This window comes from Niabella pedocola, from assembly GCF_021044425.1.
Lineage (GTDB): Bacteria > Bacteroidota > Bacteroidia > Chitinophagales > Chitinophagaceae > Niabella > Niabella pedocola.
In genome coordinates this window covers 1-57,496 of sequence record NZ_JAJNEC010000007.1, presented here as the reverse complement: position 1 = coordinate 57,496, position 57,496 = coordinate 1, and the positions used below count along the sequence as shown (strand labels likewise).

Below are 57,496 nucleotides of genomic sequence, written 5' to 3'. Positions count from 1 at the left end.
CCGGTACACCGGAGTTTTTGATGATTCCAATGCCGCAGATGTGTTAAACGTATTGCAGATGATCAAGCCGTTTCAGTACAAAATAAAGGATGCCCAGGTTATTATTTTTTAACGATTAAATATTTTTTAATGAACAGATTTACTTAATAAACCAATAAAAAAATGGAGAATGTTGCAGCATCCTCCACTTGAAAGTTTTAAACACGAATCTTAATTGGCTAAAACTCAACACAAATTTATGGAAAAAAGTGCTTGTCTTTTTTCTGCGAGGCCGCGTATGCACTTGCGGAAAACTATTCTGGTTATGAAATTATCTATATTCCTCTTTCTTATTGCTTTACAGGTGTCTGCCGTGAACCATGCGCAGGAAACGATCAACCTCAAAGCAGACAATCTGAGTATCGGAGATATTTTTAAACAAATTGAAAGTCAGACAAAATACAGGTTTTATTACAGCAGCAACGATCTGCCTGTAAATCAAAAGTTCTCTATTAATATCATTAATGCCGGCATTAACCAAACCTTATCCAGTTTACTGAACGGAACGCCTATTAAATGGGAGGTGATCCGGAGCAACCGGGTGATTTTGTCTCTGTCGGATAAACCCATCGTTAATGCCCAACAGTATAAGCAGGTTTCGGGAGTTGTGCAAAACGAAGTAGGGGAACCCATCGGCGGTGCTTCTGTTAGAATTAAAGGAACATCGCGCGGAGTGGCTACGAACCTGGAAGGGGCTTTTACGATTGAAGCTTCTGAAGGAGATGTACTGGAGGTATCTGCAATTGGATATGCTTCTATTGAAGTAACGGTTGGTGCAGCCGCCAGTATCGCCATCACACTAAAAACCGAAGCCCGGCAGATAGAAGAGGTAGTGGTAGTGGGGTATGGAACGCAGAAAAAAGTAAATCTTACAGGCGCCGTGGCACAGGTGGGTGCAAAGCAAATAGAAAACAGGCCGGTTACAAATACCGTGAATGCGCTCCAGGGTGTTTTGCCCGGTGTAGTGGTTATTCAAAATAATGGCCAGCCGGGTAAGGATGCCGGCTCCATTAGGATACGTGGCATCGGCACCTTAAATAATAGCAACCCGCTGGTGGTGGTGGATGGAGCCATCTCCTCCATGAACGCCGTTAACCCCAGCGATATCGAGAGTATTTCCGTATTGAAAGATGCCGCATCATCCGCTATTTATGGTTCTACAGCGGCAAACGGTGTCGTGCTGATCACCACAAAAAAGGGCAAGAAAGGCCAGTCGACCATTACCTATGATGCCTACGTAGGTAAGCAAAAAGCCACGGCGCTGCCTGATTTCCTGCCTTCCTGGCAAGCTGCAACCCTGTATAACCAGGCACGGGTAAACCAGGGGCTTACCAAAACCTATACCGATGAGCAGATTCAGAAATTTAAAGATGGGTCCGATCCGTATAACTATCCCAATACAGACTGGCTGGGACTTTTTTACAAAGGAAACGGGCTGCAACATAACCATTACCTGTCGGTTTCAGGGGGAAGTGAAGGAACGCAGTATATGTTTTCCATGGGGTATTTTGACCAGAACGGTATTGTGGAGAAAACCAATGCAAAACGCTATACTTCGCGTTTAAACCTTAATTCGAAAGTAAACAAATGGTTTACGCTGAATGCCAATCTTTCTTATACCTATGCGCCGTTAACCGAGCCTACCAATCCCTATACGGGGGATTTTTCGCAATTCTTCCGGCAAATCAACCGGATATCGCCCATCATTCCCTACAAATATGAAAACGGTAACTATGGTTATATCTCCGATGGTAGCCCGATGGCCTGGCTGGATCAGGGAGGATTTAACAAACAGCTGAATACGGCATTTTTGGGCATTACCAGCATTACGTATGAACCGGTTGAAAACCTGCACATCAAGCCGCAACTGGTATACCGGGCTATACAGAATCAAAACAAAAAACGGATTTACGAGGTCCAATATTACAATGCAGCGGGCGATGCAACGTTTAAACAAGGGCCCAGCAGCCTCACAGACCATTTTGATAATACAACGTTCCTGAGCCCCCAGTTGACCGTAGACTACAGCAAAAAAATGAACCTGCATAGTCTGGGCCTGCTGGCAGGTGCGGTTAGTGAGTATACCAAATACTCCGATCTTGAAGCTTATCGGAAAGACTTCCTGAACAATGTGCTGAGCGAGATCAATGTTGGGGCAGATGAGGGGCAAACCGGTAATGGGTATGCAAATGAAATTGCCAAGCAGTCATTTTTCGGAAGGGTTAACTATGATTTTGACAGCCGGTATCTGCTGGAAGCCAATATCCGGTATGATGGTTCATCGCGGTTCAGGAAGGAGCATCAGTGGGGCACGTTTCCTTCTTTTTCTGCGGGATGGAATGTGTCCAGGGAGAAATTCTTCAGCGGGCTTTTAAATGTGGTTTCCAATCTTAAATTACGCGGATCCTGGGGAAAACTGGGGAACGATCTGGTAGGGAATTATCCGTCAATTCAAACCGTCAGCTCCAGCCAGAATTACAATTTCGGCGGAACATCTGTTAGCGGTATCGCTCCTGTAGACGGAGCAAATACAGATATTACCTGGGAAAAGGTAACCGAGACCAACGTTGGGTTGGATGCTGCATTTTTAAACAACCGGCTGACGCTTACCGTTGATTATTTTGTAAAGAAGACCAGTGATATTTTACTGGCACTGCCGGTAAGCCCTATTTACGGATTAAAGGCTCCTACGGTAAATGCAGGTAAAGTGCAGAACAAGGGACTGGAACTTGGGATCGATTATAAAACCAATATTAAAGACTTTTTGCTGGGGATAAATGCCAATGCTACGTTCCTGCAGAATGAAGTGCTGGACCTGTATGGTGCCGGACCTATTTATCCGAATGCATATACGATTACCCGTGAAGGCTCACCGCTGAATTCTTTTTTTGGATACCAGACCCTGGGCATTTTTCAGACACAGGGAGAGGTGGATGCCAGCGCCAAACTGGCAAGCACCAAGCCCGGAGACCTGAAGTATGCCGATTTGAGCGGACCGGACGGCAAACCCGATGGGGTGATCAATGCATACGACCGTGTATGGCTGGGCAGTTATTTTCCGAAAATATCATATGGTTTTACGCTTACAGGTGACTGGAAGGGTTTTGATATCTCTGCTTTCTTCCAGGGTGCCGGAGGGGTAAAAGGTTTTGTGCAGGGGGAAGTGTTGGGACAGGTTTCTAACAGTACCGGAAAGCCAACTGCTGTTTGGCTGGATAGCTGGACCGCCGAAAACACCGGTGCTGCCTATCCCCGGGTGCTCATCAACCAGCGTCAGAATACAGCTATTGATAATCCTTCTTCTTTCTGGGTGCGTAAGTCTGACTATCTCCGCCTGAAAAATTTACAGATCGGTTATGCGTTTAATACCCGGCTTTTAAGCAAAGCGAATATCAAAAGATTAAGGGTTTATTACAGCGGACAGAATATCGCCACATTTACGAGCTTCTACAAATGGATTGATCCGGAAGCGCCCGCGGGCGAGCGCGGCTATACCTATCCGCAGGTAAAGGTGCACACAATAGGATTAAACCTTACTTTCTAAAACCCAAAATGAAATCAACATGAAAAAGTTCTTCATATACCTTTCTTTATTGTTACTATTGGGCGCCTGTAAAAAAGGATTTCTGGACAGGCAGCCGCTGGATGCTTACAGCAATACTTCACTCTGGACTTCAGAAAAAGACATCGTTACCGCCTTGAATGGCTGTTATAAGGATTGGGAAGATTCCTATAATATTTACTATATGGATTGCGCATCGGATAATGCATATAATCAATATCCCTGGGAAGGATACACCGAACTGGGAAACGGAACGGCTTCCCCATCCAGCAGCAATGCGGCCAACCGGTGGAGTTTTACCGTGATTCAGAAATGTAACTGGTTCCTTGAAAATATTGATAAGTTTACCGGAACACTTGAGCAAAGAGACCGGTATAAGGCAGAAGCCCGGTTTTTAAGAACCTACCAGTTCTTTATCATGAGCCAGCTGTATGGTGATGTACCGCTTGTGCTGAAAAATATATCCACGGAGGAAGCCAATAAAATGAACCGGAATAAAAAAGAAGAGGTTACTGCGTTTATGCTGAAAGAACTGGGTGAAATGGCTGAGAAACTGCCCAACTCATATGGAAGCGCCGATGCGGGAAGGATCACGAAGGGCGCTGCATTGGCACTGAAAGGGCGTATTGAATTGTATAAGGGCGACTATCAAAATGCAATTGCCGATTATCAGAAAGTAATGGCGCTTGGGTATACACTTTACCCGGATTATACGGATCTTTTCAGGATTGGCAACGAGGGAAACAGTGAGGTGATACTGGATATACAGTATATTGAAAATAAATACAGCAACGGAAACCTGGGAGTAATGCCTTCCAACGGTGCCGGCGGATGGAGCTCTATTAACCCGCTGCAGGAACTGGTGGATGCTTACGAAATGCAAAACGGGAAACTTATTTCGGAAGCAGGCTCCGGGTATAATGCGGACGCCCCTTACAGCAACCGGGATCCCCGGCTTACCGCAACCATACAATGCTCCGGCCAGCCCTCATATGGAGGCGGCATCTTTAACAGCCTGGATGCAAAAATTGGAACGAATGCCAATGCCGATTATTTTATGGCCAATAACAATACTTCACCAACCGGCTATGTGGTGAAGAAATATATTTCGCATCTTGAAGATTTCCCGGATATGTGGAATACCGGCCTTAATACCATTGTGATCCGGTATGCCGAGGTATTGCTGAGCTATGCTGAGGCAAAAATCGAATTGAACCAGATCGATAACTCGGTGTACGACGCCATTGACCTGGTACGCCAGCGAGCGGGCATGCCCAAGGTGAACCGCCTGGTGTACAGCAGCCAGGCATCGATGCGGACGCTGGTGAGAAGAGAACGCCGGGTTGAGCTGGCCATGGAAGGACTTCGCTTTTTTGATATTCAAAGATGGAAGATAGGGGCCGAGGTGATGAACCGCGATGTATTTGGTACCCGTCCCGGATCGGTAAATATGACGACCGGCGCCATCACGTTTTCATCACCCAATCAAACAAAGATCGAATCGCGCATTTTTGCAGATAAGAATTATTTGTGGCCGATACCACAAAAAGATGTGGATGTGCATCATGATCCCGGTTATCAGAATCCCGGATACTAGAAATATTAAAAAAAGACGGCTATTTAGCCGTCTTTTTTTAATTGATTATTTATGGAAGGCTTCCTGTTGTTACTGGTATTCTCCAAATACCTCCACCAGGGTGCCCGCAATTTCTCCCAGGGTACATTTTGCTTCCACCGCTTCAATTACAGACGGCATGATGTTCTCTGTTCCGGATGCCCTGGTCCGTAGCCCGGACAGAATGCGGTTACAAACTGCCTGATCGCGGTTATTGCGCAGCTGCTCCAGTTTTTGCTTTTGCAGGATACCGATGCTGTCATCTACTTTAAAAATGGGCGGGGTATTGGTTTCGGCTGTTTGAAAACGGTTCACCCCCACGATGATCTTTTCGTGGGTTTCTATTTTTTGCTGGTATTCATAGGCGCTGCGGGCAATGGCCTCCTGCATAAATCCTTCTTCAATGGAGGCAATGCTGCCGCCCATCGCATCGATCTGCTGAATAAGCTCCTGTGCTTTTTGTTCCATTTCACTGGTCAGCGCTTCTACAAAATAAGAACCGGCGAGGGGATCTACCGTGTCTGTAACGCCGCTTTCGAAGGCCACGATCTGTTGCGTCCGTAAGGCAATGCGTGCGGCTTCTTCAGTGGGTAAACTCAGCGCTTCATCGAAGCCATTGGTATGCAGCGACTGGGTGCCTCCCAGTACGGCGGCCAATGTTTGTATGGTAACCCGGGAAATATTGTTCTGTGGTTGCTGGGCGGTTAACGTGCTGCCGCCAGTTTGGGTGTGAAAACGCAGCATCTGAGCCTTGGGGTCTGTAGCGCCCAGGTCTTTCATGATCTGTGCCCACATCCGGCGCGCTGCGCGGAACTTGGCCACTTCCTCAAACAGGTTGTTATGCGCATTGAAAAAGAAGGAAAGCCGCTTGCCAAATACATTGATGTCCATCCCTTTTTCCAGTGCAGCCTTTACATAAGCTTTACCGTTGCTTAAGGTAAAGGCGATTTCCTGGGCGGCCGTGCTGCCGGCTTCACGGATATGATAGCCGCTGATGGAAATGGTGTTCCACTTGGGCAGTTCTTTTGAGCACCATTCAAAGATATCGGTGATAATGCGCATGGAGGGTTTGGGCGGGTAACGGTAGGTGCCTCTTGCCGCATATTCTTTTAAAATATCATTTTGAATGGTGCCGGATATTTTGGAAAGATCCGCGCCCTGGCTTTTGGCCTGGGCCACATATAGTGCCAGTAAAATAAAAGCCGTAGCATTGATGGTCATGCTGGTAGACACTTCCTCCAGCCGGATCCCGTTAAACAGTTCCGCCATGTCCTCAATACTATCGATGGCCACGCCTACCTTGCCTACTTCGCCTTCTGCCAGCGGATGGTCGCTGTCGTAGCCGATCTGGGTGGGCAGGTCAAAGGCTACACTCAATCCCATTACGCCCTGCGATAATAGATAATGATAACGTTTATTGCTTTCTGCTGCGGTGCTGAACCCGGCATATTGCCGCATGGTCCATAACCGCCCACGGTACATATCGGGTTGTATGCCGCGGGTAAAGGGGAATTTTCCCGGCAGCCCGGGTTCCTGTTGCGGCAGATCGGCGGCCGTGTAAAGGGTATGCACGGGTATATTACTGTCTGTATAGATCTTCTTTTCTTCCATGTTATTTTTTTTGTTGCCGTTCACCGCTAATGACTAAAAGCGATCAGATGTACAGCAGCCCAAGTGTGCGACGCAAGACCGATGCCATATATTCCACAGCCCGGCCCATAAAGATAAACCAGACCCGTGTAAGTATTGTTTCGCGTCAATTTCGGGGCCGTAAATATATGAACACTTGTTCGTTTAAGAAAACAGTCTTTTATATTTGTGGAAACAAAACGATGCACGCATGGATTTTCAATTGTCAGAAGAACAGCAAATGATTCAGCAGGCGGCCCGGGATTTTGCAAACCAGGAATGTTTGCCGGGAGTGATCGAACGGGATGAGCAGCAAAAATTTCCAAAGGAGCAGATCGAAAAACTTGCAGACCTGGGTTTTATGGGCATGATGGTAAAGCCGGAATACGGCGGTGCCGGGCTGGATACGATCAGCTATGTACTGGCGATGGAAGAAATTTCAAAAGTGGATGCCAGTGTAAGTGTGTGTATGAGCGTAAATAACAGCCTTGTTTGTTACGGATTGCAGGAATACGGTTCGGAGACGCAGAAACAGCAGTACCTGGTGCCGCTGGCGCAGGGTAAAAAGGAAGGGCAATTGTATATCGGGGCCTTCCTGCTGAGCGAGCCGGAAGCCGGCAGCGATGCTACTTCGCAGCAAACCACAGCGGAAGATAAAGGCGATCATTACTTGCTGAACGGCACCAAGAACTGGATCACAAACGGCAGCAGCGCTTCGGTATACCTGGTGATTGCGCAAACCGACCGGTCCAAAGGATCCAAGGGCATCAATGCATTTATTGTGGAGAAAAACTGGCCTGGTGTAACGGTTGCCGCAAAAGAAAATAAATTGGGCATCCGCGGCAGCGATACCCATACGATCCTTTTTTCAGACGTGAAAGTGCCGAAGGAAAACCGGATCGGAGAGGATGGCTTTGGATTTAAGTTTGCTATGAAAACCCTGGCCGGGGGCCGCATCGGGATTGCTTCCCAGGCCCTGGGGATTGCGGGCGGTGCCTTTGAGCGGGCACGGGAATATGCCAAAACGCGGAAGGCTTTTGGAACAGAAATTATGAATCATCAGGTTATTGCCTTTAAGCTGGCGGACATGTCGCTGAAAATAGAGGCGGCGCGGTTGCTGTGTTTAAAGGCCGCCTGGGAAAAGGATCAGCACCTGAATTATGATATCAGCTCTTCTATGGCTAAACTATTTTCCTCCGAAACGGCCATGTGGGCAGCAGTAGAAGCGGTGCAGGTACATGGCGGATATGGTTTTGTAAAGGAGTATCATGTGGAGCGGCTGATGCGTGATGCCAAGATCACCCAGATTTATGAAGGCACCAGCGAGGTACAGCGGATCGTGATCAGCCGGGGAATTTTAAAGTAGGGAGCGTTGGCGTTTCTCGCGGTGAAAATAAACCGCGAAGGGCGCAGAGCATCCGCCAAGGCCGCAAGAGGCTTGCTGCTAGGTAACTTGCGAACCTTGCGTAGTCTTAGCGTTTGTTGCGGTGAAAATTAAACCGCTAAGTGCGCAAAGCATCCGCAAAGACCGCAGAAGGCTTGCTGCCAGGTAACTTGCGAATTTTGCGTTAGTCTTAGCACGTTCGTTGCGGTGAAAATTAAACCGCGAAGTGCGCAAAGCATCTATAAAGGCCGAGGGAGGCTTGCTGCCAGGTAACTTGCGAACCTTGCGTAGTCTTAGCGTTCGTTGCGGTGAAAATTAAACCGGTAAGGACCCAAGCATCCGCGAAGGGCGCTAGGGAAAAACCTGCAGTTCATTTCTCTGCGAGCTCCGCGTGGTCTTAACATCTCTGCGGTTAAAAAATCTAAATCTTCAAAAAGATAGCAGACTCTTCGAAAATGCGTAGTGATAAAAATAGGAAAAAAACGTACCGCCCGCAGGTCATTGCAGACTTTAATGGGTTGCCACGGGAAATTGCGGCCCGCGCAGATCAGCTGCTTGAGGCTTCACTGAAGGCGCACCGGGACTGTGCTACATTCAGCATGGCGGTTGTTTATGACCTGGAACGGATTTTTAAGGCAGCTATGCCAGAAGCCGGATACGCGCAAAACGACGACCGGTTGGTAATTCCCCGGTACAACCTGCATTATTTATATAAAGGACCCGATGAAATATATCCTTTTGAACTGGATTTCGATGCATATGGGCAGGTATTGAAATACGCGCTGCCAAGGGAAGCCTATGCAACGCTTACAGCACTTTCCGGCAAAGAAGAAGCCGTGCGGTTGATTACGGCATATGCGGAAAGCAAAGCTTACGTGGTCAATATATTTGATGCCCGGATCTTTCATAATGCTTTTGACGACTGTTTATGGTGGGAATTTCTGTTGGTTCAGGATCGAAAACGGATGCAAGGGCAGCTGGTAAGGAATTGCAGGGCGGTTGCTGTAAACATTCTGACAGCAGCTATTACTGACTATGAGGCAACGATTACAAAGCAAGGTAATATGACCTGCATCGGCCGATGTGTTTACATCCAGGAACAAAAGGACTGAAGCGTTATTGGGATCGTTGATTTTTTTGCTTGTCGTCTTACGTTTATCGCAGTTAATATAAACCGCGAAGGCCCACAAAGCACCCGCAAAGACCGCAGAAGGCTTGCTGCCAGGTAACTTGCGAATTTTGCGTTAGTCTTAGCACGTTCCTTGCGGTGAAAATTAAACCGCTAAGTGCGCAATCACTCGCAAAGGCCGAAGGAGACTTGCTGCTAGGGTAACATTGCGAACCTTGCGTAGTCTTAGCGTTTGTTGCGGTGAAAATTAAACCGCTAAGTGCGCAAAGCATCCGCAAAGACCGCAGAAGGCTTGCTGCCAGGTAACTTGCGAACCTTGCGTAGTCTTAGCGTTCGTTGCGGTGAAAATTAAACCGCTAAGTGCGCAATCACTCGCAAAGGCCGAAGGAGACTTGCTGCTAGGGTCACATTGCGAACTCCGCGTGGTCTTAGCATCTCTGCGGTTAAAAATAACCCGCGAGTTACGCAACAGCTCCAACGGTATCACTGCCAAAATTGGCGCCTCATCATTTCTGTGGCTTATTTTAAAGGACAATCGTTTGCGCATTTTTTAGCGGCGCATATTCTGTACTTTACCGCATCATCAAATTACATGAATATGAGAATCGGGCTGCTTACGGCTTGCTTATTGGGCTGGTTGATTGCGGGAGCACAAACTCCGGATATAACACAGATCGAAAAAGATCTGCACGTTTTTAAAACACCGATGGCGCTGGAACTAAAAAAGCGCGTGAAGAAAAAAGACATTGAAAAGATAAGCGATCCCCAGTTAAAGGCGGCCGCTTTGTCGATGGCCGCTAAAAATTATGGAACCGACTACCGTATTGCAGCCTATACAGCATGGCTGAAGCCCACCACATTGGGCCGGCAGCTGATGATCGGAGACGGTTACAGCAAATATGAAGGCATTACCGGGATCTATCTTCCTGTGGGCCGGCAGATTGTGCTGGTAGAGGGCATAGCCGCAGGAAAAGAAGTGCGGTTGTTGGTACCCAACTGGAACCGCCGGGCGCCGGAAGGTATTGAACCTACCAAGGATCCTGCCGGATGGGGTATTAAGCGGCAGGAATTTCCATTAAAGAACGGGATCAATATCATTGACCTGCAAAAGCACGATGGACTGGCCTATATTGATTATTACTCGGATGAACCGGAAAAAGAACAACCGATCCGGGTACATTTTGTAAACGGAAAAGTGAATGGCTATTTTGATATTACCAAGAATAACGATGCTGACTGGAACCGGCTTATCGATCATGCAGTATACCCTGTAATCGATGCCAAAGGCCGCCATATCCAGATTGCTTATCCGGCTGAGGATTGCAAAAAATATGCATACGGAAGAGGTGTGGAACTGATCAGTAACTACGACTCCCTGGTTTACCGGCAGCACCGGATCCTTGGCCTGATCAAATATAACAAAGTGCCCAGGAATCATATACTGGCGCGGGTGAATTATAATTATTATATGTTCCGGGATGGGGATGGTGTGGCTTATATGGGCACCAAGCCGGGTAATGCCATGCCCCTGGTTATTGATCCCGCCAGGGTTATTAAGGGCGATCCCTGCTGGGGTTTTAGTCATGAAGTAGGGCATGTACACCAGTTACGGCCCTATCTTAACTGGGGCGGACTCGGAGAAGTAAGCAATAATATTTTTTCACTTTACGGAACCACGTCTTTTGGAAATAAAAGTCGCATCTCCGAGCAAAAGAACTATCAGAAAGCACGCGACAGTATCATTGCCCGCAAGATCTGTTACCTTCAGGATAAGGATGTATTTAACCGGCTGATCCCTTTCTGGCAGCTGCAATTGTATTTTACAGGCCCGGGCGGGTATGCAGATTTTTACCCGGATCTGTTTGAAGCGTTCCGCGTACAGGGTGCTGAAGAAAGCAATAAAGAGCATCGCTCCGGAGGATGGGGCAACCGGGGACGGAATCCGGCTGTGTACCAGCTGAACTTCGTAAAAACAGTTTGTAAAGTAGGAAAAACAGACCTCACTGATTTCTTTGAGCGATATGGGTTCTTTTATGTGGGCAAGTTTGAATTTGGAGATTATGGCAATTACAATTACGAAATGACACAGGATATGGTGGATGCCTGCAAGAAGGAGATCGCAGCATTGAACCTTCCAGGGCCCAAGGTGGATCTGACCACGCTGGAGGATTAACCGGGAATCAGCTCTCAACCGTCAGTTTTCAGCTTTCAGCATTGAGGCCTGAGCATTGAGGATCGGGAAAACGGATTGACGAAGAACCTTAAATGCAAACCTGGAAAAAATATAGGCACGTTGGGTTATGGATGGACTTTTAGAGACCTGATAAAAACTATTTCTGATGAAAAGACAGATCATTCTTTGGGCTGTGTTATTAATGGGATCAGGTATTTACGGACAGTCCGGAAAATTGACCCAGGGACATCACACGCCCATGATGGGATGGGCCAGCTGGAATCACTTCCGGGTTCATATCAATGAGCAGATCATCCGGGCGCAAACGGATGCACTCGTAGCCAGCGGTATGAAGGCCGCCGGCTATAGTTTTATAAATATTGATGATGGCTTTTATGGGGGCAGGGACGAAAGGGGTAATATAAAAACGCACCCGGTACGGTTCCCGGGCGGTATGGGCCAGCTTGCGTCCTATATTCATTCAAAGGGGCTGCATGCAGGCATTTACAGCGATGCGGGCATCAATACCTGCGGTTCTTATTGGGATAAAGATTCAATTGGGATCGGAATGGGACTGTACGGCCATGAGCGGCAGGATCTGGAGTTGATGCTGAATCAGTGGGGCTTTGATTTTATAAAAGTAGACTGGTGCGGCGGTGAGTGGCTGGGCCTGGACGAACAAACAAGATATACGGAGATCGGCCGGCTGATCAATACCATAAAACCGGCGGCACTGTACAATGTATGCCGCTGGAAATTTCCCGGTAAATGGGTGGTGAATATTGCCAATTCCTGGAGAGTATCCGGCGATATCAGCGAGCGGTTTGATGCCATTGCAAAGATCATCGATCTGAATGCAGATCTGTGGCGCTATTGCGGGCCGGGCCATGTAAACGATATGGATATGCTGCAGGTGGGCCGGGGGATGAGCTATGAGGAAGATAAGACCCATTTTTCGATGTGGTGCATGCTCAACTCACCGCTGCTGGCCGGTAATGATCTTACAAAGATGTCGAAGGAAACGCTTCATATTCTCACAAACAAAGAAATGATTGCGATTAACCAGGACCTACTGGTATACCAGGCGCGCCGGTTGAGGGACGACGGTGACCAGGAAGTGTGGGCCCGCCCGTTAAAGCACACATGAGCGGTGAAATTGCGGTGGCATTATTTAACCGGTCCAAAGAGAAAGCGGTAGTCCGGTTTCAGCCCGATTCGCTAAGCATCAATGCCGGGAAAGGATATACGATGCGGGATATATGGAGTAAGAAGGATTATGCCCGTTCCACCAATAAGGAGCAGTCGTTTGAAGTACCGCCACATGGCGTGGTGGTATTGCGGATAAAAGGTACCTCTTTGCCATACAATGTATTTCAATATAAGTGAGAAAGGGTTAGTATTGAGCATCGGTATCCCAGATTCCAGAATCCGGTGCGGAGAACCGGGGTTTAGTATTTAGGTATTTGGTAGTTAGAATTTGAGATTTGGAATTTGATAAATCTGTACTTTTACCCCATGTCGGTAAATGCACAAAACTATAAAACAATCCTCGAAAAAACAAAAGCCGCCGGAGCCAGTCTGGTAGCGGTTTCCAAGATAAAACCAGTCAGTGATATAAAAGCACTGTATGACCTGGGCCAGCGGGATTTCGGTGAAAATTACGTACAGGAATTGGTGGAAAAACAACCGCAGTTGCCGGAGGATATCCGCTGGCATTTTATAGGCCATCTGCAATCCAATAAGATCAAATACATTGCGCCGTTTGTTCACCTCATTCATGGAGTAGACAGCGAAAAATTGTTGCTGGAAATTGATAAACAGGCGCGGAAAAATAACCGGGTTATTGACTGCCTGTTGCAGGTGCACGTGGCGCAGGAAGCAACCAAATTCGGTTTCGACGGTGCGGAGGTTACAGCATTGATCGACCGGATCGGGTCGGGGGCGCTGGCGTTGCCCAATATTCGTGTAAAGGGGCTGATGGCGATGGCCAGCTTTACCGAAGATGTAGAAAAACTGAAGCAGGAGTTTACGGCTATGAAAACGCTTTTTGAAAAGAACGCAACGCGTGAAACATCAAACCTCAAACTTGAGACGTTATCCATGGGTATGAGCGGTGATTATGCGCTGGCGCTGGAATACGGAAGCACCATGATCCGAGTGGGAAGCCTGCTGTTTGGTGCACGCAGCTGATCGATTGACAGACGACAGCTGCGGCAGCGCTCACAGATTACGCGGATGATCACGGACCCACTCACGGATTGCACGGGTTCGCGCTGAACGCTATTTTGTTTTAGCGTATTCTTCCTGTGCAGATCCGAGGAATTCCCGCGTAAATTCAATACCATCCTTCTTTTGCTTTGGCAGGTAAATTGGCCTAACTTTAGGTTGCGTTTTAAACAGCTTATGATGGAGCAACTGATCAATGCTTTTGAAGAGGAAAAGCGTAACCTGGAACGGTTTATAAAAGAAGCTTTAGTAGATAACCCGGAAGCACCGGATTACTTAACCGCATTTCAATATGAAAAGGGGCTCACAACGGTTAACCATTTTCTGGAAGTCTTGCGTACGTTTGATGATGCGTATTATTGGGAAAAGCAAAGGTGCCGTGATTTTATTCAACGCCACGCGGATGCTGATAAAAACTCCTTTTATATAAACGAATACTTAAAGGAGAAAAAGGAGCAGTTGCAGGCTTTGGAGTCCCGGCCTTCATTATGCCTGGATAAAAGCTATATTCTGCGGGAAACGTTCCTGAAACTTATTATGGGAGAGATCTCCGGTTTTAACTGGGTACTTCACAAAAAAATGAGTTTCCGGTTCCTGTATAAACCAAGGCGTGCATTGATTTTCTGCGACCTGATCTTTGCCGATAAAACACATGCTTCTTTTATTGGAACAGAACAATTATTGTCCAGGGGGTTTGTACGTTCCGGCGCACGGCGGGTGTGTTTGAAATGGCATTGTCGTAAAGACGGATCAGGGATCAACGGTTTGATGATGCATCTTTCTGCAGTGATCTATAATTCGCTGTGTATCTTTCCTGGCCAAACAGGTAGCCGCCTTGAGCTTTTCTGACAGGAACCAGCGTTATGAAATTAAAACCGCGTATAGGCGGCTACCTGTATCACGCTGTTCATGGTATTGGCAGCGGCGCCCTTCACCGCCTGGTTCAGATAGCCCGCTTCAATGTCAAATTTTGGCGAGGTACGGTACCCCAGGGCAATATAGGCGCGGTTCTGATCAAAGAAAGAGCCGTTCAGCCGGTCTTTATTCTGAAGGTTAAAGAACAATTCGTTTTGCAGGGCAACAAATGGTCCTTTTTTAAATCCCTGTCCGGTCTTAACCAGCGGTTGTACGTCGCGGAAAAAGTAGCGTAGCCGTTGAGCGAAAATATCTTCGTCCGTTCTGCCGATAAACCGTTGCTCCAGCCGGAAGCGATGGCTGAGGGTGCCGGTAAATACGGGATGGCTTATGGTATATTGTTCCCATACCCGGTGTTCGGTAAGGGTTTTCCCGTTGGTAATGTCCGGTGCGGGAAAAGTAGGCGTATACAGGTAGCCCGCCGTAGCGGTCTGGTTGGGCCTGATATAGTAATTCACGCCGGGACGTAATAATACATTACGGATGCCGTTCCAATTGTCATGAGTACGTACCTGTACATCGAAATACAATCCCCATTTTTTATTCAGCCTGGTATTATTGAACCAGGCCGCCCAGCCGGTTTGTTCATACCGGGTTTGACAAAATACCATCGCTGGTACTAAAAAAAAGAACAGGGAAACAACCACTCTGGCAATCATACTTTATCGGATATATGGGTGAAACAAAAAACGTTTTCTTTAAAACAGGAAAAAGCAAAAAATGTTTAAATTTGATATCAGAAATAATTACTTATGAAACACCTGTTATCGGCATTACTGCTGCTGGCCACTTGCTGGTCCTGCTCAAAAGAACATTCCCCAAAACGGAACGGTTCCGAAGACACTACACAATTTAAAAATTATTACAAGGATCTTACGGTTGTAAACTGGAATATCGAATGGTTCGGTTCTGCCCGGTTTGCAGGAAACCTTGCTGCGCAGGAGTCGAACGCAGGCCGGATCCTGCGTTATCTGGATGCGGATCTTTATGGCATCTGTGAGGTGGTGGATACCGCCCGCTTCGGACGAATGATCCGGCAATATATGGGCGCCGAATTCAGCTATAGCATCAGCCCTTATCCGAAGATCGATCAGAAACTGGCGTTTGTATATAATAAGCATATTTTCCGGAATGTACGGGCAAGGCCTTTTATGAGCCAGAGTGCAACGGCTGCCGTTAGCTTTGCCTCCGGACGCTTCCCGTTTTTGTTAAGTGCGGATATGGTGGTAAACGGGAAACGGTATCCGGTTCATTTTATATTGCTGCATGCCAAAGCTGATGCTGATATTGAATCTTATAACCGGCGCAGAGAAGGTAGTACAGAACTCAAGGATAGCCTGGATGTGTATTTCAAAGGGCAGCATTGTATGGTGTTTGGAGATTTTAATGATCAGTTGAACGGCAGTATCCTCAGCGGGTATCTTTCACCGTATAAAAACTTTTTGGACGATGGTGGGTATTACAAGGCACTAACCCTGCCGTTGAATACACCGGGCTACCAGTCTACGCTTTCCTTTGCCAATTCCGTCATTGACCAGCAAATTGTTTCCGGCAATATGCGCTATTGGTATAAAGAGCAGTCGGTCCGTATCAGAACCGATGTAAAAGCCGTTGTGCCGGATTATCAGCAACGGAGCACTTCGGATCATTATCCCGTAACATCGGTATATGCGGTAAGCGATTGAACAAAGTAGTTACAAGAGCGCGGTGCAGCCGTAACGGTTTTGAGCCGCATACGGGATCTGCACGGGCGCTTACAGCTGAAGTGATTGATTAACTGTAACTTAAATTTTTAGGGTTGGTATTAAGAAGTTGTAACTTTGTATCGGTTCTTTGATCATAAATGGTTCACCTTAAAATACAGAGATATGACACTGATTCAACGTATTGAGTTCTGGGGTGAAAGACATCACCCCGCCTGGATGGATATTGTTCGCATTGCGTTAGGACTTTTCCTGATCGCAAAGGGCGTGCAATTTATCAACAACTACAATGTACTGATGGATCTTATGCCCGGCTGGATGTCGTTCAGTTCGTTTATGACGATTCTTGTAGGGCATTATGTGGTAGGGGCACATATCCTGGGTGGCGTGCTCATTACATTGGGCCTGCTTACAAGAGCTGCCTGCCTGATGCAGATTCCTATTCTTCTGGGCGCTGTGTTCTTCGCCGGCCAGTCCGGTAATGTACTGCACCCTTTTTCCAACCTCTTATTGGCTGTTGTGGTATTGTTATTACTGATCTATTTTTTGATCGCCAGCAACGGACCCTGGTCATTGGATGCGATCCATGCAGGAGAAGAGGAGAAGAAGAAGTAACGGAATAGGCGAGGGCATATTATTACCGGCTGTAATACGCTGACCGCAGGCGTACAAGTAGTTTATTCACCACATGCGGATCCGGAGCATCGGGCAGATGACTCTCCTGATATAGTAATTTGAGCCGCTGTATGATCGTTCCAGCCTTAGCCACCAGTTCGTCATATGCATATATTCCTTCTTTGATTTGTAATAATAATGAACGATCGGTTCTTCTGACATTGACCCGGTTGTCCGTAACGATTTCTTCCGCCATTTTCAGTAGGCGGAAAACATGCATCATGTTTTTGCTATCGTAATTTTTGCCATGCCGCATGGTGCCTTCAAAACGTGTTTCATTCCGTTGTGCTACCCAATCCCAATATTCCCTGTGTTTTTTACAATACACGGTATAGCCGTCCTTGTTAAAATAAAGAACGCCTATGGGAACTGCATCCTTGCGGATATGACTGGTACAAATGTCATTGGAATCTTCTTTTCGCAATACCCCTGCATATTCGTGCTGGGGCGAATGATATAATTGATAACAATCCCTGAAATGCGGGAGCGCTGCCAGGCCCATGGATTCCTGCAACAAGGATCGCTGCTGCAGGAACCCATTCAGCGGCAAGCTGCTGTTGCCGTCATAAACATAGCAGAAATCCATCGGAGATTTCCGGTCCTTGCTCATGGGACTGACAATTTTTTTCTCCAGGCCACAGGCTTTTTTGATCTGGCTCCAGGCATAGTTTGCAAAAGTTTGCTCACAAAGCCGGGATAGAAAGTCAGATGGTTTTATAAGGTCCATCAGGGAATCACGTAATAAGATACAGTCACCGGGTGTGGCCAGCAACTCCAGTATATTGGGATTGTTACGGGACAGGAGTTCTATAAACCGTTTTAACTCATAATATACGATGTCATTGGTTTCATTGGAAACCTGCGGTACATAATCCATCGAATAATACCAGTCCCGGGGCAATACAAAAACACCTTTGATATCTGTATCTGAAGCTGGTGTATCCAATCCATAGGCCTTGCTTCCGGAAATGCATTCAAATATCAGCCAGCCGCTGCTTTTTATCGTATCAATAGTAAGTTGGGTCATCGAGCTTTTTTATAAAATAGTGATTCAATGTGTCGATACTGTTATTGTTGATCTCCGGTTTTCCTTTGGATGCCTCCAGCTGCTCAAACAGCCCTTCGAGCCAGTTAAAAAGGGGAGTAGCCCCTTTATGATCATAGTTTTCAGGTTTTGTGGCCTTTAACGCAATAAGGCGGAGGATGCTCTTACTTATCCGGGGATTGGTGTACTTAAGTAATTTTGCCAGTTCCATGGGAGGTACTGCATCATCATGCAGGATCCAGTTACAGGAGAGCAGGGAGCGCAGCATATAGAAAAAGCCTTTTAACTTAAAGGGTGCACCAGGTCGACATTCCGCCCTGAATTTTTGCGCCAGCGAATAGTGGTGAAAGAAAACAGCGATGGGCGAATAGTATTCGCAGATCAGTTGCCGGAACTCCCGTTTGAATCCCGGAGCCGTATAGTAAATGATGGGCGATTGGAATCGTTCTATCAACGGAACATTCGATTTCTTTAGTAATAGCAACGATTTTTTCAGGTCCCAGCCGGTGATGTCCAGATCTCCTTTCATCCAACTGACCGCATCCTTTTGCGCAGCCAGGGAAAGATACCAGTTCCGGTTGTGCCGGTATATAAAACGTATGTCATAATCGCTGTCCGGAGACGGAAAACCCCAGGCTCTGCTGCCTGTTTCGCAGGCATAGAGCAAGCTGATCCCCTTTTCAGCTTCCAGTTCCTTTAATGTTTTTAGTATGTTTTTGTCCACGGTTAATGATTTAATTCAAAGGTATACCGGTACTGTGCAGTCTTTTTGCATAGTTTGAAAGAGGCTCAAAAAATATCCTGTAACCATTATGGGAATGAATATAGCCTGAATCTTAGTATAAAAAAGACCTGCAAGATTGGAGCCTTGCAGGTCTGTGCGTTTATTTATCAGGAACAAAAAGCTGCCTGAGCTGATCGATCAACACGCCGTTTCCGCTAATACTGATATTGCTGATCTTTTCTGCGATCTTTTCCACATATTCCATTTCCTTCAGTTTCCAGAGCATGGTGTTTTCTTCCATCAGTTTGGCCGTGTTCAGCAGGCTCCGGGTGCTGGCGGTTTCCTCCCGGCGCATAATGGAATTGGCCTGGGCTTTTTTTTCAGCAACCAGCACCTGGTTCATGATTTCCCGGATATCGCCCGGCAGGATAATATCCCGGATCCCCAACCCGGTAACTTCAACCCCAAGTGTTGCGGCAGCTGCTGCTACCTGTTGCAATACGATGGTGGCAATGCTTTCCTTCTTTTCCAGAAGTTCATCAAAAGCAAAGCCGGCTACATATTCCCGCAACCGCTGCTGAATGGCTACATACAACTGCCGGTCATAGCCCGCATTGTCCAGCAATGCTGTTGCTGCGTTGATAACCCGGTATTGCGCCCAGGCATTGATCCGTAGGTTCGCTTTATCCTTTGTAAGGATTTCCTGCCCGTTGATCTCGAGTTGCTGTTGCCGGATATCTGCTTTTGCTACATGTATGCTGATCGCATTCTTCCACCAGTAGTGTGTGCCCGGTTCCAGTTCGCCCTGCGGTTTGCCATCTACAAAGAGCAATGCCTTTTCATAACTTTCTACTTTATAGGTTCGCACATAGTGCGCTACCAGCTTGTGTTCCAGCAGGCTCCGGGGGATGTTTTCCGCGATTTTTATTTTGGAAAGATCCGCTTTTACAAAATCGTACCGGATCGCCGATTTCCAGAAGGCGTACCGCCCTGCGGTCAGCACTTTTTGAAAAAGACCGTTCTGGAATTGCAGGACAATTTCATGATCGGCCACTTCAATAACCTCTAGTGCATTTGCCAGTTCGGTATCCTGGAGCAGCTGGTTCAGTTCTGCCGGAGGCTGAAACGGCTGGGTTTTATCATAAATAATGACATTTTGCCGCCACAACCAGTAAGCACCTTCCCCGAGCATTTTTTGATAAGCGCCTCTTTTAAATACCAAGGCCACCTGGTGTGCATTTACGTTTACTCTTTTCATGATCTTATGGTTTAAATAGTTTTGTTTTAAATGTTAATCCTCTTGTGAAAGAAAAATGTTGGCCGGCAACCACCCGTCTGGTACGGAAGTGGGTTTCAGCCCGGTGATGAAAACCGGTTTGTTTGAGGCGTACAGCAACGAGAGCCATATTCTTCAACAAAGCGGTATCCGTTTCCGGTCGTTTACACCTGCCCGCAGGTACGTTCCGGGTTGTTGTTCTGTTGCAATGCGGGGCATTGAACAGGAGCAGCTGGTGCCGGCCTTCATTTTCCATCGGGCATCTTTTTATAGAAGTGATGCACTTCTTTCTACATTTTTAGTGTAGACAGCCTCCCGACCCGTCGGGAGAACGATCACGTACAAGGCGTGGTGGGATTCGAACCCTTATTGTCTGTTGCTCTATCCAGCTGAGCTATTCCGTTTCACAACGGAAGGGGGATTCGAACCCCCGGCCTACAGGTCCTGATAGCTATGCCGTATTCTGAATAAGAGCATACAGTACGTTACAACGTCTGCACTGCGGTGCCTGAAATACACCCGCCTGGCTTTTAAGAAACGGACAACAGCGCGTTTTGCCTCATGGCAATATGTTGGATCAAAGAACTTGCTTCATTTATAATACAAAGCTGAAATGAAACTGTGCAATCTTTTTGCATAGTTGAAAAAATAATTTATTTTTCCTCAAATTTTTTATATGCCTGTTAATCGCAATGCCCTGATCCGTTACCGTACCATTGACAAATGCCTGCAAAACCGGCGTCGTAAATGGACCATTGAAGATTTGATCGATGCCTGTAACGACGCACTTTATGAGTATGAAGACATTGAGAAAGGCCTAAGCCTGCGTACCATACGGATGGATCTGAATGCCATGCGTAGCGACAAACTGGGCTACAATGCCCCGATCATCGTAATCGATAAGAAATATTATACCTATGAAGATCCGGGCTACAGTATTTCAAAGATTCCTTTATCACATCAGGATCTAGATGTATTGCAGGACGTGTCTTTTCTCCTGCAGCAATTCAAGGGATTCAGCCATTTTAACGACCTGGATGAGCTGTTGCAGCGCCTGGAGGATAAGATCTACACAGAACGGGAACAGGAAGCACCGGTGATCGATTTTGAAAAGAACGAGCTGCTTGCCGGTATGCACTGGCTCGATCCGCTTCACAAGGCGATTATCAAAAAGCGGTCCCTGCAGGTAACCTACCAAAGTTTTTCTGCACGCCAGCCGGCAGACATGGTGGTATATCCGTATCTGCTAAAGGAGTTCCGTAACCGATGGTTCCTTTTGTGTATGCACCGGAAAGGTAAAGTGTTGCTGACGCTTGCACTGGACCGCATAGCAGCGATAAAAGAATTGCCCGGCGAAGCCTACCTGGTGCATAAGGGTTTTAATGCTGCTACCTATTTCAGTGATATCATCGGTGTAACAAGAAATGTGGCCGACCAGCCCACGCGTATCACTTTTATGGCCAATACAAAACATGCTCCCTATATCTGTACCAAACCCATTCATGCATCACAGCAAATTGTTTCTACTGCAAACGGTTGGACTACGTTTACTATTGAAGTGATCCCGAATTTTGAACTGGAACGGGAGTTCCTCGGTTTCGGCGAAGGATTGCGTGTGACGGCACCGGCCTCGATGGTCCGCATCTTCAAACAGCGTATCCGGAAAATGCAGGAACTCTATATGACCGCCGGTGATGAACGCTGAAAGAGAGGTACCGCTATGGAATATGCGGGTCCTGTTGGCCCTCCATTTTGGTGTAATACAAATGTGGCGATGCTCTTGCTTTTGCAGCACGGGTCTTAAATGTCTTAGTCTTCACTTTCCACGGTTGCCAGTTGAAAGCCGATCGATGCCGCTTTTGTCCTCCTGGGGGTTACCGGCTCTCTATTACAGATCTCCGCCAGGGTGGCGGGCTCCGTAATATTTTGTATATATCCCAGGTGCCTTGCCAATGCCCTTGCCTTCTCCACGCTTAATTTGCCAAATTCGTATTTTGCAATCAGCCGGCCCTCCCGCAACAATGCCTCGTCAATAAGAGCCAGAGCGCTGTTAAATGTGCAGATCAGCTGGATGTTTAAGAAGTCGGCCAGTAATCCATCAGATATATTTAACAGGTTCGATACGGATGAGTCGGCGCTGTAGCGGCGGTCCATAATGATATTTTCCGCATCCTCAATGATCAATACGGTATCGGGATTATTGATCAGCAACTGGATAAAATCCGGGCTGGTTAAATTACCGGCAATAGAAGGGGAGAGGAAGAGCACGCGCTTCCGGATCTTTCCCACCAGGTAGCGGAGATACGAAGTTTTGCCGGTGCCGGGCAGGCCGTGCAACAGTACAATACCCTTATCCTTTTTCCGGTTTAACCGCTGACGTATGCGTGCATCCACCGCCTTAAAATCTTCTTCATAAAAAAGATCCAGGTTCAGTTTGTTCCTTTTTATTTCCATAGATCTTAATAGCAGCCGGCTTCCATCGCGTACGATTAAGCTCATCTCCAATGGTTCTTTTTTCTTCTTTTCCTGGAATTGTTGCAGCAGGGCTACAACGGTTTCTATTAATAAAGCCTGATTACCATCGTGCAGGATCTCGCACCAGCCCTCATCCAGTTCTATAATACAACCATTCTCTAAAAGAAAGATCGCCGTTTCGTACTGGAATTTTTTATGCTTCCGCTTGAACCACTGATGCTGGAAAATGTGCCGGGTATGATCCGCTAACAATTGCTTTAAGGGTGCAAATGCTTTGCTGCCGTCCAGCTGGCCGATAAAGAGCGTGCTGGGCAATTTTCCAAACTCGTGCAGATACAGCACTTTTGCATTGATGAAAGAACTTCCGAATAGTTCATTCGTATTGATGACTCTTTGTATAGGTTCTTGTTCCATTTTTTTTGGGTTAAACTTTATGACCTCACAGAGCGGAGGTCATAAAGTGTTTGGTTTGGGTGTTTTTGGCAACGGCCTTATTGTACGATTTTATTGGCACAGCTGGAGCTTGCAAAAGCATATGGTTTTGCTCTGCAGATCCAACCCATTCCGGAAATATAGCCCATGGCAGTGCTGAATGCGACGTTACTTTTGTATACGGGAGAACTGTTAATGTCTATATGTAACTCTGGAATGATACCATGCTTTTCAAGGACGGCGCTCAATTGCAAGCCGAGCTGCACGGTTTTATCCACTTCCATTAACATCCGCTCCCGGATGCTCATTTGCCGGCGGAGCATCGTTCTCTGAAGAAAAAGAAAAGCACCCTTTCCCTTCCGCACAAAGACGATCACCGTTGCAAATTCAATAACGGTACCCTTTACCTGGCTGTCGGTGCCGAGGCATACCTGTATGGTATTTCCGGCCTTCCATTCAGCTACTAAGGCATTGTTTACTTCTTCAGCAATCGGTTCGTTTAAGGATGCTCCTCCGAACCGCTGCCACGGCTGTTGTTCCATCGATTTTAATTTTAATCTTCAATCTGTTCATGTTTTATTTCGTTCAACCATTCAGATACGCTTTTCTTTTTTAAGAGCGGAACTTCTTTCGCTTTCGGGTAATACCAGTAATACCTGTACCCTAAGCTGCCATTTTTTATCTTTTCAAGTCTGCGATAGTAGCAACGCCGTCCCAGGTACTGTTCTATCTGCTCCATTTCCGATTCCAGCTCCGGATCAGTAACCCTTTTCCTGTCGATCATATTCGGTTGCACCACTAAGCTGAAACGCCAGGGTTCCGAAAAAACAAAGTGTTTAGATCGGTAGCCATATTGGGTCCGCCATTGTTCATAAAAGAACAGTTGTTCCTGCGGTGAAAAGTGCTTCTTAAAGTCCCGTTCGCCGGGAGCCTGCAGGTGCTGTTCTTTTGCCAGGTAGACCTTTCGGCCCCGTTTTCTTTTCTTAATGTTGAAATCCTTCCTCCAGCTGTAATCCGTTGTGTTGATCTTTTTTAGTAATTGCTCAAAAAAATCAGCCTGTTTGTCCGTGGCAACATCTTCTTTCAATACAAAGAAGCGCTTCCAGCCCCTTTGAAAGGGAGGCGTTAACGGTTCCCATCCCAGGTCGCGCTTTTTTTCGTACAGTTCGTCCAGCCTGAAATCCAGTTCCAGTAACTGTTTGTCGAAATCTTTATACCGGAGCCGCTTCTTTTGTCGTTCGGTACGGATTCTGTATGAGCCAATTTTAGCCCCAAATTGTTTAATAAGTTTTGTGTCCATAATGAATTCACTTGCATGTTTAACCATCGCACCTTGTGGTGCATTTTACCTGTCATTATGAACATGTATTCCTTTTTCATTTTTTTAATTTTTAGCACGGGTTACAGGAATCGAACCTGTGTCGATGATTTTGGAGATCATCATAATACCATTATACCAAACCCATATGTTGGTGGTGCCCAAATCCCGATAGCTACCGGGAGAACCTTCTTTGTCCCGTCTTCAGCGGGATGCATAGACCAGCGCTGCCAAAGCACCTCTTGACGGCATGGCCGGATTTGAACCGGCAACCGGTTGCGTATAAGGCAACTGCTCTTACCGTTAAGCTACATGCCATAGACCGGTTGGTTTAGCAGCCCCGATCATTATCGGAGGAACCCGCATCTCCTCATTCGCAGTGAGGTGTTCTGTTCCGTTGAACTATAAACCAGTATCTGAAAGCGTACGGCTTTCAGATTTGAACTGAAAACGATCATCCGCTACTTGCCTTTCAGAAAGAAAGGGGAATGAGCATGTTACCCTTACACCAAGCCGTATTGGTTGACCCCGTTCCCGATTGCTATCGGGAGAACCCTGTTCTCCATAGTCACAACGTGGTGTTTTACCTGTTAAACCAGGGCCAACATAAACACCCCGCTGCATCTCGCGGGCGTGTTTTCTCCTTTTCTGCAACTAATCCGTTATCGCAACCTTACAGAGGCCGGATCATCGATCTTTGAGGATGCCGTATCTGTTGTGTTGTTGTTTGTTTTTTTACTGCCGGTAATTTTTTCTACAATAAATACCAGCAGCAGGATGATAAAAATGATGTTCATGGTACACCTCCTTTTGAGTAATAAAAAACCCGGTCTTTCCGGACCGGGTTCTCTACATGATCATGTACTTTTTTATACATGATGTCGTGTAAAAAACTCCGGTTGCTGTTCTCCCGATTTACGAATACGCAGGCGCATAGCTCCGCTATTAGACCAGTTGGAGACGGGTGCCAGTATTGTAAATCGATGGAATGGGGTTATTCGATTCATTTATGGTTTATAAATAAAAACCCCGCAATCTCTTGCGGGGCCTGAATTTTATTAAAAAAATATTTTTAACTTTCTACAGCAAATGCCCCGCAACGCGTATTCAGTCCTATCGGGCTGAACCACGCTTTTGTTTCAATATGTAAAAAATTGCGTTGCATTTTATTTATTTTTTATTTGCGTATGCAAAGGTGTAAATCCTTTTTTATATTGCAAAATTTTTTGAACTATTTTTTTAAAATAAATGAAGCGATGAACAATGATCAGCGATGAATAGATGTCTTCATGATTTTTGTGCTCACAGATTGCGCGAGTTCACAGATGAAGAATTGTTCCGTGGGCATCTGAGAAATCTGTGAGCGATTTAGCAGCGATGAATAGGTGCCTTCGTAATGTTTGTGTTTGCCGATTACATCGATATTAACAGATAAACAACCTGCTCTGTGAGCGTCTGAGAAATTCGTGAGCAGTCGGTATCAATGAATGCGGTCTCCGCGCAGTTCCATTTCCTGCATGATCACGGCTTCATGCGCCAGCCATTCGGCCCAACGTTTCCGCACCATTTCTTTGGGAAGGTAGGTTTCGGCCAACTCGATAAAGAGGGTATAATGACCGGCTTCGCTTTCCATAAAGCGGCGGTAAAATTTGCTCATATAGGTATCGTTCAATCCTTCACTTAACCGTTTGAACCGTTCACAGCTCCGGGCTTCGATCATGGCCATGGTCAACAACTTGTCGAGAAAGAATGCATCCGGACTTGCGCCTTTTGCCTGGAATAACAATAGTGCGTTTACATATTCATCCTTCCGCTGGCGTCCTAATTTCAACCCTCTTTTTTCAAGTTCCTGTAATACGAGCCGGAAATGCCCCCATTCCTCGGTAACGATCGGGGCGAGCGATTTTACAAGTTGCGCTTTATCGCTGTAGCGCTGGATGAGTGAAATACAACTGGTAGCAGCCTTCTGCTCACAATAGGCATGATCGGTTAGAATTGCTTCCAATGAGATCTCTGCCAGGTTCACCCAACGTGGGTCTGTGGGAAGTTGTAACCCCAAAATGTTTTTTGTATCCTGTGAAAGTTCCATGCAGCGAAATTAAAGAAATTACCTGGTAAGGCTGATCTCCGCAGCATCCCTTTGGCCGACCTTGCAGAAAACAGATAGCGGTGAATGCCGTCCGGTTTTTATATCCGGATCAGTTGCGCCGGTATATCGTAGCATCAGAAATGTTTTTTTGGGTTTAAACTGCAAGCCGCCGTATACGCTTTGTGCGCATGCTTCATAGTGAATTTGTCTGCGAAGGTATTTTCACAAAAGCTGTCTAATGGCTGTATATAAAAAAAGTCCCCTGTTGGGGACTTAATATGCAATTTCGATATTTCGGTTAATAACCCGCGTTTTGTTTTAAGTTAGGGTTAACCGCAATCTGCTGACTGGGGATCGCGAAAACCAGATACTTGGGATCCGATGTGCCTGTTTTTTCCTGGAAGGGTTGCAGGAATTTTCCGAAGCGGATGAGGTCCTGTCTGCGCCATCCTTCCCAGTACAATTCGCGCGCGCGTTCATCCAGCAAATTATCCAGTGTCAAAGAGCCCAGCGTACCAATACCGCGGTTACCGCGGATCTTATTGACCAGCGCCAATACTTCCCCTGCGGTACTGCCTGTGCCGCCTCTTAAAACGGCTTCTGCCTGCATCAGCAGTACATCCGAATAGCGAAACACCACCCAGTCGTTATTTTTTTGCCCGGAGCTGGAATAATCATAGGCATATTTCATGGGACGGATACCTGCTGTTTCCAGGGTGGCACCGGAAGTACGGATCGTTACCTCACGGGTAAACACCAATGGTGCATTGGCCGGGTTTCTTGCCATCAGGGGCTTGTCGGTTGTAAGATTGTACATCTGCCCGATATAAAACCCTACATTCTGACGCTTACCCGGGTTGCTCATCGTATCTGCCGGGTATTTGTAATAGATGCCTCTTCTTTCGTCATTAGCCGCGAATTTGTCGTAATAATCAGAAAGGGTGCACCAGCCGTTCCAGCCACCGGGCGTCATATTGTAATGTGCAATTGTATTCCAGGTGCGGTCTACCGATCCGCCTCTTTTCCCGTTTTGATTGTACAGGGTGAAAATATTTTCGGTGGATTTTACATCGTTATCGGGTGCAAAATTGTCAAAGTATTTTCCTGCTTCGGATACGGTATACGTGCCGGTGCCGGTAATCGCTTTTGCCAGTGTGATCACCTGGTTCATGTCTGCGGCATCAAAGGAAGGCGCTTGCCGGTTCGTAAAGGCTCCTTTATTCAGGTATACTTTCATAAGTAATGCCCGGGCCGCGTCCTTGCTGGCCACATAGGCCGTGGTGCGGTTTCCGTTGGGCAGCGTTGTTATAATCTCATTGAGCTCTTTAATAATGTAATCGAGCCCTTCGCCGGCCTGAAGCACTTTGGGAGCAATTCTGAAATCATCGAGTGCCTCACCTTCTCGTATGGGCGCCACACCGTAAAGGTCGATCATGTCAAACATGGCCAGCGCGCGTAAAAACCGTGCTTCAGCCTCTTGTTGTTTACTCGGATTGAAACGCAGTACATTCGTGGCATTGTAGATGGTAGTACCCAGGCTCACAAATGTGCTGTTCATAAATCCGTTATCGGCATTCCACCGGTGCTGGTGTATGGCCCGGTAAATACCGTTATCGTCCCAGTCGCCACCTCTTGTTGGGGCCAGTGCCGCATCGGTTGATATTTCCTGTAATACCCAGCGCTGATCCTGCTGGTAAGGCACCAGCAAGGACGAATAAGCCGTGATCAAAAGCCCGTCGGCGCCCACATTTGAGGTGCCTTCTTCCAGCTCACCTCTGAACTCTTCATTGAGCTTGGTACAGGAGGCGGCTGAAAAAAGTACCGCACCTGTGAATAATAAGTAAAATGTGTATATCGATTTCATAAGATTCATTATTTAGAGCGAAAAGTTTATACCAAGAAGAATGGTCTTAGCCGGTGGATAGGGCAGGTATTCGATGCCCAGTGAGGGAATACCGTTGGTAGAACCATCTGTATTGACTTCGGGATCAAATCCTGTATACTTGGTCAGGATGAACAGGTTTTGACCGGTAAGCGAAACATTGAAATTCTTTAATGTATTGCCGATATCGCCCACTTTGTAACTCAATGTTAAATTGGCCAGTTTAAGGTAGTTGCCCTTTTCTAAATAACGGGTTGAGGGAGACGCGGAATTGGAGGTGGACTCTTTCACGCTGGTATTAAAGAAGCTGGTCCCGATATTTCTTGTGGAAAGATTGCTGATCCCTAATGATGTGGCTGCGGTATTATTAAACAGGTAATGTCCCATGGCCCCGTTCATATTGGCTCCGAATGTGAACTTCTTATAAGTAAGATTGGTGGAGATGCCCAGCAATGTGGTGGGGTTGGGACTGGCCGCATAAAATTTGTTTACAGAAGGATCGTTGTTGGAACTGATGCTGCCGTCGAGGCCGCGATACATGCTCATACCCGTATTAGGATCAATGCCTGCATATTCGGCAAGGTACCAAACGTTCAGTGGTTGCCCGTTCACCATCCGCTGCCCTAAAACACCGGAGAAGCCCTGACCTCTTAACGCGCCCGTTTCATAGTAGCCAACCAAACCGCTTACACTGTTTTTAAGGAACGTTGCGTTTCCGGTCAGATCCCAGTTCCATCCGTTTTTACGGATGATATTTCCGGTCAACGAAATCTCAACTCCTTTGTTAACGATCTCTCCGTCGAGATTTACCCAGATACGACCGGCCGGCGCCGGCTGTGCCAGTGTTTGCTCAAATAAGGCATCTGTCGTTTTCTTGTTGAAGTAATCAACCGATCCGAAAATGCGGTTGTTGAAAAGCGCAAAGTCGATACCCGCATTGATCGTTGCAGACGTTTCCCACTTTAAATCGGGGTTGCCATAGTTGGCCTGGCTAACGCTTTGACTGGCGAAAACAAGACGGTCTTTTGATGCCCCTGAAGGAAATTCCTGGTTCCCTGTTTTACCCCATCCCAGTCGCAGTTTTAACTGGTTAATATTACTGTTGTCTTTAAGAAAGCCCTCTTCGTTGATATTCCAGGCAAAGGCAACAGATGGAAATATGGCATATTTATTATTGGTACCAAATTTTGTAGAACCGTCCCGCCGTACCGTAGCTGTTAAAAGATACCGGTCCAGATAATTAAATGCAGCTCTCAGGAACAGGGATTGCAGCTGATTGGTAGGACTTCTGTACGATGTAACCTCCCGGGTATTGATGGTTGAGTATTGCAGGTAATCAAAATAATCCAGTCCGAGGTAAGTGAACCCGTTTCCATACATCATGCTTTGTCTGTAATCATAGTCCAGGTATTCATACCCGGCCACTGCATTAATGTTGAGATCTGTGGAAACATTCTTGTTATAGGACAGGGTATGGGTCATCTGCTGATCGGTCTCGGAATATTTTCCCAGGAATGCCTGTTCCTGGTCATTGGCCGCCGTAGGGTTAATGATCTTACCCCGTACCATGGCGTTGCGATCGCCTGTAAGCCGGGTTACGCTGTAAACAAATTTATATTCCAGGTTATCGGTAATCTTGTAAGAAGGGGCGATCATGGCCAGGATGGTATTGTTTGTTCCCAGGTCCTTATAAGCCGCGAGGCTGGCCAGCGGGTTTCTTTGATTGCCGCTTACGAAGGTATAGTCTCCGTTCTGATCCCTGAATGGCTGGGTAGGATTCCATTGCAGGGCCTGTGAAATAATATTACCTTCCGCACCAACGCCCACGTCAATCGGTGCAAATTTCTGATCGGTTTGGGTTACAAACATTCCGAAATCCAGACCGAGTCTCCGGTTTTCCAGGAACCTGAAATTACCGCTGAAATTGGCGGTGTATTTTTTCATTTGAGAACCCACAATAATTCCCTGCTGGTTGAGATAACCGCCGGAAAGCCGGTATTTTCCATGTTCGGTACCTCCGGTGATATCCGCATAGTAGTTCTGTGTGGGTGCAACCCTTGTGATCTCTTTAAACGCATTCACATTGCTTCCGAAGTCGGAATTGGCTGCTTCGTTTGGCGTATAGTATTTTAATGCCTCCCTGAATTTGGCGGCATCCAGCACTTCCGGTTGTTTGCGCAAACTGGAAACACCGGTGGATGCAACGATGGAGATGACGGGCTGACCTACCTTTCCTTTTTTTGTATTGATCAATACAACGCCGTTTGCTCCCCGTGATCCGTAGATGGCAGTGGCCGATGCATCCTTTAAGATATCCATACTGGCGATATCGCTGGGGTTCAGATAATTTAAAGGATTACCCCGGTCTGAAGAAAAACCTCCTCTTCCCGGTGGCAGCGCCGTGTTGCCCGATAATGGAATTCCATCCAATACAAACAACGGGTTGTTACTTGCCCGTATGGATGAGTTACCGCGGATCCTTACTGTGGTAGCACCTCCCGGCTGTCCGGTGTTGTTGATGACCATCACGCCCGGTGTTTTGCCCTGGATCAGCTGATCGGGGTTAGTCATCACGCCTTTGTTAAAGTTTTTTTCACTAATGGTTACCATCGACCCGGTAAGGTCTTTCTTCCGGGCGGTACCATAACCGATCACCACCACCTCATCCAGCGCCTGTTGTGAAGGCTTCAGGTTGATGGTCATTTCGGTTCCGGTAATGGCTACATCCTGTGTGGCGTACCCAATAAAAGAAACCTGCAATGTTTTTGCATCTGCCGGTACGTTCAGGTTAAAGGAGCCGTCATCTTTTGAGAGCGTGGCTGTCTGACTGCCTTTGATTTCAATAGTGGCCCCGGCTACCGGTTGATTTTTTTCGTCCGTTACTTTTCCCTGTATAGTTTTTGTCTGGGCCGTTGCTGCGAGGGACGCAAGCAAAAAGACAAAAGCCATCAGGCTCTGTGCAAGCGAGTTGATTTTCATACGCATTCCTTGTTAATTCGTTACCGATTAGAGTTTAGAAGTCCTCATGTATTAATATCATGTACTAAATACACGATATTTGTTAAAACTATGTAAAAGGAATGAAATAAAAAAATATAAAGCGGGTTAATTTATTGTGCCGCTTTTCAAAAAAAGATTGAATGCGCGTTGGCTATTTTCTTTGACGCAAAAAAAATGCCGGAGTCGTTTATCCCGGGTTATGGCGAAAAGACAAGACTGTTAGCCGGTTATTAATTATGCAAGGACTGTTAGCGGGAGCGTTGCCGGCCCGGCTGAACTGTAGCGCGTGGGTTGGTTTTTCTGTTTTGTGTTATCTTGAAGAACGCATTGCTTTAACGATCTTGAGGGATTTGTTTTTTGAGAACTGTGCGTATTCTTTGGTCTCAGCTCCGTAAATGGCAATTTTGCTTTCTGCATTGCTATGTACGCCCCAGCCGTAGCGTTTGGTCAGTGGTGATGCCCTGAGACAAGCCTGCCCTTTAGAGAAGAATGCAGTCCGTGCTGCCTTGTACTCGGCTTTTGTCAAATCATTTTTTTTGGCATACACCTCAAAGATCACATCGTCCGATGTGTAACGGTATGGATGTTTACGGATCATTTCAAACTGGAGATGAGCTGCTGTAAGCCCGTTACCCTTTACAGGAGGCACTTCCCCCGATGCCACCGGGCTGTCATCGGCGATCAATATAAATGTGTCCGTATAATTGGTCGTATGCTGGTTCATGAATGATTGTTTTGGTAAAGATAAAACCGGAAACTGACAGCCTTATGTCAGCAGTGCCGCTACTATTTCCCCGAATGTGCTGCTCTTTTTTTATATTGTTCCAATGCCGCCGTTAACAGCCTGGCTATTGCGGGTGCCTGTATCTGTTCACTGTTATCGATGGTTACATAACGGGTTGTTTTTGAAGTACCTTGTAACAGCCCATCCGGATCCTGTATTTCCGGCCCCTTATTAAATCCCAGTTTTAATCCTTTTTTAGAAGGAAGGATCACACAGATCAGGTCTGCGTACCCGGGGCCATAACTGTAGGCGATCATTTTTGCGGGAAGGTCCAGCTGTTCATCAATGCCGGGCAGCTGCCCGAGGATCACCTGCCGGAGCAAACGCGCATTGCATTGAACGGATAGGGGGTACAACGTCAGAAAATCCTCAAAGGTGGTATTCATTGTGCTTGCTTGGATAGAAGAAACGGTTCTTGTTATTGTTGCTGCAATTCCCGGATCTCCACATAACCCCCAAATTCAAAAATGGGGCAGGACTGCATCATTGCTGCAGCTGCATCGAGGTCGTTTGCGGTGATCAGCAGGAAGCCTCCTACTATTTCCGTTCCGTTTTTGTAAATATCCGGTATCACTCCGGATTGCGGGTCTTTTAAGATCCGTCCGTCGAGGGTGAGCCCGCTGCCGCCGTTGATGTGTTGATGCCAGCGCTCCATCCAGGAAGCCCAGTTTTGCCGGTGTGTTTTTATGGCATTTTCTGTGTGTTGTTCTGTTCTTCCGTCGGGTTCCCGGAATAAGGCGATAAACTTTTTCATTTTAAAGAGCGATTATTTAAAGGTATAAAAACAGGTCAGATGATTTCCTGCAAAATAGGATAAACCGCGCACCCGGAAAAACAGAAGTGCCTTAAAGTTACAATGGTTTTTCAGCAGGTATGTTGCGCTGTAAAGACAGATTGGTTATATAAGTGAATGACTGAATATGATCAACCGGAGCTACCTAGCCCTGATAGGCATTATTTTATTTTGAGTTGTTCAAAGAAATTGGAGGTAAACGAGAACATTGTCTTTAAACAGGTAAATTTTAGCGGATATGGCGAATATTCGGGTGCCATGCATATTGAATTAAGACCTGATGGCCGTGCATTCTTTTACCCCGGAGGCAGTGATATCGTATGGAGCGGGCACTATAAGATCAGCGGGAAGAAGCTGAAGTATGAGTATGATGCTTTTGAAACCGGTTATACCTTCGAAATTGTTTCCGGAACGGAATTAAAAGGTGAAGACGGGGAAATACTAAAAATAGAGTGATCCGGAGAGAGAAGGCCGCCGGGACATAATTCCCGTGTTCCTTGGAAAAATCTTCCGGTATGCCGCTATCCGGCGCCCGCGGTACCTGCGCCCTTTGCATTTGTATAAGGTGATTAGGATCAATTATTTAAAGGAAAGAAGCGTACCCCAAACGATAGCTAATATTTTATTGGTAATTTCCGCTCTATGCATTACCTTTGCAGCCGAAATATTGAATAGAAAAAAATCGGATGATCCTTTAAAAGTTTAAAGATGCCAATTACAAAAGAAAGAAACGCAGCAATTTTTACCGAATTTGGCGGTAAAGCTACCAACACCGGTTCTATTGAAGGACAGGTTGCTCAGGTAACTGAGCGTATTGCACAGATAAGTGCACATTTAAAAGAAAATAAAAAAGATTTCTCCACCCACCGCGGATTGATGCAACTGGTTGGTAAGCGTAAACGTTTGCTGACTTACCTGCAGAAACACAACCTGGCAGGATATCGCGCATTAATTGAAAAACTGGGTCTGAGAAAATAAGTTCACCACCAAAGGGTATTGGTGAATGTTTTATCCGGTTTTTGATTGTAGCAATCAATACTATTATAATATCTATTCCCAATATCCGGCGGATGTTGGGAATAACTTTTTTATCCCCAGACCGTTTGCAGTAAACGGAGTTTTGCCAGATCGAAATTCATAACTGTCCTGCACAGGACACCCACAACGGACCTGCATAAAGTGCCTGGTTTTATACCGGAAACACGGCGCGTTCCGGGTAACCGGAACAAAAATGCTGATAGAAGCACTGCTGACACGGGTCCATTATTAATTATAACTACAAAATTATTTTATGTTACAACAACCTATAAGAAAGGTATTTGATATAGGCGATGGCAGAGAAGTGACCCTTGAAACCGGTCGCCTCGCCCGTCAGGCTGATGGTTCCGTAACGGTAACCATGGGTAAATGTATCATCCTGGCTACCGTGGTGGCCAATAAAGAACCCAAAGAGGGTCAAAGCTTTTTTCCGTTAACGGTAGACTACCAGGAAAAATTTGCTTCTGCCGGCCGTATCCCCGGTTCCTTTTTCAAAAGAGAAGGCCGGTTGAGCGATTACGAAGTATTGGTTTCGCGCCTGATCGACCGTGCATTACGCCCGTTGTTCCCCGATGATTACCTCTGCGATGTGCAGGTTCTGGTAACCCTGGTGAGCAGTGACCCGGAAATCATGCCGGATGCACTGGCTTGTTTAGCCGCTTCTGCAGCCCTGGCTGTTTCTGATGTACCCATTAAGGAAATCATCAGTGAAGTACGTGTGGGCCGTGTAAATGGTCAGTTTAAGATCAACCCGACCCGCTCTGAAATGGAACAGTCAGACATCGACTTTATCATTGCCGCTACTGAAAAGAACCTGATGATGGTGGAAGGTGAATCAGAAGAGTGCAGTGAAGACGACCTGGTGGCAGCTTTAGGTGTGGCACATGATGCCATCCGCGTTCAGATCAAAGCTCAGGAAGCACTGCGCGATCTGAAAGGCATAACCGGTAAACGCGATTATACAAAACCGGCTCAGGATGAAGTACTTCTTGAGAAAGTATACAATTTTGCAAAAGATAAAGTGTACGCTGTTGCCAAGGGAAAACTAAGCAAGCATGAGCGCACCGATCAGTTTGCAGCTATTGAAGAGGAACTGCTGAAAAACCTTGAAGAGGCTGGTACGGAAGAAGCTCCTTTTACAACGGATCAAAAGAAAATGGCGAAAGGGTATTATCACGACCTGCAGTATGATGTGGTTCGGGATATGATCCTGGACGAGCGGGTACGACTGGACGGCCGGGCACTTACAGAAATCCGTCCGCTGGATATGGAAGTAGATATATTGCCTTCTCCGCACGGATCTGCGTTGTTTACACGTGGTGAAACACAATCACTTACAACAGTTACCCTGGGTACTGGTTTAGATGAATTGCTGATTGAATCTGCAGCTAAATCTGTATACTCCAAGTTTATACTGCACTATAATTTCCCTCCGTTCTCAACCGGGGAAGTGAAAATGATGCGTGGTCCCGGTCGCCGCGAAGTAGGACACGGCAACCTGGCAATGCGCTCTTTGAAGCAAATGATGCCGAAAGAAGGTGAGGATTTTGGGTATACCGTACGGGTGGTAAGTGATATCCTGGAGTCGAACGGTTCCAGCTCTATGGCTACTGTATGTGCCGGTTCGCTGGCCCTGATGGATGCCGGAGTGCCACTCCCCAAGCACGTTTCTGGTATTGCTATGGGGTTGATTACCAAAGGCGAAAAGTTTGCTATCTTAAGTGATATTCTGGGTGATGAAGACCACCTGGGGGATATGGATTTTAAAGTAACCGGTACCCGTGATGGTATCTGCGGTGTGCAGATGGATATCAAGGTAGACGGATTACCAATGGAAGTGATGAAGCAAGCCCTGGAACAAGCCAAAGCGGGTCGTTTACACATCCTGGAAGCTATGTATACCGCTATGCCGGAAGCGCGTGCGGAAGTGAAATCGCATGCACCGCGTGTAGTGAAGATGTTTATTGATAAAGAATTTATCGGTGCGGTGATCGGGCCTGGTGGTAAAGTGATCCAGGAGATGCAGCGCGAAACCGGCACTACGATCAACATCGAAGAGGTGAATAACCGTGGTGAGATCAGCATCTTTGGAGTAGAAAAAGCGGCGGTTGAAAAAGCTGAGAACTGGATTAAGGGCATTGTGGCCGTGCCGGTAGTAGGTGAAGTTTACGACGCCGTGGTAAAAGGTATTAAAGAATTTGGAGCGTTTGTAGAATTCCTGCCGGGCAAACAAGGGTTGGTGCATATCAGCGAAATCAGCTGGAAGCGACTGGAAACCCTGGAAGGCGTGGTGAAAGAAGGCGACTCTATGAAGGTGAAACTGATCGGTACCGATCCTAAATCAGGTAAATTCAAATTGTCCCGTAAGGCATTGATTCCTCGTCCGGACAGAAAAGAGGGACCAGCACCGGAGAACAATTAAAATATCCGAATGATTTTGAAAGACCTTCGCGGAAGCGGAGGTCTTTTTTTATATGTGCCCGACTTGTTTCAAAGCCTCATATGCCTTATTAAACGATTCTTTTTTCTTGTTCATAAAAAACAAACGCCGGAGGGTGTATGGTTATCCTAAATTCGATGCATAAAATCGATTACCATGTTTGAAGAAATTCTGAATGCTGTAAAAAATGAATTAGGGGGGCATCCCGCTATTGCCGGTAATGTTACTCCCGAACAGGAAGCGGCGATACATGACGAAATTGCCCGGCACATAAACAATACGGCGGGTACTTCATCGTCGGGCGGGGGCATTTTAAGCAACCTGCAGCAGGCAATAAGTTCCGGAGGAACGGCTACCAATGCAATTGAAGGAGGGCTTATCGGTTCGCTTACTTCGCGGTTTGGATTGCCGCCGGCAGTTACGGGTGCCATCGCTGCAGCGCTTCCGGGGTTATTGCAAAAGTTTGCCGCCCGGCAGCAGGAATAATCCGTTCTTATAACCGTTGATGCCGGGCGCTGCTCCGGAAGAATGAATGAAGCGGATGGGGAGCGGACTTAAAAGCAGCGGTTGGCCGGTGCCGTGGAGGCGGGTAATAAACTTCCTGGGATCTTAAAAACCTTCGCAGTGCGGAGGTTTTTTTATGCCGAAATCTTTGTTAAAAGAAGGGCACCTGCATTTTTATACATGCGGAGCAGTTTAATTTTAGAAGACCAAAATCACCGGATATGTCTATTGCAAAACATCGGGTTTCACTGTTCAAAGGCATGCTGCCCTTATTTTTTTTATGTATAACAGCAGGTTGCAGTAAAGATTTCTTTAAATCATATGATAAACGGATCATCGGGCAGTGGGCCCTGTATGATGTCGACAAAGCCGGCTTCGGCAGTTCGAAGGCCGTATACTCGGAAGGAACGTTTCAGTTCGAAGGCGATGGCTCTTTTTTTTATACCCGGCAATCCGGGGCAAAATACACCGGTACCTGGCGACTCAAAAAGTATACGGTTACCGTAACGAATAGCGACGGACAACAAAGCTCCGAACAAAAACACAGCCTGTTGCTTTCTGCAACAAATGTGGAAGATCAGCAAATACTGGCAGAAAATTTTGATGATCTCAATTTTACAAATACGGACCGGTTCAGGGCGGTAGTCAATAACAATTTTAATACGGTTACGTATAAGTTTAGGCGGAACTGATCCCGGTTCTACACAGCTACCTGGCTTAAAATACGCGCTTTTCAATAACCGCAACGGTTAACCGGCTCACACAGGTAAGCTGGTCCGCATCATTGTAAATGCGGATATCCCATACATGGGTTTTGGTGCCCAAATGGAGCGGACTGCAAACTGCCCGAACCATACCGGAAGCTACCGGTTTGAGGTGATTGGCATTTACTTCCATGCCTACCACCATAAATTGAGCAGTGTCTACTACCAGGCTGCTGGCATAAGAGCCTACTGTTTCCGCCAGTGCCACCGAAGCCCCGCCATGAAGAATGCCATAGGGCTGGTGTACTTTTGGGGTAACCGGCATTGTGGCGGTAAGCGTATCGTCTGTCACCCCGGTGAATCGTATATCGAGATAGCTGCCCATATATTCGGGCGTATGATTCAACTCATCCAGTGCAACGGGTTTTTTCCAGATCATTTTCTTTTTCATTAAATATAGGTTTTCTCTGCCAGAAAGGAATGCAGCAAGAAGGAGGATGTCCGGGCGGACGGCGGGTTGTAGTTTTTCTCCCGCACAGATTTCCCAGATGCACACAGCGGATTCTAGTTTTTTCTATGGCAGCTGGTGTAATCCGTGAGCAATCATTGGCGGCTACAGACAACCAATGCGCCTGCCCGTCCGGTAAAATGCCTGGTTTGTGGGGCATAATAAAACGACTGTTCGTACTACCGGGAGAAAATGACTGTTTTTTTCATTAATAAATAAAAAGTATAACGTTTTCGAAAGTTATATTTTCTCCAGTTCTTTTTAATTTTGCACCACATTTTAAGGACTAAAATCGCTGAACGTGGCTAAAAGAAAAGAAATAGATACTGATGTAGTATTGATTGGTGCAGGGATCATGAGCGCAACATTAGGCGCTTTTATCAATGAGCTGGAACCGGGGCATTCCATTCATATTTTTGAACGCCTGGGCCGGATGGCCGGGGAAAGTTCAGACGCCTGGAACAATGCAGGTACCGGTCACGCCGCTTTATGCGAGCTGAATTATACACCTGAGAGGGAAGACGGGAGTATTGAAACTAAAAAGGCGCTGGATATTATTGAACAGTTTGAGCAATCCAAGCAATTTTGGTCGTACCTGGTTAAGAATGGGCAGATCGATGATCCGAAAGATTTTATCCGCACCGTGCCGCATATGAGTTTTGTGCGTGGAGAAAATGATGTAAACTATCTCCGCAAGCGGTACCAGGCCTTGCAGCAATTCGAATTGTTTAAGGGAATGGAGTATTCAGAAGATCCGGAGGTGATCAAAAACTGGATACCGCTGGTTGTTGAAGGACGCGACCGTTCGGAGAAAATTGCAACAACCTACACGGAGTTGGGAACGGATGTGGATTACGGCGCGTTAACGAAGATCTTTATTGATAATATGGTTGAAAGAGGAAATACGGAACTGCACCTGCTGCATGAAGTATATGACCTCATCCGGCAAGATGACGGAAGGTGGAAAGTAAAAGTAAAAAACCTTTCTACCGGTGAAAAAGTGATCTACTACTCACGGTTTGTATTCATCGGCGCAGGCGGCGGATCGCTGCATTTGCTGCAGGATAGCGACATTCCCGAAAGTAAACTCTATGGCGGGTTTCCGGTGGGTGGCCAGTGGCTGGTATGCAGTAACCCGGAAGTAGTTGCCAAGCATCATGCAAAAGTATACGGGCAGGCTTCAGTAGGCGCACCGCCTATGAGCGTGCCTCACTTAGATACCCGTGTAATGGGAGAGGAAACCTCCATCCTGTTTGGCCCCTTTGCTACGTTCTCCACGAAATTCCTCAAAGAAGGTTCTTACTGGGATCTGTTTGAATCCATCAAATACTGGAATATTGTATCGCTGATGCGGGTAGGACTTAAAAACTATGAACTGGAAAAATACCTGATCCAGCAGCTCAGCCTGTCTTTTGAAGACCGTCTTGAAGCGTTGCGGGTATTTTACCCGGAGGCAAAAACGGAGGACTGGAAGCTGGAAGAAGCAGGCCAGCGGGTACAGATCATTTATAAAGATGCCGAAAAAGGCGCATCCTTACAATTCGGAACGGAGATCGTTACCAGTGAAGACGGCACCATCGGGGCCCTGCTGGGGGCATCTCCGGGTGCTTCAACATCGGTATCCATTATGCTAACATTACTGGAGCGTTGTTTCCCCGACCGTTTTAACGGAAAATGGAATGAAAAATTAAAAGCCATGATTCCGTCTTTAGGACAAAACCTGGAAGAGAACGAAACACTGCGCTACCAGGTGCGTACAGAAACCTGCGAACTGCTGCAGCTAAGCTGGAAGGAACCGGTGCCCGTAGGAATAGCTATAGATGCCTGATTGATACCATAACCCTAACGTTATAAGCCTCCGTAATGCGGGGGCTTTTTTTGTGCTTCTGCGATTATTACCACGGGCGCACAGACCTTTTTGGGGCTGTAGATGACTGTACCTCTTTCAATTTCAATAGCACAAGAGAAGCGGTCGGTGTACCGGCCGGAGAGGAACGCAGTGCTTCGGTGATAGGTATAAAAGAAAATTTGTTCGTTTTGATTTTTATTCTACATTTGTAGAAACAAGTCTATATTTGTAGAATGATTAAGTTGTCAAAATCAGAAGAACAGTTAATGGAATATATCTGGAAAGCAGAAAAGGCCTTTATGAAAGACCTGATCGAAGCATTTCCGGATCCCAAGCCTGCCAGTACAACCGTAGCCACGCTCTTAAAGCGCATGACCGATAAAGGGGTGATCGGTTATACCCAGTATGGAAATTCCCGGGAATATTATCCTTTAATCAAAAAGGCCGATTATTTTTCGAAGCACGTGACCAGCATGATCAAAAACTATTTTGATGATTCCGTGCTGCAGTTTGCTTCGTTTTTTACAAAAGAAGCGAAGCTAAGCCGGGAGCAGCTGGAAGCATTAAAGAAGATCGTGGATGGGCAAATTCAATCACTGTCTGATTCAAAAAAGAAAAAATGATCCTTTATCTTCTAAAAGTCATTGCCTGCAGCGGGTTACTGTATGCCTTTTACTACGGCTTCCTGCAAAAGGAAAAGATGCTTGTGTTTAACCGGTTTTACCTGTTGGGGACTATGCTGTGCTCCTTTCTGATTCCACTGGCAGTAATAGAAGTGCGGCTGAAAGCGGTAGTGCTGCAGCCGTCAACAGGAGCGGTCATTTCTCCGGTTCCGGAAATCGTTTCCTGGCCGGAGCTGCTGACGCAATGGGCTTTTGCGGCGGCCGGAGTGGTAAGTGTGGTATTGCTGTTGCGTTTTGTGTGGCAATTGTACCAGATGCAGCAAAGACTAAAGGGAAATGAGCAACGTGTTTTTGAAGGGGCAACACTTGTATTGCCGGAAGTGCCGGTAACACCGCATTCCTTTTTTAATTATATCATTTTGAACAAGGCGGATTTTGATTCCCGAAGGATCGAGACGGCTATTCTTATACACGAGCTTGCACATGTGCGTCAAAAACATACCTGGGATATTGTGCTGGCAGAATTTATGGGTGCGCTGATGTGGTTCAATCCCTTCTTACGCTTATACCGGAGGGCCATCCGGCTCAATCACGAGTTTCTGGCAGACCAGGCCGCCGCCGGGGGACAGGAACAACGGGTGGCTTACCAGCAACTGTTACTAAAAAGTATTTACGTAAATCAATCCATACCGCTTGCAAGCAGTTTCTATTTTTTAACTACAAAAAAAAGGTTACTTATGTTACAGCAAGAAACAAATCGGTTCAGAACGGGCATAAAGGCCATCGTAGTGGCGCCGGTACTGGTCCTGCTTATTTTTACATTTGCAGAGCGGGTATACACGCAGGAGCTTCCGCCACCGCCGCCTAAAGTACCCAAGGAACAAAAGATGCCGGAGGATATTAAAAGCCTTAGTGTAATAACACCCAAAGGAAAGGCGGTGGCCGTTTTAACATACAGGAACGGAAAAACGGTAAAAGCAGATATCAGCAGTGCGGAAAAACAAGCCGCATTTGAAAGCAAATATGGGGTAGAAATTCCACCTCCACCACCACCCCCGCCGCCACCAAAAGCGCCCAAAGAACAAAAGATGCCGGAGGATATTAAAGGGGTTAGTGTAATTGCACCTCAGGGGAAGGCAGTAGCCGTTTTAACATACAAGAATGGGAAAACGGTAAGAGCGGATATCAGCAGTGCGGAAAAGCAAGCCGCATTTGAAAGCAGATACGGGGTAGAAATTCCGCCGCCGCCACCGCCAACGGTACCGGTACCAACGGAAACACCGGCCGTGTCGGCTTCTCCGGCTATATTCGTTGCTGAAGACGGCGACGCCCTTGTGAGCGTTCCGAAACAACAGCTGAAGTTTGTAGCGGAATCGCTTCCGGCTGTTCCCACAGAAAAAAGAGTAGCGCCGGTAAAACGTGTACAGGCAATACAACCGCTGGCACCGGTGCCGGCAGACGGGAACGGCGTTAAAGAGTTAAAGAGGTTCAAAGGTAGATGAACGACCAGGACCGGATTTGCCCGGAGACATTCGCTTCGGTGTTTTCGGGGGCAGAACGGGAATCGTATATTAAAAGATCAACAGGATGTTGATCTTTTTTTGTCAGGAATGGTTTAAAAAATTATGAAAACATTTACTTTGCGGGTCCCGAAATGCAAAGGAATGTTTAAAAAGTGGCGGGATGGTGATATTGGCGCAGCTATTGTTTAATAATTAATGTCTTAAGGTCTGTACCAGGTGATTATTTAATAAAACTCTTAAGTTATGAAACGAAGTAAACTTGTTCTGAAATCCTTGTTGCTTGCTACGGCCGTTGCCATTTCCGGCGCTGCTATGGCGCAGGTAGAAGTGGGCGTGCGCGCGGGCGTTAATCTTTCCAATCTTACCATAAAAGATGCAGATGGTAAAACGGTAAATGGAGCCAAACTTACACCCGGTTTTAACGCGGGTCTTACCTTCGATATTCCGGTTGCAGACGAATTTTATATCCAGCCCGGTGCCTTGTTCAGTATGAAAGGGGCCAAGCTGGAAAAAAACGCACATGAATACTTTAATTCCGATGCTTATTCTCCGGCCGATGCGGGTGATTATACCCGGTTGAATACCTACAACCTTGAAGTGCCGGTGAACTTTATTTTTAAGCCTGCTGCAGGAAACGGAAACCTGTTGATTGGGGCCGGCCCTTATTTTTCATATGCCCTGGGCGGAAAGTTTAAACGGGTTACCAATAGCTACGGAACCGAATCCGGGAAACTGGAATTTGCAAACGACTATAACGACTTTGGTGATGACCCGGGTAAAATGACATTTGGTAAACGGGCTGACGTAGGAGCTAACCTGCTATTTGGTTATGAATTTGCGAATCGTTTTTCAGTACAACTGAACGGCCAGCTGGGGCTTACAAACCTGGAACCAAAGTCTGACGGGCGTAAACCGGACGAGGTATTAAAGAACAACAATTTTGGTCTTTCAATAGGCTATAAATTCTAAGGATAAGATAGAATGTATGAATGTAACCGCTCCCGCAGGGAGCGGTTTTTTTTGTGCAATCGTTGCCGGTTTAAGATTTTGTTAAAGGACACGCGAAGCATGACAGTACATGACGGTAGTCTGTTTTAAACGGGATATTTTTGAGCTTTAATGATTGCTTAAAAGAAGTTCATGAACGCACTATTGGGAGTTATATTTCACTTTATCGGAGGGTTTGCTTCCGGGAGTTTTTACATCCCTTATAAAAAAGTAAAGGGATGGTCATGGGAATCGTATTGGCTGATCGGCGGCGTTTTTTCCTGGCTGATTGTACCGCCCCTGGCAGCCTGGCTTACCATTCCTAATTTCTGGGAAATCATCCAGACTGCAGGAGGTACTACTATTGGTTATGCCTATCTTTTTGGATTGCTGTGGGGTATTGGCGGCCTGACCTACGGCCTAGGGGTCCGTTATCTGGGTGTATCCCTGGGAAGCAGTATTATCCTGGGACTGTGTATGGTGTTTGGGGCATTGATTCCTGCATTGTATTACCAGTTGAACCCTACTGATGGAAAAGATACCATCGGCTTGCTGTTTGGAACCACCTGGGGACGGGTTGTGATGCTCGGCTTGCTGGTTTGTATCATGGGGATCGTTGTTTCGGGGAAAGCCGGTATGCGCAAAGAAAAAGAACTGACTGCGGCACCGGCAGCCGGTGATGCGGGTGCTGAAAATACGGCCATCAAGGAAGCCGATCATCTTTCAGGAAAGGATGAATATAAGTTCGGACTGGGCATACTGGTGGCGATCGTTTCCGGGGTATTGAGTGCCTGTTTCAACTTTGGTATTGAGGCTGGCAAACCGATGGCGGATGCGGCCAATGCGTTGTGGAAAGCAGCACATCCGGGCCAGGGCGAATTCCTTTACCAGAATAATGTATCCTATGTAGTGATCCTGTGGGGTGGACTTACCACCAACCTGATCTGGTGCCTGATCCTGAACGCGCGCAATAAAACATTTGGGGATTATACCAACCGTAAAACTCCGTTACTGTCCAATATCATTTTTTGTGCGCTGGCCGGTACCACCTGGTTCCTCCAGTTCTTTTTCTACGGGATGGGAGAAAGCAAGCTGGGAAATGGTCCAAGCTCCTGGATCCTGCATATGGCCTTTATTATTTTGATCGCCAATGTATGGGGATTGATCCTGAAAGAATGGAAAGGTGTCAGTAAAAAAACCTTTACTACAGTAGTGCTGGGTATCATCATTATTTTGATATCGGTGTTGCTGGTAGGCTACGGGAATTCATTAAGATAAAATATAAAAAGAACATCAGTATATGAGCGCAGAAGCGAAAACATTTAAGCATGTAAGTTATTTATGGGATGAAGCCACTGCAGCAGCAATGGCCGGTGATGAAGTGGCATTGCTGATCTACCGTTCCAACTTATTGGGTGCAGATCTCCGTCTTACGAATTACGGAGGCGGCAATACCTCCTGTAAGGTAATGGCAAAAGACCCGCTTACTAATGAAGAAAAGGAGATCATGTATGTAAAGGGCAGTGGCGGCGACCTGGGTACATTAAAGAAGAGCGGACTGGCGGCATTGTATGTAGACCGTTTGCGAAGCCTCAAAGCGATTTACAGAGGGATCGAACATGAAGATGAAATGGTAGAACTCTTTAACCATTGTATCTACGATCTGGCGTCCAAGGCTCCGTCTATTGATACACCGTTACATGGGTTTCTGCCGTTCAAACATATTGACCACCTGCATCCCGATGCCGCTATTGCGATTGCAGCAGCAAAGGATGGAAAGAAGATCACGGAAGAATTATTCGGAGGCTCCATTGGCTGGGTTCCTTGGCAGAAACCGGGGTTCGACCTGGGCCTGCAGCTCAAACAGTGTTTGGACGAAAACCCGGGAATCAGGGGCATCATGCTGGGCTCGCATGGATTGTTTACCTGGGGCGATACCGCTTATGAAAGCTATCTGAACACCCTGGAGGTTATTGAAAAATGTGCTGAATACATTGAGCAGCACGAGGGGAAAACGGGACCGGTATTTGGCGGGGAAAAACGGGCGGCGTTACCGGGAGAAGAGCGGTTGCAAAAGGCAGCTGCACTGGCGCCGGTATTACGGGGGTTTTGTTCCTCTCATACCAAAATGGTGGGCCATTTTACGGATGACGAACGGGTATTGCAGTTTATCAATTCCAACGACCTGGATCGCCTGGCTCCGTTGGGTACTTCCTGCCCCGATCATTTTTTGCGCACCAAGATCAGTCCGCTGGTGTTAAACCTGACTACCGATGAGGATCTGGAAGATGTAACATCCATTAAGGAAAAAATAGCGCCCTTGTTTGAAGCTTATCGCAACATGTACGCGGATTATTATAAAACCTGCAGGCACTCAAACAGTCCGGCTATGCGGGATCCCAACCCGGTGGTGATCATTTATCCGGGGGTGGGCATGTTCACCTTTTCAAAAGATAAACAGACAGCGCGGGTAGCCGCAGAATTTTATACCAATGCCATCAACGTAATGCGCGGTGCCGAAGCGATCTCAGAATACACCTCGTTACCCCGTCAGGAGGCATTCAATATTGAATACTGGTTACTGGAAGAGGCCAAACTGCAGCGCATGCCGAAACCCAAACCATTGAGCGGCCGGATTGCACTGGTTACCGGAAGCGGCGGTGGCATCGGAAAAGCGATTGCCCAGAAGTTTGCGGAAGAGGGCGCCTGTGTGATCATCAACGACATCAACCCGGAACGGGTACAGGAAACAACGGCTGAATTTCAAAAAACATTTGGCAGGGATGCCGCAGCTTCAGTGGTGCTGGATGTAACCAGCAATGATTCGATCCAAACAGCCATTGATGAAGCCGTAAGAGCATTTGGCGGGCTGGATATCATTGTGAACAATGCAGGCATCAGCATTTCCAAATCTATAACCGACCATACCATTGAAGAGTGGGACCGGTTATATGATATCCTGGTGAAGGGCCAATTTATGGTTTCCAAACAAGCGGTTGCCGTAATGCGCAAACAGGATATCGGGGGCGACATCATCAACATCGTTTCTAAAAATTCTATTGTGTCTGGTCCCAATAATGCGGGCTATGGCTCGGCCAAGGCGGCGCAGGCACATCTTTCCAGGCTGCTTGCTGCAGAGCTGGGTGCTGATAAAATCCGCGTAAACTCGGTAAATCCGGATGCTGTAATCGCCAACTCCAATATCTGGGCCGGAGGATGGGCCGAAGGGCGTGCCAAGGCATATGGCATTACCGTGGAGGAACTGCCGGCCTATTACGCCAAACGTACGTTGATGAATGAAATGATTCTTCCGGAGGATATTGCCAATGCCTGCTTTATCTTTGTAAGCGGCTTGCTGAATAAATCCACGGGTAATGTGCTGAATGTAGATGGAGGAGTAGCGGCTGCATTTTTACGATAACAACGTCTTCATATAACAAGCAATACAAGAGTTGATGATTTTCTAATCGGTCAACTCGTTTTTTTAAGATCTTTAAAACAACAGCAGCTTATAAACAGCACCGGATTCCGGTTGTTTTTTGGGCTGCATGTTTAAACCGATATAAAGTTTTTTTATGTTACTGACAAAAACTCAGATCGAACAGCATAACGATGCATTGCTGACACAACATCAACGGAATTTTGAATTTATCTCCGGTAACATTCCGGGGATCGAGGGCGTCATTAAAAAGCTGACGGACTTCCAGGTGGCCATTCCTTCCTGGGCCCTTGGAAACGGCGGTACGCGTTTTGGCCGCTTTGCCGGCAGGGGAGCGCCTTCCACACTGGAGCAGAAACTGGAAGATGTAGGATTGCTGCACCAGTTTAACCGGTCAAGCGGCGCCATTTCATTGCACATACCCTGGGATATACCCAAAGATGCAACGGCATTAAAACAACTGGCAACGCAACTGGACCTGAAGTTTGATGCGATGAACTCCAATACCTTCCAGGATCAGCCCGGACAGGCACATAGTTATAAATATGGTTCTTTGCAGCATATAGATAAGGCGGTACGGAAACAGGCGATCGAGCATAATATAGAAGTGATTAAATACGGCCAGGAGCTGGGTTCCGCAGCCTTAACTATTTGGCTGGCCGATGGATCCTGTTTCCCGGGACAACTCAGTTTCCGTAAGGCCTTTAATAATACACTGGAAAGCCTTGGCGAAATTTATGATGCATTGCCGGAGCAATGGAAGGTATTTGTGGAGTATAAGGCATTTGAGCCCAACTTTTACTCAACTACCGTAGGCGATTGGGGACAGTCGTTCTTATTTGCCAGCAAACTGGGTGAAAAGGCATACACCCTGGTAGACCTTGGGCATCACCTGCCCAATGCAAATATAGAGCAGATCGTAGCCTTGCTGCTGAATGAAAAAAAACTCGGTGGATTCCATTTTAACGACAGTAAGTATGGCGATGATGATCTTACGGTGGGAAGCATTAAGCCTTACCAGCTATTCCTGATCTTTAAAGAACTGGTAGACGGCATGGACGCAAGGGGCATGGATCATGCTACCGGTTTGGGATGGATGATCGATGCCAGCCATAATGTAAAAGATCCGCTGGAAGACCTGCTGCAAAGTGTGGAAGCCATTAAGATTGCCTATGCCCAGGCCTTGCTGGTGGATGCGGCTCAGTTGGAAACCGCACAGGAAAATAATGATGTAACGCTGGCCCAGGAGCTGCTTCAGGGGGCATACCGTACAGATGTGCGCCCCATTCTGGCGGAGGCCCGCCTGCGTGCCGGTGCAGCCCTGGATCCTATCGCCCTGTTCCGTCAGCTAAAAGTGCGGGATCAGCTGGTGAACGAGCGGGGAGAAAATGCCGTGGCAACGGGGCTGTAAATGGTCTGCCATCAGACTTCAGCAGTCAGCTGAGAGCAAAAATCTGAAATCTGAAGTCTGGAATCTGAAGTCTGAAATCAGATTGCTGAAAACTAATATCTGACATATAAATGAGTGCCATTCCGGGAATAGCGGTATTTGATATCGGGAAGACCAATAAGAAGTTTTTTTTCTTCGACGAGGATTACCAGATCGTGGAAGAAGAAATGCAAAGCTTTTATGAAACAAGAGATGAGGATGGATTCCCTTGTGATGATATTCATGCAATCGGTGATTGGGTAAAGCGTAAGCTGGCGGAAAAACTGAAAGACCCTGCTATAAAGGTTCGGGCCGTCAATTTCTCTACCTATGGCGCCAGCTTTGTACACATAGATGCGGCCGGCCGGCCGTTAGCACCACTATATAACTACCTGAAGCCTTTTCCGGAAGACCTGGGCGATCTGTTTTACTACCGCCATGGAGGAAGAGAGCAGTTTGCAACAGAAACAGCATCCCCCATTTTAGGCAACCTGAATTCGGGTTTACAGCTGTATCGCATAAAAGAGCAACAACCGCATTTGTTCGGAGAAATATACCGATCCCTGCACCTGCCTCAATACCTGGGGTTTCTCACCCACGGGAAATTATTTTCAGACATTACCAGTATCGGTTGTCATACCGCTTTATGGAATTTCCGAAGGAACGATTACCATCAATGGGTGGCGGAGGAAGGCATCGGTAATAAACTGGCTCCTTTATTCCCTTCTGATGGAACCATTGACACATTTATTGAAGGGCAACCGTTGAAATGCGGCGTGGGGCTGCACGATAGCTCGGCTGCTTTTATTCCCTATATGTGTATGATTAAGGAGCCCTTTGTATTGCTGTCTACCGGTACCTGGAGTATCTCCATGAATCCTTTTAATAAAAATCCGCTCACCACAAAGGAGCTGCAACAGGATTGTTTATCCTATCTTACCTACCAGGGAATGCCCCTGAAGTCTTCGCGTTTATTTGCCGGTAATGAGCATGAAGAGGAGGTGAAAAAACTGGCAGCCTTCTATCATTTGAATCCGAAATATTTTCATGGAATCCGCTTTGCACAGGAACTAACGGCTCCCGCAGATGATACCGCTGTGGCCTCGTCATTTGTTTTTTCGGACGGGCAAACGGTGGAAAAGACCTATCATGATTTGATACAACACCTGGTCAAAAAGCAAAAACATTCCACGGAGCTGGTGCTGAATGATACGGAGGTGAAGCAATTATATATCGATGGCGGCTTCGCGCGCAATGAAATTTTTATGAACCTGATGGCGCAGGCCTTTCCCTATATGGAAGTATATGCCGCATCCGTATCGCAAGCCACTGCAGCAGGAGCGGCACTGGCCATTCATGCAGACTGGAATCGAAAAGAGGATGCCGCCCATTTATTGGAGGTAAAGCGTTATACTGTTTAGGACCCGGGGCAATGGATCATTGCACCTTTTTGCGTCATTGCTGCTAGTGCCTGTTCCTTTATCTGCTGTTTATCGTCTGCGGAGCCCAGCAGGTCCGGACAAAGTGTGACCCGGAATCCTCTTGAAAGTGCATCCAGTGCAGTAGCTTTTACACAATATTCGGCAAGAAAGCCACAGAGCAGGAGATGATCAACCTGTTCCTGTTGCAGCTGCTCTGAAAAGCCCTTTGATGAAAAACAACTGTGTCCCGTTTTTTCAAATTGCCGGAGAAGCCCAATGTCTTTCAGGCTGCTTTGATGACCTTCCGTACCCGGGATACAGGTTGAAAACCCTGGCCCAAACTGGTTGGGAAGATAGGTGGAGTAAACCAGGATAACCTGGCCGGGCTGGGTTTGTTTCAGCAGGAGGTTGAGCTTTTGAACGACGGTATGGATTTGGTTTAGTGCGCGGTGTTTTTTCCAGTAGGCAAACCCTGGTTCCGTAAAATCTTTTTGGGCATCAATGATAACGATCCGGTTTTTTAACATGGAGATGAACGGCTGCTGACAACAAAAATAGATTGCGTTTTAAGGAGGTTTTTTTAATGGGGCAGTTCTCCCCGGAACCGGCCATACACCCAGGTTCCGGCAATGGCACTCAGGAGCGTAATCACAATCACCGTAGCACCGGTTCCAATCTGCGCAAACAGCGGGCCGGGGCAGGCCCCGGTAAGTGCCCAGCCAAGGCCAAAGATCAATCCGCCAAAGATCTGTCCCTTGTTAAACTTCTTGGGCTGAATTTCGATCCTTTCTCCGCTGATCGTTTTGATATGAAATTTTTTAATCAGCCAGATGGAGATCATACCCACCACAACAGCGCTTCCGATAACACCGTACATATGGAAGGATTGCAACCGGAACATTTCCTGTATACGGAACCAGCTGATCACTTCGGCCTTGGTAAAAACAATTCCGAAAATGATCCCTGCAATAAGAAAGCGGATATGGAAGCCTTCCTTTCCGGTATCAGCAGCCGGCTCCTCTGTAAATTCATCTTCTGAAGGTTTGGGAAACTGTTTGTTGTCTTCTTTGATCATTGCTAAGCTGTTTTATTAAAGGGATAAGATCCAGGGGAGTAATACATTGGCTGCCAGGAAGCCGCCGATCATAAAACAAATAGTGGCTACCAGCGAGGGCCATTGAAGGTTCGATAAGCCCATAATGGCATGCCCGCTGGTGCAACCGCCGGCATACCGGGTTCCAAAACCTACAAGAAATCCGCCGGCAATCATCAGGATGGCTCCCCGGGCTGTTAACAGGGAGTGCCAGTTAAAAAGATCGGCGGGAACCAGGTTATGATAGTCGGTAATACCTTGTTTTGCGAGGTCGGTTGCCAGTTGCGGTGCAATCTTTACCGGTCCGGGGTCGGTAAGGAAATACGCGGCAATCATTCCCCCGAAGAAAATACCTAATACGAAAAGCAGGTTCCATCGTTCCTTTTTCCAGTTATACCGGAAAAAAGGAATGCCGGAAGGAATACAGGCCGCACAAATATGTCGCAACGAAGAACTGATCCCAAAGGGTTTGTTGCCAAGTAATAACAGCGCCGGTACGATGAGCCCGATAATGGGCCCGGCCACATACCAGGGCCAGGGTTGTTTTATAAATTCTAACATCTTCAATCCGGATTTTATATGCTAAGCTATCAAATATTTTTTTAACCGGCCGCCCGGTGTTCCCTGATGAATGCCTGAAGGCTATGCGGATCTTTTTGTGTGGCTTGTGGTAAAAAAGGAACGGTGAGGCGTTCAAAAAGTTGCAACGGTTTTTCGAGTATCCATCCGGCATATGCCGGATGAACAGGGAAGCGCCGAATATTGCTATTTTTGTGTGTTACCGGGCTAAGCAGGCGCATCCTCAAGACCGCCAGTTTTATGAAGTACAAACGGGCGCGTGGACCGGTTTTTATATAAATGCAATGAAACACTTTTTACTGAGGGGAATAGTATTCCTGGTGGTTGGGATACCGGTGTTTTGCCGGGCACAGATGGAAAACACTTCTTTTAAAATGATCTGTTCAGCCATCGGGCAGAAGGATTTTTTTAAAGCCCGTACGCTTTACAATGCAGACCAGCGGCAACTTTCTGTCGTGCAACAGCAGTTTATTGAAGCAGTACTGTCCAACGCCTTTAACCGGCCGCAGGCATCAAATCAAAAGATCGGCCCGTTATTAAAAGCCGGCGGCGGTTTGCCGGATTCGTTACAACTCCGCTTATACCGGATCCGGGAAGATAATTATGTAAAGCTGCACCAGTATAAAGCGGCTAAGACCGCCGTGCAGGAATTATTAAACCGGTATGGAACAATTTTGAAGGAAGAGGAAAAAAGCGACCTGGAAAATAATCTGAAGTTATGGACAGCATTGGAACCGGTGCCGCCACAGCGGGTTCAGCTGCGGAGCAGCCGCATAAAGATGGAAAAGGATAAAGCCGGTTTGAACAACCTGGATATGATTACAGAAAGCGATACGCTGAGTTGTATTTTTGATACCGGGGCAAATTTGTCTACCATTACCCGGTCGGCAGCGCAAAGCTTAAAACTGGAGGTGATCCCCGCGGGCATTGATGTGGGTGCACTTACCGGTAATACCGTAAAAGCAGATCTTGGTGTTTGTAAAAAAATGCGCATTGGCAACAATATCATCGAAGAGGTTGTTTTTCTGGTGTTGCCGGATGAGGCACTGGCATTTCCGCAGATCGGGTACCAGATCCACGGGATCCTGGGTTTTCCTGTTATTGAAGCACTCCGGGAGGTACAGGTAACTCAGGACGGCTACTTTATCGTGCCGGAGAAGGAAACCGATATCCACACTGCGTCCAATATGGCTATTGATGGCCTGTCGCCGCTGATCCAGATCGATGGCCGGCATTTTACATTTGATACCGGGGCCGATCATACAATCCTGTACCGGTCTTTCTTTTTGGAGCAACAGCCGCAGCTTATCCGCAGCTGGAAGCCGGTTAAGATCGGTTTAGGAGGTGCCGGTGGAAAAAAAGAGTACGAGGGCTATAAGATCAGCCATACATTCAGCATCCTGGGCAGGAATGTTCAGTTAGACAGTATTTCTTTATTAAAGGAGCCGGTCAGTAATGAAACCGTTTATGGAAATATTGGCCAGGATCTGATCCGGAAGTTTAAAAAGATGACCCTGAATTTTGACAGGATGTTTATTAAATTCGATTAAAACAATAGCAGGATTGCCACTGCATAAAAAAACAGGATGGAAAACCGGAAACATATTTTAGTGATCATTGGCAGCGCAAGCGCCGGTTCCAGCAGCGAAAAGCTGGCGCTGAATTTTGCCCGGCAAACAGAAGCAGCTTTTGCCATCACGGTGTATAATGTGCTAAAGACCCTGCCTCATTTTGATCCTGAACTTGCTGTTGCCAACCCACCCGAAGCCGTGGTGGCCCTTCGCAGGGAGATTGAGCAGGCCGATGGTGTATTGATCTGTACGCCGGAATATATTTTCAGCATTCCCAGCGGTTTGAAAAATGCGATTGAATGGTGCGTAGCTACAACGGTCTTTTCGGAAAAGCCGGTTGGCCTGGTTACCGCATCGGCCAGTGGGGTAAAAGGACATGAAGAACTGAAGATGATCATGCGAACGGTTGGTGCATTATTTACAGAAAGCACCACCTTGCTGATCCAGGGTGTGAAGGGCAAGGTTAGCGGGGAGGGACAAATCACGGATGCAGCAACGGGAACGGCATTTGAACAATTTACCGGTGCTTTTAAAGAACTTGTGACCCCTCAATAATTTTTATGTCTGCAAACCGGTCTGTTGTAGCCACATGGATCAAAGGCTGGGCGCTGGCCCGCGGCGTTACGGCACCGGTTGCCATACCGGGTGGCTTCCGGGTTCATGTAGGATGGCCGGAACAAAAAGAACGCTATGTTTTTCCCGGAATGACAGCTGCTTTTACGAACCTGGGCAATATCATCACGGAACCCTGGGTCTTTCTGAAGGTGTGCGCCCCTCCCGATCATGTGAGTGCTGTATTGCCGGCACATTGGGAAATCCAATCCCCGGGATATCTGATGATGAAAATCGGTTTTGTTCCTGAGGGCGATGTTCCGCTTGCTCGGGGATACCATTTGAAAACAGCACTGCAGCTCCCGGTACCGGTGGTGCATATAGTTACGGATAGCGGCGACATCGCAGCCAGCGGGCGGATTGCCCTGGCAGATGATGCTGCTATTTATGATCGTATCATTACAGCACCTGCACATCGGCGCAGGGGATTGGCCACTATTGTAATGAAGCGGCTTACTGCTATTGCCTGTTCCCACGGTATTACAACGGGTATGCTGGTGGCTACCGGGGAGGGCAGGGCACTTTACGAAACCCTGGGCTGGAAATTGCTTGCCCCTTACACCAGCGCGGTGATTCCCGGAAACGGATCGTTGGGCGCGGGTTAATAAAACCTGTACCATTACTGGAATGCATCGAATGCCATGCCGGATAGAAAAAGTGTAAGGGGCAACGCTGCACCGCCCGGAGTTTGTACCTTTGGTTGATGATTGAACAACTCATAAGGCAAATCGAATTTATTAAAGAGATCGACAAGCTCAAATATGTGCTGCGTCGTACCTGCCTGCTTCACAGTAACCGCAGGGAAAACGACGCCGAGCATAGCTGGCATCTGGCAATGATGGCCATTATACTTGCGGAACATGCCAATGAGCCGGTTGACCTGCTGAAGGTATTGAAAATGGTGTTGATGCATGACATCGTTGAAATTGATTCAGGGGACGTGTTCATATACGATACAAAGCAAAATCACACCAATACGGAGGAAGAGTTAAAAGCGGCCCGCAGGATCTTCGGAATGTTGCCGCAATCACAGGCGGAAGCGCTTATTGCGATATGGGAGGAGTTTGAAGCGGGGCAGACTGCCGAAGCAAAATTTGCAAGGGCCTTAGACCGGCTGGAACCATTGCTTCAGAATACATCCAATGACGGAGGTACCTGGAAGGAGTTTGATGTACGTTACGACCAGGTGGTTATGAAAAAGAAAGTGATTGCCCGGGGCTCTGAACAGCTGTGGGCATTTGCCGAAGACCTGCTGCAACAAAATCTCGAAAAGGGCATTCTGAAAAAATAATTTCGGCGGAGGGCCGGAAACAAGAAGCGGTGTCAGCAATGGAAGCGCAAATTATAGAAAAAAGCATTTGTATCAATGCCGGCAGGGAATGCATCTGGCAGGTGCTTACTGTACCGGTGCTCATGCTGCAGTGGATGGGCGATCCGGAAATGAAGCTGGAGGTGCTTACCCAATGGGAGGCAGGGCAGCCCCTGGTCATTAAAGGCGTGCATCATCTGCCATTTGAAAACAAGGGCATCGTTCTGGCGGCCGAGCCGGGGTACCAGCTTCGATACAGCCAGCTGAGTTCGCTGTCGCGGCTCGAAGAAACGGAGCGCAATTATTCAATATTTGAATTTCTCCTGACTCCAGATGGCACGGGAACCCGGTTATCACTTACGATTACACAATTTCCTACAGATACGATTTATAAACACCTGGCTTTTTACTGGAACGGAACCTTATTAAAAATAAAACGGGTAGCTGAAAACGAAATGGTATGCGGGTCATTTTAAAGACTTACTTATTTTGTCAGCAGCCGCTGCAATAACCCCGGTTTGCGGATCCTGCCGTTCTGGAAAGATGCGATCTTCCAGTCTCCGTCAGACTGGCGGATGAACACGCTGGTGTTGATGGATAGCCGGTTCTGCAGCAATTTTTTTTGCCAGCGGAATTTTATTCCACCCGTAGCAATGGCAATAGCTGTATCGGGGCCGGTGGCTTTGATCTGTACGGATCTGTATTGCAGCGTAGCCCCGCGAAACAGTTTCATTTCGGAGAGGCGCTGATGCGCAAGAAGATTTTCCTCGATGCCTTTGAGATGCTGTCCGTTAAAAGTGATGTAGTCGCAATCTTCCGTAAAAAGATCATTGAATAATGCAAGGGTAGGATGTTGAAACAATGCCTCCATTTTATCCAGCTTGCCGTTAATGATTGGGTCGATCGTCATTGTTTTTTTAACAAAACTAACGGGCAGCGCCGGCGGGCTGAAGTTGTTCCAGGTAACGGAACAAAACAGAACGGTAAGCGGGGACATAAACCGGTGAGCAGTGGGCTACCATATATAGCCGGCGGTTTCTTTCCAATCGTAAGGCAGGATCTCTGAAAGCGGCACCTGGAGGCCATCCCTCACTTCAACAAGCGTTTGCAAATTGGAGCGGGACAACTGGCTGATCAGTTCCCTGCATCTGCCGCAGGGAGGCACCGCCTCACCGTTGCTGTTGACGGCAACGATTGCTTTGATCTTATATTCGCCATGCTTCAGCATTTCGGCAATGGCGCTGTGTTCTGCGCAGAAGCCCATTGAACAGGCCGTGTCAATACTGATGCCGGTGTAGATATTGCCGGCTTCCGTTTCCAGGGCCGCACCTACGCCTGCAACCGTTATAAAATCATTAAGCTGTTTTTCACCCGTAATGCTGCGGGCCATTTGTTTAAGTGTTGCTGTATTCATATTTGTTGTATTTGAAGGGGAGGTGGACCGCAGGTGATCCGCCTGTTATAGAGCGGCATGGTGCCGGTGGTACCAGGTTACCGCATGTTGTTCTGCTGTTTTAAGGAATGCATCCTTGGCCGCGTTGTATGCGTTGCCATCGGTCCATTCTAGGGACCCCAGTTCCTGTTTCAGCTGTTGATAAGCCGTTTTTACATCCGGGTGCGTACGCAGGTAGTTGCGGAATGCGATATGCCGTATCCAATGTTCAGATTGAAGCGGCAGTACATGAATATGTGCCCGCCGGTGATGGTGGTCGTTTAGCGCAGCAGGAATAACGTCGCCTTCCCGGATCCGGATGGGAAGCGATAGATCGGCGGGTTCGGTATGTAATTTCACGAAAAAGCGGCGATAGGGCATTGCACTATTATACGTTTCATAGTAGATATAGCCACGGTTCATCAATGCCTGCGGTAGATGATCAAGATCCTTTATGTGCTTTACGCCAACCAACAGGTCGATGATGGGCTTTGCAGCCAGCGTTTCCACAGACGTGCTGCCGATATGTTCAATTTGAGGATCCCATAATCCGGTGATTGCAGCGAGCTCTTTTTTCAGCGCTTCGAAATCCGTTGTCCATTCGGGGTTGTAGGGAACTATTTCGATCTTCATGTTGTATGTATATGGTTCAAAGATAATCGTTCTTTGAAAGGAGGCGTTCTGGTGCCGGGCGGAAGGGAAACGTTTGCAACGATGAAGGATCGGTGTTGGGTGGCGGCTGTATATGGCAATAGCTTTTGTTGACCGGTAGGATCTGTTTAAAAACAGATCTGCTGATGGCGTCATTTCTTTGGTCTGAGGTCTGTTGCTGATACCTTTCTGTATGTGTTTCTGTATGGCGGTAGGATTAAAGGCAGGAGTATGATAGCGGCCGTTTGCTACAGGCCGGGAGAAAAATATTTGAAAAAAAAGTAAAATAAATTTGCCTGTTTCAAAATCCTTCCTATCTTTGCACTCCCAAATCAAACGGTACCTTAAAATTACCGGTAAGTTCTTAGAATACAATTAGTTAGATCAAAAAAAGTTTAAAATAAATTTTCAATTTTTTTTGGCGGTTTGAAAAGGAATTGTATCTTTGCAACCCGATTGAAAAACGGGATAGTTCTTAAAAAAGAGTTGAAGAAAAAGAAAAAATAAATTTGGCGGTTTGAAAATAAGTTTTTAACTTTGCAACCCCAAACGGTGATCGAGGGATGAGAAATGAGATCACAAGTTCTTCAAAATTAGATAGATGATACAGCGATTAAGGCGCGATACTGGTTCAAATCCGGTGGTATTAGCAAGTTGTAGGAGTTGCCTTTTAGGGGTAATGAATACGCAAAGATCTTTGAAAGTTTGGAAGCAATAGCACAATTCAGTCACATTAAATTGTGACAACGAAAAGGTAAGTCAAAAAGCAAATAACATTAGATTTTTGACACGTTAATTTTTCTCTTGAGAATTTTTAGATGTCAGTAAGTCAAACTCATTTACAACGGAGAGTTTGATCCTGGCTCAGGATGAACGCTAGCGGCAGGCTTAATACATGCAAGTCGTGGGGTAGAGA

At 46.9% G+C, this 57,496-nt stretch carries 53 protein-coding genes, 3 tRNA genes and 1 rRNA gene (1 of these 57 cut by a window edge); 32 read left to right on the top strand and 25 right to left on the bottom strand.

Annotated features, from left to right (window positions below; translation table 11 throughout):
- The 3 genes from LQ567_RS21360 to LQ567_RS21350 form a co-directional block, all read left to right on the top strand.
- Window positions 1-112 carry the final stretch of a FecR family protein gene (locus LQ567_RS21360; RefSeq protein WP_231007812.1) on the top strand. 932 nt of this gene lie to the left of the window's left edge, so 112 of the gene's 1,044 nt are visible here — the last part of the coding sequence; its start codon lies off the left edge, out of view; the stop codon is at window positions 110-112.
- A gap of 192 nt (window positions 113-304) precedes the next feature.
- Window positions 305-3,583 carry a SusC/RagA family TonB-linked outer membrane protein gene (locus tag LQ567_RS21355; protein WP_231007811.1) on the top strand — a complete coding sequence of 1,093 codons (3,279 nt, stop codon included), beginning with the start codon at window positions 305-307 and terminating at the stop codon, window positions 3,581-3,583.
- Window positions 3,584-3,602: 19 nt separating this feature from the next.
- The gene (locus LQ567_RS21350) at window positions 3,603-5,198 is read left to right on the top strand and encodes a RagB/SusD family nutrient uptake outer membrane protein (RefSeq protein ID WP_231007810.1); all 1,596 of its coding nucleotides are present in this window, start codon (window positions 3,603-3,605) and stop codon (window positions 5,196-5,198) included.
- A gap of 69 nt (window positions 5,199-5,267) precedes the next feature.
- Here LQ567_RS21350 and LQ567_RS21345 read toward each other — a convergent pair whose 3' ends face one another.
- Window positions 5,268-6,827, bottom strand: coding sequence for an acyl-CoA mutase large subunit family protein (locus tag LQ567_RS21345; protein ID WP_231007809.1), 1,560 nt, complete (start codon window positions 6,825-6,827; stop codon window positions 5,268-5,270).
- A 229-nt stretch (window positions 6,828-7,056) separates the two neighbouring features.
- Between LQ567_RS21345 and LQ567_RS21340 the strand changes: the two genes are divergently transcribed.
- From LQ567_RS21340 to LQ567_RS21310, 7 genes are all read left to right on the top strand, one after another.
- The gene (locus tag LQ567_RS21340) at window positions 7,057-8,211 is read left to right on the top strand and encodes an acyl-CoA dehydrogenase family protein (protein ID WP_231007808.1); all 1,155 of its coding nucleotides are present in this window, start codon (window positions 7,057-7,059) and stop codon (window positions 8,209-8,211) included.
- A gap of 473 nt (window positions 8,212-8,684) precedes the next feature.
- The gene (locus tag LQ567_RS21335; RefSeq protein ID WP_231007807.1) at window positions 8,685-9,341 is read left to right on the top strand and encodes a hypothetical protein; all 657 of its coding nucleotides are present in this window, start codon (window positions 8,685-8,687) and stop codon (window positions 9,339-9,341) included.
- A gap of 615 nt (window positions 9,342-9,956) precedes the next feature.
- Entirely contained in the window at window positions 9,957-11,531 is a 1,575-nt protein-coding gene (locus LQ567_RS21330; protein WP_231007805.1) for a M60 family metallopeptidase, read from the top strand.
- Between the two features lie 166 nt (window positions 11,532-11,697).
- On the top strand, window positions 11,698-12,678 hold the full coding sequence (locus tag LQ567_RS21325) for a glycoside hydrolase family 27 protein (RefSeq protein WP_231007804.1): 981 nt from the start codon (window positions 11,698-11,700) through the stop codon (window positions 12,676-12,678).
- Entirely contained in the window at window positions 12,675-12,917 is a 243-nt protein-coding gene (locus tag LQ567_RS21320) for a hypothetical protein (protein ID WP_231007803.1), read from the top strand. The genes LQ567_RS21325 and LQ567_RS21320 overlap by 4 nt, the downstream gene beginning before the upstream one ends.
- A 129-nt stretch (window positions 12,918-13,046) precedes the next feature.
- Window positions 13,047-13,721: a YggS family pyridoxal phosphate-dependent enzyme gene (locus LQ567_RS21315; RefSeq protein ID WP_231007802.1), complete on the top strand. Its 675-nt coding sequence runs from the start codon at window positions 13,047-13,049 to the stop codon at window positions 13,719-13,721.
- A gap of 213 nt (window positions 13,722-13,934) precedes the next feature.
- Window positions 13,935-14,606, top strand: coding sequence for a hypothetical protein (locus tag LQ567_RS21310; RefSeq protein WP_231007801.1), 672 nt, complete (start codon window positions 13,935-13,937; stop codon window positions 14,604-14,606).
- A 20-nt stretch (window positions 14,607-14,626) separates the two neighbouring features.
- Here LQ567_RS21310 and LQ567_RS21305 read toward each other — a convergent pair whose 3' ends face one another.
- Window positions 14,627-15,331 carry a DUF2490 domain-containing protein gene (locus LQ567_RS21305; RefSeq protein WP_231007800.1) on the bottom strand — a complete coding sequence of 235 codons (705 nt, stop codon included), beginning with the start codon at window positions 15,329-15,331 and terminating at the stop codon, window positions 14,627-14,629.
- 93 nt (window positions 15,332-15,424) lie between these two features.
- On the opposite strand from LQ567_RS21305, the gene LQ567_RS21300 reads away from it, so the two are divergent.
- Window positions 15,425-16,357 carry an exonuclease/endonuclease/phosphatase family protein gene (locus LQ567_RS21300; RefSeq protein WP_231007799.1) on the top strand — a complete coding sequence of 311 codons (933 nt, stop codon included), beginning with the start codon at window positions 15,425-15,427 and terminating at the stop codon, window positions 16,355-16,357.
- A 183-nt stretch (window positions 16,358-16,540) separates the two neighbouring features.
- Window positions 16,541-16,990, top strand: a complete 450-nt coding sequence (locus tag LQ567_RS21295; protein WP_231007798.1) for a DoxX family protein — start codon at window positions 16,541-16,543, stop codon at window positions 16,988-16,990.
- A gap of 22 nt (window positions 16,991-17,012) precedes the next feature.
- Here LQ567_RS21295 and LQ567_RS21290 read toward each other — a convergent pair whose 3' ends face one another.
- The 3 genes from LQ567_RS21290 to LQ567_RS21280 form a co-directional block, all read right to left on the bottom strand.
- Window positions 17,013-18,077: a nucleotidyltransferase domain-containing protein gene (locus LQ567_RS21290; protein WP_231007796.1), complete on the bottom strand. Its 1,065-nt coding sequence runs from the start codon at window positions 18,075-18,077 to the stop codon at window positions 17,013-17,015.
- Complete coding sequence (locus LQ567_RS21285) at window positions 18,058-18,819, bottom strand: nucleotidyltransferase domain-containing protein (protein ID WP_231007795.1); 762 nt, start codon at window positions 18,817-18,819, stop codon at window positions 18,058-18,060. Before LQ567_RS21285 ends, LQ567_RS21290 begins: the two co-directional genes overlap by 20 nt.
- 160 nt (window positions 18,820-18,979) lie before the next feature.
- A complete protein-coding gene (locus LQ567_RS21280; RefSeq protein WP_231007794.1) occupies window positions 18,980-20,077 on the bottom strand; it encodes a slipin family protein in 1,098 nt (365 codons plus the stop codon).
- Window positions 20,078-20,771: 694 nt separating this feature from the next.
- Between LQ567_RS21280 and LQ567_RS21275 the strand changes: the two genes are divergently transcribed.
- Window positions 20,772-21,800: a helix-turn-helix transcriptional regulator gene (locus LQ567_RS21275; protein WP_231007793.1), complete on the top strand. Its 1,029-nt coding sequence runs from the start codon at window positions 20,772-20,774 to the stop codon at window positions 21,798-21,800.
- 104 nt (window positions 21,801-21,904) lie between these two features.
- Here LQ567_RS21275 and LQ567_RS21270 read toward each other — a convergent pair whose 3' ends face one another.
- The 13 genes from LQ567_RS21270 to LQ567_RS21215 all read right to left on the bottom strand — a co-directional run bounded on the left by LQ567_RS21270 (window position 21,905) and on the right by LQ567_RS21215 (window position 32,829).
- Window positions 21,905-22,984: an AAA family ATPase gene (locus LQ567_RS21270; RefSeq protein ID WP_231007792.1), complete on the bottom strand. Its 1,080-nt coding sequence runs from the start codon at window positions 22,982-22,984 to the stop codon at window positions 21,905-21,907.
- Window positions 22,985-23,061: 77 nt separating this feature from the next.
- On the bottom strand, window positions 23,062-23,544 hold the full coding sequence (locus tag LQ567_RS21265; RefSeq protein WP_231007791.1) for a ribonuclease H-like YkuK family protein: 483 nt from the start codon (window positions 23,542-23,544) through the stop codon (window positions 23,062-23,064).
- A gap of 11 nt (window positions 23,545-23,555) precedes the next feature.
- Complete coding sequence (locus tag LQ567_RS21260) at window positions 23,556-24,302, bottom strand: hypothetical protein (protein WP_231007790.1); 747 nt, start codon at window positions 24,300-24,302, stop codon at window positions 23,556-23,558.
- A gap of 95 nt (window positions 24,303-24,397) precedes the next feature.
- Window positions 24,398-24,468 (bottom strand) — tRNA-Trp (locus tag LQ567_RS21255).
- A gap of 97 nt (window positions 24,469-24,565) precedes the next feature.
- Window positions 24,566-24,638 (bottom strand) — tRNA-Ile (locus LQ567_RS21250).
- 8 nt (window positions 24,639-24,646) lie between these two features.
- A tRNA-Arg gene (locus LQ567_RS21245) sits at window positions 24,647-24,732 on the bottom strand.
- Between the two features lie 250 nt (window positions 24,733-24,982).
- On the bottom strand, window positions 24,983-25,117 hold the full coding sequence (locus tag LQ567_RS26125) for a hypothetical protein (RefSeq protein WP_262909689.1): 135 nt from the start codon (window positions 25,115-25,117) through the stop codon (window positions 24,983-24,985).
- Window positions 25,118-25,800: 683 nt separating this feature from the next.
- On the bottom strand, window positions 25,801-26,409 hold the full coding sequence (miaE, locus tag LQ567_RS21240; protein WP_231007789.1) for a tRNA-(ms[2]io[6]A)-hydroxylase: 609 nt from the start codon (window positions 26,407-26,409) through the stop codon (window positions 25,801-25,803).
- A gap of 298 nt (window positions 26,410-26,707) precedes the next feature.
- Window positions 26,708-28,273: a RagB/SusD family nutrient uptake outer membrane protein gene (locus tag LQ567_RS21235; protein ID WP_231007788.1), complete on the bottom strand. Its 1,566-nt coding sequence runs from the start codon at window positions 28,271-28,273 to the stop codon at window positions 26,708-26,710.
- Between the two features lie 12 nt (window positions 28,274-28,285).
- Window positions 28,286-31,270: a SusC/RagA family TonB-linked outer membrane protein gene (locus tag LQ567_RS21230; RefSeq protein ID WP_231007786.1), complete on the bottom strand. Its 2,985-nt coding sequence runs from the start codon at window positions 31,268-31,270 to the stop codon at window positions 28,286-28,288.
- 331 nt (window positions 31,271-31,601) lie between these two features.
- A complete protein-coding gene (locus tag LQ567_RS21225) occupies window positions 31,602-32,015 on the bottom strand; it encodes a DUF6157 family protein (RefSeq protein ID WP_231007784.1) in 414 nt (137 codons plus the stop codon).
- Window positions 32,016-32,077: 62 nt separating this feature from the next.
- A complete protein-coding gene (locus tag LQ567_RS21220; RefSeq protein WP_231007783.1) occupies window positions 32,078-32,461 on the bottom strand; it encodes a DUF1801 domain-containing protein in 384 nt (127 codons plus the stop codon).
- 32 nt (window positions 32,462-32,493) lie between these two features.
- A complete protein-coding gene (locus LQ567_RS21215) occupies window positions 32,494-32,829 on the bottom strand; it encodes a YciI family protein (protein WP_231007781.1) in 336 nt (111 codons plus the stop codon).
- Window positions 32,830-33,039: 210 nt separating this feature from the next.
- Between LQ567_RS21215 and LQ567_RS21210 the strand changes: the two genes are divergently transcribed.
- From LQ567_RS21210 to LQ567_RS21190, 5 genes are all read left to right on the top strand, one after another.
- Window positions 33,040-33,324, top strand: coding sequence for a hypothetical protein (locus LQ567_RS21210; protein ID WP_231007780.1), 285 nt, complete (start codon window positions 33,040-33,042; stop codon window positions 33,322-33,324).
- Window positions 33,325-33,576: 252 nt separating this feature from the next.
- A complete protein-coding gene (gene rpsO, locus LQ567_RS21205; RefSeq protein WP_231007779.1) occupies window positions 33,577-33,846 on the top strand; it encodes a 30S ribosomal protein S15 in 270 nt (89 codons plus the stop codon).
- A gap of 313 nt (window positions 33,847-34,159) precedes the next feature.
- Window positions 34,160-36,328 carry a polyribonucleotide nucleotidyltransferase gene (gene pnp / locus LQ567_RS21200; protein ID WP_231007778.1) on the top strand — a complete coding sequence of 723 codons (2,169 nt, stop codon included), beginning with the start codon at window positions 34,160-34,162 and terminating at the stop codon, window positions 36,326-36,328.
- 174 nt (window positions 36,329-36,502) lie between these two features.
- Window positions 36,503-36,832: a hypothetical protein gene (locus tag LQ567_RS21195; RefSeq protein ID WP_231007777.1), complete on the top strand. Its 330-nt coding sequence runs from the start codon at window positions 36,503-36,505 to the stop codon at window positions 36,830-36,832.
- Between the two features lie 239 nt (window positions 36,833-37,071).
- Window positions 37,072-37,542 (top strand): hypothetical protein, encoded by a 471-nt coding sequence (locus tag LQ567_RS21190; RefSeq protein ID WP_231007776.1) that lies wholly within the window; start codon window positions 37,072-37,074, stop codon window positions 37,540-37,542.
- A 25-nt stretch (window positions 37,543-37,567) separates the two neighbouring features.
- On the opposite strand, the gene LQ567_RS21185 is transcribed toward LQ567_RS21190, so the two are convergent.
- Complete coding sequence (locus LQ567_RS21185) at window positions 37,568-38,005, bottom strand: hotdog fold thioesterase (RefSeq protein ID WP_231007775.1); 438 nt, start codon at window positions 38,003-38,005, stop codon at window positions 37,568-37,570.
- Between the two features lie 358 nt (window positions 38,006-38,363).
- Between LQ567_RS21185 and mqo the strand changes: the two genes are divergently transcribed.
- From mqo to LQ567_RS21145, 8 genes are all read left to right on the top strand, one after another.
- Complete coding sequence (gene mqo / locus LQ567_RS21180; RefSeq protein ID WP_231007774.1) at window positions 38,364-39,890, top strand: malate dehydrogenase (quinone); 1,527 nt, start codon at window positions 38,364-38,366, stop codon at window positions 39,888-39,890.
- A 254-nt stretch (window positions 39,891-40,144) separates the two neighbouring features.
- Window positions 40,145-40,534 (top strand): BlaI/MecI/CopY family transcriptional regulator, encoded by a 390-nt coding sequence (locus LQ567_RS21175; protein ID WP_231007772.1) that lies wholly within the window; start codon window positions 40,145-40,147, stop codon window positions 40,532-40,534.
- A complete protein-coding gene (locus LQ567_RS21170) occupies window positions 40,531-42,036 on the top strand; it encodes a M56 family metallopeptidase (protein ID WP_231007770.1) in 1,506 nt (501 codons plus the stop codon). The genes LQ567_RS21175 and LQ567_RS21170 overlap by 4 nt, the downstream gene beginning before the upstream one ends.
- 264 nt (window positions 42,037-42,300) lie before the next feature.
- Complete coding sequence (locus LQ567_RS21165; protein ID WP_231007768.1) at window positions 42,301-43,026, top strand: porin family protein; 726 nt, start codon at window positions 42,301-42,303, stop codon at window positions 43,024-43,026.
- Window positions 43,027-43,197: 171 nt separating this feature from the next.
- A complete protein-coding gene (gene rhaT, locus LQ567_RS21160) occupies window positions 43,198-44,322 on the top strand; it encodes an L-rhamnose/proton symporter RhaT (RefSeq protein ID WP_231007766.1) in 1,125 nt (374 codons plus the stop codon).
- Window positions 44,323-44,344: 22 nt separating this feature from the next.
- Entirely contained in the window at window positions 44,345-46,465 is a 2,121-nt protein-coding gene (locus LQ567_RS21155) for a bifunctional aldolase/short-chain dehydrogenase (protein ID WP_231007765.1), read from the top strand.
- Between the two features lie 154 nt (window positions 46,466-46,619).
- Complete coding sequence (locus LQ567_RS21150; protein WP_231007764.1) at window positions 46,620-47,894, top strand: L-rhamnose isomerase; 1,275 nt, start codon at window positions 46,620-46,622, stop codon at window positions 47,892-47,894.
- Window positions 47,895-48,004: 110 nt separating this feature from the next.
- The gene (locus tag LQ567_RS21145; protein ID WP_231007763.1) at window positions 48,005-49,333 is read left to right on the top strand and encodes an FGGY-family carbohydrate kinase; all 1,329 of its coding nucleotides are present in this window, start codon (window positions 48,005-48,007) and stop codon (window positions 49,331-49,333) included.
- On the opposite strand, the gene LQ567_RS21140 is transcribed toward LQ567_RS21145, so the two are convergent.
- Genes LQ567_RS21140 through LQ567_RS21130 form a run of 3 tightly spaced genes read right to left on the bottom strand, consistent with a single transcriptional unit; the run spans window position 49,330 to window position 50,987 of the window.
- On the bottom strand, window positions 49,330-49,860 hold the full coding sequence (locus LQ567_RS21140; RefSeq protein ID WP_231007762.1) for a cysteine hydrolase family protein: 531 nt from the start codon (window positions 49,858-49,860) through the stop codon (window positions 49,330-49,332). The genes LQ567_RS21145 and LQ567_RS21140 overlap by 4 nt on opposite strands.
- 53 nt (window positions 49,861-49,913) lie before the next feature.
- Window positions 49,914-50,408, bottom strand: coding sequence for a DUF6691 family protein (locus LQ567_RS21135; RefSeq protein WP_231007761.1), 495 nt, complete (start codon window positions 50,406-50,408; stop codon window positions 49,914-49,916).
- A 15-nt stretch (window positions 50,409-50,423) separates the two neighbouring features.
- Complete coding sequence (locus LQ567_RS21130) at window positions 50,424-50,987, bottom strand: YeeE/YedE family protein (RefSeq protein ID WP_231007760.1); 564 nt, start codon at window positions 50,985-50,987, stop codon at window positions 50,424-50,426.
- A gap of 302 nt (window positions 50,988-51,289) precedes the next feature.
- Between LQ567_RS21130 and LQ567_RS21125 the strand changes: the two genes are divergently transcribed.
- The 5 genes from LQ567_RS21125 (at window position 51,290) to LQ567_RS21105 (ending at window position 54,973) form a co-directional block, all read left to right on the top strand.
- Complete coding sequence (locus LQ567_RS21125) at window positions 51,290-52,555, top strand: retropepsin-like aspartic protease (RefSeq protein WP_231007759.1); 1,266 nt, start codon at window positions 51,290-51,292, stop codon at window positions 52,553-52,555.
- A gap of 36 nt (window positions 52,556-52,591) precedes the next feature.
- Window positions 52,592-53,131: an NADPH-dependent FMN reductase gene (locus tag LQ567_RS21120; protein WP_231007758.1), complete on the top strand. Its 540-nt coding sequence runs from the start codon at window positions 52,592-52,594 to the stop codon at window positions 53,129-53,131.
- Between the two features lie 5 nt (window positions 53,132-53,136).
- On the top strand, window positions 53,137-53,793 hold the full coding sequence (locus LQ567_RS21115) for a GNAT family N-acetyltransferase (RefSeq protein WP_231007756.1): 657 nt from the start codon (window positions 53,137-53,139) through the stop codon (window positions 53,791-53,793).
- A 98-nt stretch (window positions 53,794-53,891) separates the two neighbouring features.
- Window positions 53,892-54,479, top strand: coding sequence for an HD domain-containing protein (locus tag LQ567_RS21110; RefSeq protein WP_231007755.1), 588 nt, complete (start codon window positions 53,892-53,894; stop codon window positions 54,477-54,479).
- A 38-nt stretch (window positions 54,480-54,517) separates the two neighbouring features.
- Window positions 54,518-54,973 carry an SRPBCC family protein gene (locus LQ567_RS21105; protein ID WP_231007753.1) on the top strand — a complete coding sequence of 152 codons (456 nt, stop codon included), beginning with the start codon at window positions 54,518-54,520 and terminating at the stop codon, window positions 54,971-54,973.
- Between the two features lie 8 nt (window positions 54,974-54,981).
- On the opposite strand, the gene LQ567_RS21100 is transcribed toward LQ567_RS21105, so the two are convergent.
- From LQ567_RS21100 to LQ567_RS21090, 3 genes are all read right to left on the bottom strand, one after another.
- Window positions 54,982-55,407: an SgcJ/EcaC family oxidoreductase gene (locus tag LQ567_RS21100; protein ID WP_231007751.1), complete on the bottom strand. Its 426-nt coding sequence runs from the start codon at window positions 55,405-55,407 to the stop codon at window positions 54,982-54,984.
- 105 nt (window positions 55,408-55,512) lie between these two features.
- Window positions 55,513-55,911: a cytidine deaminase family protein gene (locus LQ567_RS21095; RefSeq protein WP_231007749.1), complete on the bottom strand. Its 399-nt coding sequence runs from the start codon at window positions 55,909-55,911 to the stop codon at window positions 55,513-55,515.
- A 45-nt stretch (window positions 55,912-55,956) separates the two neighbouring features.
- A complete protein-coding gene (locus LQ567_RS21090; RefSeq protein WP_231007748.1) occupies window positions 55,957-56,562 on the bottom strand; it encodes a GrpB family protein in 606 nt (201 codons plus the stop codon).
- An 859-nt stretch (window positions 56,563-57,421) separates the two neighbouring features.
- On the opposite strand from LQ567_RS21090, the gene LQ567_RS21085 reads away from it, so the two are divergent.
- A 16S ribosomal RNA gene (locus LQ567_RS21085) occupies window positions 57,422-57,496 on the top strand; the annotation flags it as partial.

Excerpts from the sequence above, each read along its gene's own strand:
- LQ567_RS21355 (WP_231007811.1), top strand. The coding sequence starts at position 305 with ATGAAATTATCTATATTCCTCTTTCTTATTGCTTTACAGGTGTCTGCC.
- LQ567_RS21350 (WP_231007810.1), top strand. The coding sequence starts at position 3,603 with ATGAAAAAGTTCTTCATATACCTTTCTTTATTGTTACTATTGGGCGCC.
- LQ567_RS21345 (WP_231007809.1), bottom strand. The coding sequence starts at position 6,827 with ATGGAAGAAAAGAAGATCTATACAGACAGTAATATACCCGTGCATACC.
- LQ567_RS21340 (WP_231007808.1), top strand. The coding sequence starts at position 7,057 with ATGGATTTTCAATTGTCAGAAGAACAGCAAATGATTCAGCAGGCGGCC.
- LQ567_RS21335 (WP_231007807.1), top strand. The coding sequence starts at position 8,685 with ATGCGTAGTGATAAAAATAGGAAAAAAACGTACCGCCCGCAGGTCATT.
- LQ567_RS21330 (WP_231007805.1), top strand. The coding sequence starts at position 9,957 with ATGAGAATCGGGCTGCTTACGGCTTGCTTATTGGGCTGGTTGATTGCG.
- LQ567_RS21325 (WP_231007804.1), top strand. The coding sequence starts at position 11,698 with ATGAAAAGACAGATCATTCTTTGGGCTGTGTTATTAATGGGATCAGGT.
- LQ567_RS21320 (WP_231007803.1), top strand. The coding sequence starts at position 12,675 with ATGAGCGGTGAAATTGCGGTGGCATTATTTAACCGGTCCAAAGAGAAA.
- LQ567_RS21315 (WP_231007802.1), top strand. The coding sequence starts at position 13,047 with ATGTCGGTAAATGCACAAAACTATAAAACAATCCTCGAAAAAACAAAA.
- LQ567_RS21310 (WP_231007801.1), top strand. The coding sequence starts at position 13,935 with ATGATGGAGCAACTGATCAATGCTTTTGAAGAGGAAAAGCGTAACCTG.
- LQ567_RS21305 (WP_231007800.1), bottom strand. The coding sequence starts at position 15,331 with ATGATTGCCAGAGTGGTTGTTTCCCTGTTCTTTTTTTTAGTACCAGCG.
- LQ567_RS21300 (WP_231007799.1), top strand. The coding sequence starts at position 15,425 with ATGAAACACCTGTTATCGGCATTACTGCTGCTGGCCACTTGCTGGTCC.
- LQ567_RS21295 (WP_231007798.1), top strand. The coding sequence starts at position 16,541 with ATGACACTGATTCAACGTATTGAGTTCTGGGGTGAAAGACATCACCCC.
- LQ567_RS21290 (WP_231007796.1), bottom strand. The coding sequence starts at position 18,077 with ATGACCCAACTTACTATTGATACGATAAAAAGCAGCGGCTGGCTGATA.
- LQ567_RS21280 (WP_231007794.1), bottom strand. The coding sequence starts at position 20,077 with ATGAAAAGAGTAAACGTAAATGCACACCAGGTGGCCTTGGTATTTAAA.
- LQ567_RS21275 (WP_231007793.1), top strand. The coding sequence starts at position 20,772 with ATGCCTGTTAATCGCAATGCCCTGATCCGTTACCGTACCATTGACAAA.
- LQ567_RS21270 (WP_231007792.1), bottom strand. The coding sequence starts at position 22,984 with ATGGAACAAGAACCTATACAAAGAGTCATCAATACGAATGAACTATTC.
- LQ567_RS21265 (WP_231007791.1), bottom strand. The coding sequence starts at position 23,544 with ATGGAACAACAGCCGTGGCAGCGGTTCGGAGGAGCATCCTTAAACGAA.
- LQ567_RS21260 (WP_231007790.1), bottom strand. The coding sequence starts at position 24,302 with ATGGACACAAAACTTATTAAACAATTTGGGGCTAAAATTGGCTCATAC.
- LQ567_RS26125 (WP_262909689.1), bottom strand. The coding sequence starts at position 25,117 with ATGAACATCATTTTTATCATCCTGCTGCTGGTATTTATTGTAGAAAAA.
- miaE (WP_231007789.1), bottom strand. The coding sequence starts at position 26,409 with ATGGAACTTTCACAGGATACAAAAAACATTTTGGGGTTACAACTTCCC.
- LQ567_RS21235 (WP_231007788.1), bottom strand. The coding sequence starts at position 28,273 with ATGAAATCGATATACACATTTTACTTATTATTCACAGGTGCGGTACTT.
- LQ567_RS21230 (WP_231007786.1), bottom strand. The coding sequence starts at position 31,270 with ATGAAAATCAACTCGCTTGCACAGAGCCTGATGGCTTTTGTCTTTTTG.
- LQ567_RS21225 (WP_231007784.1), bottom strand. The coding sequence starts at position 32,015 with ATGAACCAGCATACGACCAATTATACGGACACATTTATATTGATCGCC.
- LQ567_RS21220 (WP_231007783.1), bottom strand. The coding sequence starts at position 32,461 with ATGAATACCACCTTTGAGGATTTTCTGACGTTGTACCCCCTATCCGTT.
- LQ567_RS21215 (WP_231007781.1), bottom strand. The coding sequence starts at position 32,829 with ATGAAAAAGTTTATCGCCTTATTCCGGGAACCCGACGGAAGAACAGAA.
- rpsO (WP_231007779.1), top strand. The coding sequence starts at position 33,577 with ATGCCAATTACAAAAGAAAGAAACGCAGCAATTTTTACCGAATTTGGC.
- pnp (WP_231007778.1), top strand. The coding sequence starts at position 34,160 with ATGTTACAACAACCTATAAGAAAGGTATTTGATATAGGCGATGGCAGA.
- LQ567_RS21195 (WP_231007777.1), top strand. The coding sequence starts at position 36,503 with ATGTTTGAAGAAATTCTGAATGCTGTAAAAAATGAATTAGGGGGGCAT.
- LQ567_RS21190 (WP_231007776.1), top strand. The coding sequence starts at position 37,072 with ATGTCTATTGCAAAACATCGGGTTTCACTGTTCAAAGGCATGCTGCCC.
- LQ567_RS21185 (WP_231007775.1), bottom strand. The coding sequence starts at position 38,005 with ATGAAAAAGAAAATGATCTGGAAAAAACCCGTTGCACTGGATGAGTTG.
- LQ567_RS21175 (WP_231007772.1), top strand. The coding sequence starts at position 40,145 with ATGATTAAGTTGTCAAAATCAGAAGAACAGTTAATGGAATATATCTGG.
- LQ567_RS21170 (WP_231007770.1), top strand. The coding sequence starts at position 40,531 with ATGATCCTTTATCTTCTAAAAGTCATTGCCTGCAGCGGGTTACTGTAT.
- LQ567_RS21165 (WP_231007768.1), top strand. The coding sequence starts at position 42,301 with ATGAAACGAAGTAAACTTGTTCTGAAATCCTTGTTGCTTGCTACGGCC.
- rhaT (WP_231007766.1), top strand. The coding sequence starts at position 43,198 with ATGAACGCACTATTGGGAGTTATATTTCACTTTATCGGAGGGTTTGCT.
- LQ567_RS21155 (WP_231007765.1), top strand. The coding sequence starts at position 44,345 with ATGAGCGCAGAAGCGAAAACATTTAAGCATGTAAGTTATTTATGGGAT.
- LQ567_RS21150 (WP_231007764.1), top strand. The coding sequence starts at position 46,620 with ATGTTACTGACAAAAACTCAGATCGAACAGCATAACGATGCATTGCTG.
- LQ567_RS21145 (WP_231007763.1), top strand. The coding sequence starts at position 48,005 with ATGAGTGCCATTCCGGGAATAGCGGTATTTGATATCGGGAAGACCAAT.
- LQ567_RS21140 (WP_231007762.1), bottom strand. The coding sequence starts at position 49,860 with ATGTTAAAAAACCGGATCGTTATCATTGATGCCCAAAAAGATTTTACG.
- LQ567_RS21135 (WP_231007761.1), bottom strand. The coding sequence starts at position 50,408 with ATGATCAAAGAAGACAACAAACAGTTTCCCAAACCTTCAGAAGATGAA.
- LQ567_RS21130 (WP_231007760.1), bottom strand. The coding sequence starts at position 50,987 with ATGTTAGAATTTATAAAACAACCCTGGCCCTGGTATGTGGCCGGGCCC.
- LQ567_RS21125 (WP_231007759.1), top strand. The coding sequence starts at position 51,290 with ATGAAACACTTTTTACTGAGGGGAATAGTATTCCTGGTGGTTGGGATA.
- LQ567_RS21120 (WP_231007758.1), top strand. The coding sequence starts at position 52,592 with ATGGAAAACCGGAAACATATTTTAGTGATCATTGGCAGCGCAAGCGCC.
- LQ567_RS21115 (WP_231007756.1), top strand. The coding sequence starts at position 53,137 with ATGTCTGCAAACCGGTCTGTTGTAGCCACATGGATCAAAGGCTGGGCG.
- LQ567_RS21110 (WP_231007755.1), top strand. The coding sequence starts at position 53,892 with ATGATTGAACAACTCATAAGGCAAATCGAATTTATTAAAGAGATCGAC.
- LQ567_RS21105 (WP_231007753.1), top strand. The coding sequence starts at position 54,518 with ATGGAAGCGCAAATTATAGAAAAAAGCATTTGTATCAATGCCGGCAGG.
- LQ567_RS21100 (WP_231007751.1), bottom strand. The coding sequence starts at position 55,407 with ATGACGATCGACCCAATCATTAACGGCAAGCTGGATAAAATGGAGGCA.
- LQ567_RS21095 (WP_231007749.1), bottom strand. The coding sequence starts at position 55,911 with ATGAATACAGCAACACTTAAACAAATGGCCCGCAGCATTACGGGTGAA.
- LQ567_RS21090 (WP_231007748.1), bottom strand. The coding sequence starts at position 56,562 with ATGAAGATCGAAATAGTTCCCTACAACCCCGAATGGACAACGGATTTC.